Here is a 56,592-nt window from a genome sequence, read left to right on the forward strand (position 1 = left end):
GCGGGGGGGGCGGCGCCTTGGCGGGGCGCCGTGCGGTGGGGGGGGGGGGGGCGCGCCCCCGTCTGTGGGTTTGGGGCACCGCGGGGGGGGGGGGCCCCCCCGTGGGGGGGGGGCCCCCCGCCGTCGTGTTCCGCGTGCTACCTCAAGGTGACGCGCTTGATGATGATCGGGTTCTTCGGCGCGGTCGAGCCGCCGTCGCCCACGATGTCGTCGCCGTTGACGATGACGCCGTCCTTGGCCACCTTCTCGATGATGTCCAGGCCGGAGCGGACCATGCCGAGCACCGAGTACTGCGGCTCCAGCTGGCCGTTCTCGTCCGACAGCGAGATGGCGAACTGGCTGCTGTTCTGCCCCGACGCGCCGTCGGGCTGGGTCAGGAACACCACGCCCTTGGTGTAGGACATGCCGACGGCCTCGTCGCCGAACACGTAACCGGCCGTGCCCTGCCCGTCGGTCGGGTTCCGGCCGTCGGCCTTGGCCTGCGGGTCGCCGCACTGCAGCAGGTACAGACCGGCCGTCTCCGGCGTCACCAGCCGGTGGCACTTGGTGTTGTCGTAGAAGCCCTTCTTGGCCAGGAACGCCATCGAGTTGACCGAGCACGGGGTCGCGTTCGCGTCGACGTCGATCACGATGTCGCCGTGGTTGGTGCTCACGGTCATCGTCTTGAGCTTGAGGTTGGGCCGCTTGCCCGGCAGGCCGACGAACTTGTTGGGCGCGGAGTCGTCACGCTTGTAGGTGCACGACACCTTGCCCGCCTTCTTGGGCGGCGTGGTGCTCGGCAGCGCCGTCGGGGCGGGGGAACTGGTGCTGGCGGAGGGCGAGGGCGTGCTCTCCGCCGCGACCGTCTTCTTGTCGTCGCCCATCAGGGTGGTCGCGGCGAAGATGCCGCCCGCCACCACGACGACGGCCACGCCCGCGCCGATGAAGGTGTTCCGCCTGGCTTTGGCGGTCTGCTCGGCCGCGCGCCTCGCCTGCCGCTCCTTGTGCTCCCGGGCCAGCTCGCTCTGGCGGTCGTCGCCGCTCACCGGTTGTCTCCTTCATCTTTGCCGACACATGACCAAACAACTCCGCGAATGCTACCGGCCTCCGATATGTGCCGGGCGTAAGTGGCGGAAGCCGCAGAGTGGGGCAAGTGAGGGGAGAACCATTTCGCTGACGCATACGTAGTCCAGGTGGACCCCTCCAAGGAGTGACCGTGTTCGACCAGATCCTCGGCCTGCCGGCCCATCCGCTGATCGTGCACCTCGCCGTGGTGCTGACGCCGCTGCTCGTCCTCGTGGGCGCCGCGTACGCCCTGGCGCCCCGCGTACGGGCCGTGACGGCGTGGGCGGTGGTGCTGCTGGCCGTGGCCGCCCCCGCGGCGGTCCTGGCGGCCAAGGAGAGCGGCGAGAGCCTCAAGCGGGCCCGCTTCACCGGCGTGGACGGCCCGCTCGGCGAGCGCGTCGCCGTCCACGAGGGCTTCGCGACCCCGCTGCTGCTGTCGGCGGCCGGGCTCGCCGCCGCCTGCCTGGCCCTGGTGTACGCCACCACCCCGGCCCGCGGCTCGCTCACCTCCGACCGGTTCGGCAGGCCCGTCACGCTGGTGCTGTCGGCGCTGACGGTCGTCCTGGCCGTCGTGGCGGGCTACTTCTGCTTCCGGGCGGGCGACTCCGGGGCCAGGGCCGTGTGGGCCGCGGCGGGTCTGACCGGCGTGTAATCTCGCGTTGTGGATAGCCTGTTCGATTCGGCGGCTGAGGAGGCCACCCCGCAACCCCTCGCGGTGCGGATGCGCCCGCGCACCCTCGACGAGGTGATCGGCCAGCGGCATCTGCTGGGCTCCGGCACGCCGCTGCGGCGGCTGGTCGAGAGCGAGGCCCCCATGTCGCTGTTCCTGTGGGGCCCGCCCGGCACCGGCAAGACGACCCTGGCCTACGTCGTCTCCAACGTCACCAAGCGCCGTTTCGTCGAGATCTCCGCCGTCTCGGCCGGCGTCAAGGACGTCCGCGCCGCCATCGACAACGCCCGCCGCGAGCTGGGCATGAGCGGCCGGCAGACCGTGCTGTTCGTCGACGAGGTCCACCGCTTCAACAAGGCCCAGCAGGACGCGCTGCTGCCGGCGGTGGAGAACCGCTGGGTCACCTTCATCGGCGCCACCACCGAAAACCCGTACTTCTCGGTCATCTCGCCGTTGTTGTCGCGCTCGCTGCTGCTCACGCTGGAGTCGCTGTCCGACGACGACGTGCGCGCGGTCCTGGAACGCGCGGTGGCCGAGCCGCGCGGCCTGGACGGTCGCGCCCGGCTCGCCCCCGAGGCTCTCGACCACCTGGTGCGCCTGGCCGGCGGCGACGCGCGCAGGTCGCTGACCTACCTGGAGGCCGCCGCGCTGCTGGCCGACGACATCACCGTCGAGGTGGTGGAGAAGGCCGCCGACAAGGCCGCCGTCCGCTACGACCGCCAGGGCGACCAGCACTACGACGTGATCAGCGCGTTCATCAAGTCGATGCGCGGCTCCGACGCCGACGCGGCCCTCCACTACCTCGCCCGCATGATCGAGGCCGGCGAGGACCCGCGCTTCATCGCCCGCCGCATCGTCATCTTCGCCTCCGAGGACGTCGGCATGGCCGACCCCACCTGCCTGCAGACCGCGGTGGCCGTGGCCCAGGCCGTGCAGCTCATCGGGCTGCCCGAGGGGCAGATCAACCTGGCCCACGCCGTCATCCACTGCGCGATGGCGCCCAAGTCCAACGCGGTCGTCAAGGCCATCGGCGCGGCGGTCGGCGACGTCCGCAAGGGGCTGATCGGCCAGGTCCCCGGCCACCTGCGCGACGCCCACTACCCGGGCGCGGCCAAGCTCGGCCACGGCGGCGGCTACAAGTACCCCCACGACTTCGACCACGGCCTGGTGCGCCAGGATTACGCGCCCGAGCAGGTGCGCGACCGCCGCTACTACGAGCCCACCCGGCACGGCGCCGAGGCCCCGGTGGCCGACCGCTGGGCCAGGATCCGCGAGTTCCTGCGCGGCTCCTGAGCCCTGCCCGCGCGCTAGATTGATCGCCATCATGACCGACCACCGCGCGAGCTTCGACGCCCGCATCACCTTCGGCAACGGCGGCGACCTCGCCGTCCACGGCTTCCGCGTCGACCTGCCCGGCCCCGACGCCTCCGAGGACGAGATCGCCGCGCTGTTCGTGGCCTCGCTCGGCCTGCTGATGACCGACGGCGTCGAGCTCGACAACGTCGAGATCTTCGCCGAGCCGCACAAGGGCACCAGGGGAGGGCCCTCCGACCACGCCGCGCAGGCCGCGCCGGCCGCCGGGGGAGTGCTGGTCGAGCTGACCCGCCCGCCCGCCGACGGCGGCACGCACCTGGTCGCGCCCGGCGGCGACCTGACCGGCCTGCCCCTGGCCCGCACCGCCGAACTGCCCGCCGTGGTGGTGCGCGTGGCGGGAGCCGAGGCGCGGGAGGTCGGCGTGGGCGCGCTGGCCGCCTTCGACGTGCGCGGCAGGGCGGTGCTGCTGCACACCGGCGCGCCCGGCGGGGGGCGGCTCACCCCGCAGGCCGCCGAGTGGCTGGCCGGGCGCGGCGCGTCCCTGGTCGGCACCGACGCGGATGGGCTCGACGGGCTCGACGGCGCCGAGGGCTCGGCGGCTCTCGACGAGCTCGACCGGCTTGACGGCGCCGAGGGCTCGGCGGCTCTCGACGTGCTGCTGGCGGCGGGCGTGCCGGTCGTGGAGGGGCTGGCCGGGCTCGACCGGCTGCCGCCCACCGGCGCCCTGTTCACGGCCGCGCCGCCGCTCCTGGAGGGCACCGGGCGGGTTCCCGTACGCGCCTTCGCCCGCGTGCCCGAGCCGTGACAGAAGGCGTGACAGGAGGCGTGACAGGAGGCGGGCCGGGCGGCGGAACGCCTGGTCGGAGCGGCATGTGATCGGTCACGGAAGTGTCCGCAGGTGGCCTCGCCGACGGATCCGGCCCGTTTTCCTCACCGACCTTGTCGCCGGGACGCGATAGGGTTCATGCCGTTCCGGCCCAGCGTACGAGGGAGATGAGCGGATGCTTACCGCTGGAGAGGTCGCCGGGCTGATCGCGGCCACGGGCTGGATTGTCCTGGTCTGCGTTCTCGCCATGGTGCTCGTCAAGCTCGCCAGGCTGCTCACCGAGACCACCAAGGCGGTCTCCGACCTGAACAACCGCCTGGTCCCGCTGCTCGACGACGTGAGCGTCACGGTCAACGAGACCAACAGGCAACTGGTCGCCGTCGAGGCCATCGCCCAGGACGTCAAGCAGGTCAGCGCGCACGCCGCCAAGCTCAGCGCGGTGACGCAGACCATCTTCACGGGCCCGCTGATCAAGGTGTCGTCGCTCGGCTACGGCGTGCGGCGCGCCATCGAGGCCCGCAGGCCCGCCCGGGTGAGGCGGTCCCGGTGATCAGACGGCTGTTCTACCTCTCGCTCGGCGCGTTCCTCGCCTTCTGGGTGATGCGCAGGCTGCAGGCGCTGCACCCGACCCACGTCGTACGGCGCACCGCCGACGGCGCGGCGGGGATGCTCGCGCGGGTGAGAGACTTTACCTCTGACGCGCTCGGCGAGGCCGCCGAGCGCGAAACCCAGTTGCGGGCGCGCTTCGGGCTCGACAACGCTGAAATCGACAACTGACTACCAGCAAAGGATGGCCACAATGGAGTCGGCAGAGATAGCCCGCCGCTTCCTGCGCTTCTTCGAGGAGCGTGGGCACAAGGTCGTGCCCTCGGCCAGCCTGATCGCTGAGGACCCCACGCTACTCCTGGTTCCTGCCGGTATGGTGCCGTTCAAGCCGTACTTCCTGGGGCAGCGCAAGCCTCCGGCGTCACGGCTGGCCACCGCGCAGAAGTGTGTGCGCACCCCCGACATCGAAGAGGTCGGCAAGACCACCCGGCACGCCACCTTCTTCCAGATGCTGGGCAACTTCTCCTTCGGCGACTACTTCAAGTCCGAAGTGATCCCGTTCGCGTGGGAGCTGCTCACCAGGTCCGAGTCCGACGGCGGCTTCGGCTTCCCCGAGGAGCGGCTGTGGGCCACCGTCTACCTCGAGGACGACGAGGCCTACGACATCTGGCGCAACAAGGTCGGCGTGCCCGAGAGCCGCATCCAGCGCCGCGGCCTGGAGGACAACTACTGGCACATGGGCGTGCCCGGCCCCGGCGGCCCCTGCTCGGAGATCTACTACGACCGCGGCCCCGAGTACGGCAAGGAGGGCGGCCCCGTCGCCGACGAGGACCGCTACCTCGAGGTCTGGAACCTCGTCTTCATGCAGTACCAGCTCAGCCAGGTCCGCACCAAGGTCGACTTCGACATCTCCGGCGAGCTGCCGGCCAAGAACATCGACACCGGCATGGGCCTGGAGCGCATGGCGACGATCCTGCAGGGCGTCGACAACCTCTACGAGATCGACACCACCTACAAGATCCTCGACAAGGCGGCCGAGCTCACCAAGACCCGCTACGGTCGCGACCACCGCGCCGACGTGAGCCTGCGCGTGATCGCCGACCACGTGCGCACCGGCACCATGCTGGTCGCCGACGGCGTCATGCCCGGCAACGAGGGCCGCGGCTACGTGCTGCGCCGCATCCTGCGCCGCTCGGTGCGCAACCTGCGCCTGCTCGGCTCCGGCGACGAGCGCTACATGCACGAGCTGACCGACGTCGCGATCAACGTGATGGGCGAGCAGTACCCCGAGCTCAAGGCCGACGCGCCGCAGATCCACGCGGTCATCGACGCCGAGGAGACGTCCTTCCTGGGCACCCTCCGCACCGGCACCGCGATCTTCGACGTGGCCGTGGAGGAGACCAAGCGCAAGTCCGGCTCGACGCTCTCGGGCGACCAGGCCTTCCAGCTCCACGACACCTACGGCTTCCCCATCGACCTCACCCTGGAGATGGCGGCCGAGCAGGGCCTGAAGGTCGACGAAGAGGGCTTCCGCCGCCTGATGAAGGAGCAGCGGCAGCGGGCCAAGGCCGACGCCGCGGCCAAGAAGACCGGCAACGCCGACATCTCCGTCTTCGGCCACCTGCTGGAGAAGGCCGGCAAGATCGACTTCCTGGGCTACGACGAGACCGAGGCCGAGACCACCGTCGTCGGCATCCTGGTCGACGGCGTCAGCGTGCCGGCGGCCGGCGCGGGCACGACCGTCGAGATCGTGCTCGGCCGCACCCCTTTCTACGCCGAGGGCGGCGGCCAGCTCGCCGACCAGGGCGTCATCCGCACGGCGGGCGCCGAGGTCGAGATCCTCGACGTGCAGTCGCCGCTCAAGGGTCTGATCGTCCACCGCGGCAAGGTCCGCAGCGGTGAGCTGAAGGCGGGCGACGAGGCGCAGGCCGAGATCGACGTCGAGCGCCGCCGGGCGATCTCGCGCAGCCACAGCGCCACCCACCTGGTCCACCGCGGCTTCAAGAACGCGCTGGGCGAGACGGCCGCGCAGGCGGGCTCGGAGAACTCCCCGGGCCGCTTCCGCTTCGACTTCACCGCGGCGGGCGCCGTCCCGGCCAGCGTGCTGCGCGACGTCGAGGACGAGGTCAACGCGGTGCTGATCAACGACCTCAAGGTCAACGCGTTCTACACCTCCCAGGCCGAGGCCAGGGCGATGGGCGCGCTGGCGATGTTCGGTGAGAAGTACGGCGACGAGGTCCGCGTGGTCGAGATCGGCGACTACTCGCGCGAGCTGTGCGGCGGCACCCACGTGCACAGCTCCGGGCAGCTCGGCCTGGTCAAGGTGCTGGGCGAGCAGTCGGTCGGCGCGGGCGTGCGCCGGGTCGAGGCGCTGGTCGGCATCGACGCCTTCCGCTTCCTGGCCCGCGAGAGCGTGCTGGTGGCCCAGCTGTCCGAGCAGCTCAAGGCGCGCCGCGAGGAGCTGCCCGAGCGCATCGAGGGCATCGTCACCCGCCTGCGCACCGCCGAGAAGGAGCTGGAGAAGGTGCGCTCGGCGCAGGTGCTCCAGGTGGCCGGTGAGCTGGCGTCCCAGGCCCGTGACCTGCACGGAGTCTCCGTGGTGACACACCGCGCGCCTGATGGCACCGGCGCCGACGATCTGCGTAAGCTCGCGCTTGATGTGCGTGGCAGATTCCCGGCCGACCGGCCGGCGGTCGTGGTGATCGCCGGCGCCCCCTCCGACCGGCCCGTGGTGGTCGCCGCGGTCAACGAGGCGGGGCGCGAGCGGGGGCTCAAGGCCGGAAGGCTGGTCGGCGTCGCCGCCAAGGCTCTTGGGGGTGGCGGTGGCGGCAAGGACGATGTCGCGCAGGGCGGCGGTACGCGGCCCGAGGCGATCGGCGACGCGCTCGGCCTGGTCGAACAGGCCATCGGCGAGCAGATCGGATGACATGAGGTTCGGTTCGCGGATCGGCGTCGACGTCGGCTCCGTACGCATCGGCGTGGCGCGCAGCGACCCCAGCGGGACGCTGGCCACGCCGGTCGAGACCGTGCGCCGCGGCAAGGGCGACCTCGACCGTCTCGCCGAGATCGTCGCCGAGCACGAGGCGATCGAGGTGATCGTGGGGTTGCCCACGTCGCTGTCCGGGCGTGAGGGGCAGGCGGCCGGGCTGGCCCGCGCGTTCGCCGCCGAGCTGGCCGGCCGGCTGGCGCCCACGCCCGTGCGGCTGTTCGACGAGCGGCTCACCACGGTCGCCGCCCAGCACGGGCTGCGGGCCAGCGGCGTACGCGCCAAGAAGCAGCGCGGGGTCGTCGACCAGGCGGCCGCCGTCGTGCTGCTCCAGGACGCCCTCGACTCCGAACGCGCCACCGACAGACCACCAGGCAGGCCCGTCGAACCGCCCCCCGCGGCGGCCGACGGACCTGCCTCATGACCGGGCGGCACCGAAAGGCCCGTCCCGAGGGCATGGCTCGTGCGCAGGCCCCGATGCCGCCCGCCGGGCGTCCGACCGGCGAGGTGGCCGCGTGAGCACCACCCCCGACGACGACGGCGAGGTCATCCCGTTCCTGCGGGCGGACTCCGAGCAGGAGACGCAGCCGGCGGCCGAGGACCCTCCCCGAGGCGGCCGGCAGCCGACGGCTGGACACCCTGCCGGCAGCAGCCCGCAGTGGGCCGACGAGGAGCCGCCCAGCAGCGGCCCGCGGTCGGCAGGCGAGGAGCCATCCTCAAGCAGCACGCAGTTGGCCGGTGAGGGGCCGTCCGGGGGCGGCCCGCGGTCGGCTCGCGAGGAGGCTCCCGGAGGTGGCTCGCGGCCGGTGGCCGGGGGGGCCGCCGGGAGCGGCCCGCGTCCGGTCGGCGCGGAGCGTGCCGGGAGCGATCGGTCGTCGCGTCGTGGCCGGGCCCTGGGCAAGGCTGGGCTGGTGTCCGCCGCGCTGGTCGCCGCCCTGGTGGCGGCGGGCGCGGGCGTGCTCACGGTGGTCAGGCCGTACCTGAGCCCCGAGGACTTCGAGGGCGTGGGCAGCGGGACGGTGACCGTCCGCATTCCGCCCGGGGCGAACGCCGAGGACATCGGCACGGCGCTGGCCGACGCCGGCGTGGTGGCCAGCTCGCGTTCGTTCGTGAACGCGGCCCAGGAGCGGGCCGTGGCCAACCGGCTGCGTCCCGGCCACTACCGGCTGCGCAAGGGCATGGCCGCGGGCGCGGCGCTCGACCTGCTGCTCGCGCCCGCCTCCCGGATGGTCAGGCGGGTGGCGGTGCCGGAGGGGCTGCGCGCGGCCGAGGTGCTGCGGCGCGTCGCCCAGCTGGCCGCGCTGCCGCTGAAGGAGCTGCAGAGCGTGGACAAGAGCCTGCTCGGGCTGCCGTCGTACGCGCCCGGGATCGAGGGTTTCCTGTTCCCCGCCACGTACGAGGTCGAGCCCGGCGACAAGGCGGTGGACGTGCTGGCCGCCATGGTGGAGCGGTGGGGCGTGGCCGCCCGGCAGATCCACCTGGCGGAGCGGGCCCGGCGGCTCGGCCTGACCCCGCTGGAGGCGCTCACGGTCGCCAGCCTCGTGCAGGCGGAGGGCGGCACCGACGCCGATTACCCCAAGATCGCCAGAGTGATCTACAACAGACTCAAGAGCAACACGCCGCTGGAGCTCGACACCACGGTCCTGTACGCGCAGAACCGCCGGTCACTGAAAGTCACGGAGAGCGACACCAAGGTGAACTCGCCCTACAACACCTACCACCGCCGCGGACTGCCGCCGGGGCCCATCGCCAATCCGGGTGAGAAGGCGCTGCTGGCGGCCCTGAATCCAGCCGCGGGTGATTGGCACTGGTTTGTGACGACGGATCCGGCGCATAGAATCACCAAATTCACCAACAAAGAGAGCGAGTTCGTGAGATACCGGGAAGAGTTGAACAAGAACCTCGGGACGGACTGATGTTCGGCGGGACCCCCCCTGTGCCCGCGCAAAAGCCCCATACCGGGTCATGCGCCCTCTTCCCATCCCCTAGCATGGCTACCCAGAGTGATCTCCGCTGGTCGTGGGAGCATGCCCGGCGGATCCCCCCGTTTCGCCCGGTGAGCTCCGCCGGTTCGGCACAACCGCTTGACGCCGAACGGGCCGTACCGGGAGATTGGCCAGCGCAGCTATGAGCGATCTCGACCTGAACTCCCTGCTCGGCACCGAGGACGACGAGGGCCGGTCCCGGCGCCGTGCCCGCGGCTCCGGCAAGCGCGGCGGCAACCGCCGCCGGCGCAGACGTCGTAACCGGGGCGGCTTCATCGCGCCGTTGCTCGCCTTCGTCGTGCTGGCGGGCATCATCGGCGGCGGCGGCTACTACGGCTACCTATGGGTCAGCGACGCCCTCGTGCCCGACGACTACACCGGCCAGGGCACCGGCGAGGTGACCGTCGAGATCAAGGACGGCCAGAGCGCGTCGGAGGTGGCCGAGGAGCTGGTGCGCCTCGGCGTCGTGGCCAGCGCCAGGGCGTTCAGCACCGCCATCGGCAACGCCGGCAAGAGCGGCTCGCTCCAGCCCGGCCAGTACAAGATGCGCAAGAAGATGTCGGCGGCCGACGCGGTGGCGATGCTGAGCCCCGAGAACAAGCTGCTGGCCAAGGTGGGCGTCAAGGAGGGCCTGAGGCTGTCCGACACGCTGACCACGCTGGCCAAGGCGACGGGCAAGCCGGCCAAGGGGTTCGCGGCCGCGGCCAAGGACACCGCCGACCTCGACCTGCCGTCGTACGCCAAGGGCAAGCTGGAGGGCTACGCCTTCCCGGCCACCTACGAGTTCCCGCCCAACGCCACCCCGGCCCAGATCCTGGGCGCGATGGTCAAGCGGTTCAACCAGACGGCCGACGAGGTCGACCTCGAAGGCGGCGCCAAGGCGCTGGGCCGCAAGCCCCAGGACATCGTGGTCATCGCCAGCATCATCCAGGCCGAGGCCGGCCGGTTCGAGGACATGCCCAAGATCGCCCGCGTCATCTACAACCGGCTCGACCGCGACCCGGAGATGAAGCTGGAGATGGACAGCACGGTCATGTACGCGCTCAACAAGTACCGCACCGCCGCCACCATCGCCGAGACGAAGACCAAGAGCCGGTACAACACGTACATGTACCTCGGCCTGCCGCCGGGCCCGATCTCGAACCCGGGCCAGCACGCCATCGAGGCGGCGCTCAACCCGGCCAAGGGCGACTGGCTCTACTTCGTCGCCACCGACCCCAACAGCCGCGTCACCAAGTTCGCGACCACCGAGGCCGAACGCCAGGCGCTGCTGGCCGAGTACAAGCGGAACGGCGGCTGACCTCCGCCGCGGGAGCCGCCTGACGAGCGGCGGCCCCGCGGCGTGGTAGGAGTAGGGACCGTGTTCCCGGAAGGAGTGTCGATGCGGGCTGCGGTCATGGGCTCGCCGATCGGGCATTCGCTCTCGCCCCACCTGCACAGGGCCGCCTACGCGGCGATGGGGCTCGACGGGTGGAGCTACGAGGCGATCGAGTGCGACGAGGCGCGGCTGCCCGGCCTGCTCGCCGGGCTGACCCCCGTGCGCGGGCAGCGCGACGGCGAGCTGGGCGGCGAGCAGGGCGGTGAGCTGGGCGGCGAGCAGGGCGGTGAGCTGGGCGGCGAGCGCGCCTGGGCGGGGCTGTCGCTGACGATGCCGCTCAAGCGCGCCGTGCTGCCGCTCCTCGACACCGTCTCCGACCTGGCCGTCGAGGTGGGCGGGGCCAACACCGTGGTCTTCGCCGACGGCCTGCGCCACGGCCACAACACCGACGTTTACGGCATCGAGCAGGCGCTGGCCGAGGCGGGCGTGCCCGCGCCGCGGTCGGCGACCGTGCTGGGCGGCGGCGCCACGGCCGCCTCCGCGCTCGCGGCCCTGCGCAACCTGGGGCTGTTCGCGGCCACGCTGCTGGTCCGCGACCCGGCCAGGGCGGGGGAGACCGCCGAGGTGGCCGAACGGCTGGGCGTGGCGCTGGCGGTGGAGACGTTCGACAAGCTCGACGCGTACACGGGGGTGGACCTGGTGGTCTCCACGCTGCCCGCGGGGGCCGCCGACGCCTTCGCCGGGCGGCTGGCCCGCGTGCCGGCGCTGTTCGACGTGGTCTACGCCCCCTGGCCCACCAGGGCGGCCACGGCGGTCCGCGACGCGGGCGGCACGGTGGTCGGCGGCTTCGCGATGCTCCTGCACCAGGCGGCGCGGCAGGTGGAGCTGATGACCGGCCGTCCGGACGTGCCGGTCGAGGCCATGCGCGCGGCGGGCGAGGCCGAGATCGCCCGGCGGGCCGCGGCCCGTCCGCAGTGATCTTCCCGATGATTACCCGCGCCGGCGGGATGATTCGAGGCGCCTGCGTGGTTGTGGTAATGTAGCTCTCTGATCGGTCCGGCATGCCTTGCTGGACGCGCAAGCGGAGGTCTCCCTCCCACCCGAGTCGCCGAAAGGTGGCCGGGTCCAGGATCACGCCGGACTCTCCGGGGAGCTCGAGGCCACGAAGCCACAGAGCTCAGTGGCCCCGCATGCGCGACGTGCGGGGCTTTTCGCGTCTTCGGCGCGGAAGGCCCCCGCCACGACGAGCACGTAGGGATCGCAAACCTAGGAGGCCCCATCAGCACTGAGCCCCGCATCAACGAGCGTATCCGAGTTCCCGAGGTTCGCCTCGTGGGCCCGAACGGCGAGCAGGTCGGCATCGTCAGCATTCACGACGCGCTGAAGCTCGCCCAGGAGGCCGACCTCGACCTCGTCGAGGTCGCGGCCACGGCTCGACCGCCCGTGTGCAAGCTCATGGACTACGGCAAGTTCAAGTACGAGTCCGCGATGAAGGCGCGCGAGGCGCGCAAGAATCAGGCGCACACGATCATCAAGGAGATCAAGCTCCGGCCGAAGATCGACCCGCACGACTACGAGACCAAGAAGGGTCACGTGGTGCGGTTCCTCAAGGCGGGGGACAAGGTCAAAGTCACGATCATGTTCCGCGGGCGTGAGCAGTCCCGGCCGGAGCTCGGCTTCCGGCTGCTGCAGCGGCTGGCCGAGGACGTCCAGGAGCTCGGGTTCGTGGAGTCCCAGCCCAAGCAGGACGGCCGTAACATGATCATGGTGATCGGTCCGCACAAGAAGAAGGCCGAGGCCAAGGCCGAAAAGGCTGCCGCCAAGGCGCAGCGTGGCGGCGAGGAGCTTCCCGCATCGGAAGAGGAGTCTTCCGTGCAGGCGGCGGAACCTTCCGTACAGGAAGCGTGACCTGCAGCCGGGGTTAGCCTTACAGCACGCGCCCCGGCAGCCACCGGCAGACGAACAAGCCGCGACCGGGCCGGCCAGCACCGGCCCGGCCACCGGCACGACCGAATTGAGGAGAGACGGCGACATGCCGAAGATGAAGACGCACAGCGGTGCGAAGAAGCGGTTCCGGCTCACCGGCACCGGCAAGCTCAAGCGCCGCCGCGCCAGCCGCGCGCACTACAACGAGTGGAAGTCGTCCACGCTGACGCGTCGTCTCAAGGGTGAAGTCGTCGTTTCGCCGGCAGACACCAAGAAGATCAAGAAGCTGCTCGCCAAGTAGCGCGAACCCCCGGGGAGAAGAAACATGGCACGCGTGAAGCGGGCGCTCAACGCCAAGAAGAAGCGCAAGGTCGTCCTCGACAGGGCGAGCGGTTACCGTGGCCAGCGGTCGCGGCTGTACCGCAAGGCCAAGGAGCAGATGCTCCACTCGATGACGTACGCCTACCGGGACCGCAAGGACCGTAAGGGTGCGTTCCGCCGTCTGTGGATCCAGCGGATCAACGCCGCTGCCCGCGCCAACGGCATCACCTACAACCGCCTGATCCAGGGCCTGCGCCTGGCCAACATCGAGGTCGACCGCAAGATCCTCGCTGACCTCGCGGTCAACGACGCCTCGACCTTCGCCACGCTCGTCGAGGCCGCCAAGAAGGCGCTGCCGTCGAACGTGAACGCTCCGGCCACCGCGAGCTGAGGTCGCCTTCAGGCACAGAGGGCCCACCGTCACGGTGGGCCCTTTTGCTGTATCCACGCACGATCAGGGGGAGAGCATGGCCGGGTCCGAGCTGACCAACGTGAAGTCGCCGAGGGTGAAGGCCGCACGCAGGCTCACCAAGCGCGCCTTCAGGGAGCAGGACCGCCGGTTCCTGGCCGAAGGGCCGCAGGCGGTGCGCGAGGCGCTCAAACTCGACGGGGTGACGCTGGAGCTGTTCACCACCGCCGAGGCCGAGCTGCGGCACGCCGAGCTCGTCACCCAGGCCACGCTGCAGGGGGTGCCCGTCCACCGGGCCAGCGGCGAGGTCATGTCGGAGCTGTCCCAGACGGTGACCCCGCAGGGGCTGCTGGCGGTGTGCCGGCTCGTGCACGTGCCGCTGGAGGAGGCGCTGGCCGGGCAGCCGAAGCTGGTCGCGATGCTGGCGCACGTACGCGACCCGGGCAACGCCGGCACCGTCATGCGGGCGGCCGACGCCGCCGGGGCGGACGCCGTGATCTTCACCGACGCCTCCGTCGACCCCTACAACGGCAAGTGCGTGCGCGCCAGCGCGGGCAGCCTGTTTCATCTGCCGGTCGTCATCGGTGCACCGGTCGCCGCCGTCGTGCGTCAACTGAGGGAGCGGGGCATGCGCGTGCTGGCGGCCGACGGCGCGGGCAAGCACACGCTCGACGACGTGGATCTTTCCGGACCGACCGTGTGGATCTTCGGGAACGAGGCCTGGGGACTGCCGGAGGAGATACGCGCCGAGGCGGACGATGTGGTCAGAGTGCCCATCTACGGACAGGCTGAAAGTCTCAACCTGGCCACCGCCGCGGCGGTGTGCCTTTACTCCTCCGCCAGGGCTCAGCGAGTGCCCTAGGCGGCCGGAAACCCGCTATTGTCGGCGTTGTAGGCGGAGGAGGCGAGGTCGTGCACGGCGCAGAAACCGACGGGCGAGTGGTGGCCGCCGCGTGCACGATCTCCATCGACGACCTCCCCGACGGTCTTATCGTGACCGACCGATATGGGTGCGTGCTGGCCGTCAACCGGGCCGCCGCCCGGCTCACCCGGGTCGCCATGGAGCGCGCCGTGGGCCGGGAGATGAACGAGGTCTTCCCCTTCCGCGACCACGACGGGCGCGAGTGGTGGAAGGCGCTCGATCCCGAGGGCGGGCTGCGTACCAGGACCAGGGTCCCCGAGCGGCCGCTGCACCTGCCGGGCGGCCAGGAGCTCTACGTCGCGGCCCGGCTGGTGCGCGAGCCCGAGCGCGGCGGCGAGGTCGAGCGGGTCACGATCACCCTGCGCGACGGCGGCGCCCGCGCCCGGCTGGAGCGCAGCCGCGCCGACCTGGTCTCCACCGTGGCCCACGAGCTGCGCTCGCCGCTGACCAGCGTCAAGGGCTTCACCGCCACCCTGCTGGCCAAGTGGACGCGCTTCACCGACGAGCAGAAGCGCGTCATGCTGGAGACCGTCAACAACGACGCCGACCGCGTCACCCGGCTCATCACCGAGCTGCTCGACGTCTCGCGCATCGAGTCCGGGCGGCTGGAGGTGCGCCGCCAGGTCGTCGACCTGCCGGCCAGGGCGCGCCGGCTGGTCGCCGGCCGGGTCGCGGCGGGCGACTCCGAAGACCGCTACCGCCTGATCGTCGGCGACCGCCTGCCGGAGATGTGGCTCGACCAGGACAAGATCGACCAGATTCTGGGTAATCTGGTGGAGAACGCGGTGCGCCACGGGCGTGGCACCGTGACGATCGAGATCGAGTCCGTCGGATGGGGAGTGGCCGTGTCGGTGCGCGACGAGGGCGAGGGCATCGAGCCCGAGCTGGCTCCGCGCGTCTTCCGGCAGTTCTGGCGGGGCGGCAACAGCCGCAGGCGCGGCGGCACCGGGCTCGGCCTGTTCATCGTGAAGGGCCTGGTCGAGGCGCACGGCGGCACGATCACCGTGCAGCGCGCGCCCGAGGGCGGCGCGGAGTTCCGATTTACCGTGCCCACCGGCACACCCGACTTCGCCACGGTCTGAAGCCCCGAGCGGCTCGACACCCGTCGAAGTCGGTCCGGTGGGCGGGCCCCACTAGACTCGTTTCCGCTCAAGCCCTGGATACGGAGCTCACTCTTGTCTGACTACGACCCCGTCGAGGTGACGCCGTTGCATGCCGACGAGCTGTCCCGCATGGAGGCCGACGCCCTCACGGCGATCAAGGCGGCCGACAGCCTCGACGCACTCAAGCAGGCCAGGCTGGCGCACGCGGGCGACCGCTCGCCCATCGCCCTGGCCAACCGCGAGATCGGCGCCCTGCCGCCGGCCGCCCGCGCCGAGGCCGGCAAGCGCGTCGGCGGCGCCCGCAGAGCGATCGGCGAGGCGCTGGCCGCCCGCCAGGCCGAGCTGGAGGCCGAGCGCGACGCACGGGTGCTCGTCGAGGAGACCGTCGACGTCACCCTGCCCTGGGACCGGCGGCCGCGCGGCGCCCGTCACCCGCTGACCACGCTGCAGGAGCGCATCGCCGACGCGTTCGTCGCCATGGGCTACGAGGTCGCCGAGGGCCCCGAGCTCGAAGGCGAGTGGTTCAACTTCGACGCGCTCAACATCGCCCCCGACCACCCCGCCCGCTCCGAGCACGACACGTTCTTCGTGGACTCCACCGAGTCGGGTATGGTGCTGCGCACCCAGACCTCGCCGGTGCAGATCCGCGCGCTGCTCCAGCGCGAGCTGCCGGTCTACGTCATCTCGCCGGGCAAGACGTTCCGCACCGACGAGCTCGACGCCACCCACACCCCGGTCTTCCACCAGACCGAGGGGCTGGCCGTCGACGAGGGCCTGACCATGGCCCACCTCAAGGGCACGCTCGACAGGTTCGCCGAGGTCATGTTCGGCGAGGGCATCACCACCCGGTTCCGGCCGAACTACTTCCCCTTCACCGAGCCGTCCGCCGAGATGGACCTGAAGTGCTTCGTCTGCCGCGGCGCCTCGGCGATCCCCGGCAACCCGCCGTGCCGCACCTGCAAGTCCGAGGGCTGGATCGAGTGGGGCGGCTGCGGCATGGTCAACCCGCGGGTGCTCATCGCCTGCGGCGTCGACCCCTCGCGCTACTCCGGGTTCGCGTTCGGCATGGGGATCGAGCGCACGCTGATGTTCCGCCACAACGCCGAAGACATGCGAGACATGATCGAGGGGGACGTGCGCTTCACGCTCCCGTTCGGAATGGAGATCTGATGAAGGTCCCGCTCTCCTGGCTGCGGGAGTACGTCGATCTCCCGGCGGCCACCGCGCACGAGGTGGCCGACAGGCTCACCATGGCCGGGCTCAAGCTGGAATCCATCACCTCCTACGGCCACGACGTCAAGAACGTCGTCGTCGGCGAGGTGCTGGAGATCGAGGAGCTCACCGGCTTCAAGAAGCCGATCAGGCACTGCAAGGTCGAGGTGGGCGAGGCGACGCCGCGCGAGATCGTCTGCGGCGCCACGAACTTCGTCGCCGGCGACCGCGTCCCCGTCGTGCTGCCCGGCGGCGTGCTGCCGGGCGGGTTCGAGGTGGGGGCGCGCAAGACGTACGGGCGCATGTCCGAGGGCATGATCTGCTCCGAGCGCGAGCTGGGCCTCGGCGACGACCACAACGGCATCATGGTGCTGCCCGCCGGCACGCCCATCGGCACCGACGTGGTCGAGCTGCTCGGCCTGCGCGACGACGTGATCGAGCTGGAGATCACGCCCGACATCGGCTACGCGCTGTCCGTCCGCGGCGTGGCCCGCGAGGTGGCCACCGCGTTCGGCGTGGCCTTCCGCGACCCGGCCGACGTCGAGGTGCCCGCCGAGACCGAGCCGTCCTGGCCGGCCTCCATCGGCGACCCGACGGCCTGCGACCGGTTCGTGCTGCGCGAGGTGCGCGGCTTCGACCCGGCCGCCCAGAGCCCGCTGTGGATGCGGGTGCGGCTGAGCCGGGCCGGCATGCGCCCGGTGTCGCTGGCCGTCGACATCACCAACTACCTGATGCTGGAGCTGGGCCAGCCGCTGCACGCCTTCGACCGGTCGAAGCTGACCGGCGAGATCGTCGTCCGGCGGGCTCGGGAGGGCGAGCGGCTGGAGACGCTCGACCACGTCGTGCGCGAGCTCGACCCCGACGACATCCTCATCACCGACCAGTCGGGCCCGATCTCCATGGCGGGCACGATGGGCGGCCTGGAGACCGAGATCTCCGACGGCTCGACCGACATCGTCATCGAGGCCGCCCACTTCTCGGCCACCGGCATCTCGCGCGAGTCGCGCCGGCACGGGCTGGTGTCGGAGGCGTCCAAGCGGTTCGAGCGCGGCGTCGACCGTGAGCTGCCGCTGGTCGCCTCGTGGCGGGCGGTGCGCATGCTGGCCGAGCTGGGCGGCGCGACCGTGCAGCCCGGCGTGACGCACGCCGAGGTCGACGTCACGCCGGCGCGCATCGCGATCCCGGCCGGTCATCCGTCGGCCGTGGCGGGCGTCCCGTACTCCAAGGAGGTCGTCGTCGGCCGCCTGGAGCAGGTGGGCTGCCTGGTGACCGACGGCGACGACCCGGCCGTGCGCGAGGGCGGCGTCGACCCGACCGGCGTCGTGACCGGCGGCGAGCTCGCCGCCAGGCTGGCCGTCACCGGCCCCGACATGATCACGGTCACCCCGCCGTCGTGGCGGCCCGACCTTACCGACCCCAACGACCTGGCCGAAGAGGTCATCCGGCTCGAAGGCTACGACCGGCTGCCGTCGGTGCTGCCCAGCGCCCCGGCGGGCGCCGGGCTGACCGAGGGGCAGCGGCTGCGCCGGCGGGTCGGCCGGGCGCTGGCCGAGGGCGGCTACGTCGAGGTGCTCAGCTACCCGTTCATCGGGGCCGACGACTTCGACCGGCTGCAGCTGCCCGCCGACGACGCGCGACGCCGGGCCATGCGCCTGGCCAATCCGCTGTCGGAGGACGAGCCGCTGATGCGCACGACGCTGCTGCCCGGCCTGCTCAAGACGCTGGTCCGCAACGTCGGGCGCGGCTTCGGCGACGTGGCGCTGTTCGAGACGGGCGCGGTCTACCGGCCCCGGGAGAACGCCCCCGCCGCCGCTCCGGTGCTCGGCGTCTCGCGCCGTCCCACCGAGGAGGAGCTGGCCTCGATCGAGGCGGCGCTGCCCGACCAGCCGCTGCGGGTCGCGGTCGTGCTGGCCGGGGAGTTCGAGCGGTCCGGCTGGTGGGGCTCGGGCCGGCAGGCCTCGTGGGCCGACGCCGTGCAGGCCGCCCGGCTGGTCGCCGCCGAGTCGCGGGTCGAGCTGTCCATCAGCGCCGACCAGCACGAGCCCTGGCACCCGGGCCGGTGCGCGGCCCTCTACGTGGGCGACACGCTGGTGGGGCACGCCGGTGAGCTGCACCCGCGGGTCATCGAGGCGTACGGGCTGCCGCCGCGCACCGCCGCCATGGAGCTGGAGCTGTCGCGGCTGGAGTCGGGCATGCCCGGGCCGGTGCAGGCGCCGCCGGTGTCGCCGTACCCGGTGGCGACGCAGGACGTGGCGCTCGTCGTGCCCGACTTCACGCCGGTGGCCGACGTGGAGGCGGCGTTGCGCGACGGTGCCGGCGAGCTGCTGGAGTCGGTACGGCTGTTCGACGTCTACGCGGGTGAGCAGGTGGGGGAGGGGAACAAGTCGCTCGCCTACACGATGCGGTTCCGGGCGGCGGGCCGTACGTTGACGGTCGAGGAGACGACGGCGGCCAGGGATGCGGCGGTGGCGATGGCGGCCGACCGCGTGGGCGCCCAGCTCCGCAGCGCCTGAGACGATCACAGGGGGGCCGGTACGGATCGCCGTACCGGCCCTTTCTACTTGCGGCGCCGGCCGAGGGCGGTGAGGTCGATGTCGATGTCGAACGGCACGGTCAGCTTGAGCCGGTCATGGTGGACACCGGTGCCGATGTAGGTACCGGTGGCGGGGTCGAGCTCGTAGACGTAGACCACAGGCAGCGCGCTGGCCTTCTCGATGCGCCAGAAGTGGGGGATGCCCGCCTCGGCGTAGAGGGTGGGCTTGCGCTTCCTGTCGCGCTCCTCGGAGTCGGGTGAGACCACTTCGACGGCGAGGATGACATCTTTGGCTTGGTAGCAGGTCACCGCCTCATCAGAGGGCGCTTCCGGCCCCAGAACGATCAGGTCGGGCTCGGGCCGCTGCTTGGGCCCCAGCTTAACGGTCATCTCCTGACAGACCTGGAGGTGGTCGAGTGCGGCATCGGCGAGCGCTTGGTGCAGACCGAAAATCACGTTGTGGTGGAAGCGTTGCTGGGGGCTCACGAAGACCAAGCTTCCATCAATCAACTCTGTGTGCGCAGGCAGATCCGGAATGTGATCGAGGTCTTCGGCGACGTAGCCCTGCGGCGGAGGGAAGGCCCAGTCCGGGAGTGAAGAAGAGGACTCCATCTTGAGGATCACCGCTTCGGCAGTCATGGTCCAACGCTAACCAATGTATTCCGTGCACGCTCGGTGAACGAACGTACACGTGTGCAACTCGCGGGAGAATGTGGGGCATGAGGCAGTTGCTGGTGTTCGGCGAGCGTGGGGATGCCGAGGAGGTCGCCGAGACGCTGGGGGAGTGGTTCCCGGGGCTCGGCGTGCCGCGGGTGGTACGGGAGACGCTCGCGGGTGAGGACGACGCCGAGGACGCCCAGTGGCTCGTCGTCGTGGAGGGGCTCGACGAGCAAGCCCTCGGCCAGGTCGATGAGCTGGTGGAGCGGTACGACGGTTGGCGGGAGCCGGAGTAGGGCCCCGCGCCGGCCGATGGGTCGGCCGGTCGGTCAGGCCGGGGTGGGCCGGTCGGTCAGGCCGGGGTGGGCTGGTCGGACGGCTGTTCGAGGCGGCGGGCGCGTTCGGCGATCGCGTGTTCGTCGGTTCTGGCGTCGTAGCGGCGGAACCCGGGCAGGGCGGCGGCCAGGCCGAGGACGGCGCCCACGCACAGCAGGCCGCCCGCGCCCAGCGAGAAGCGGGTGCCGCCGAAGTTGGCCATCAGGCTCGCGCGGGCGTTGCCCAGCATCGGGCCGCTGGCGTACGACAGCAGCTCGATGCCCGCCAGCCGCCCGCGCAGCTCCTGCGGGATGGTCTGGTTCCACATCGTCGTGCGGAAGATGCCGCTGATCATGTCGGCCGCGCCGGCCAGCGCGATGCACAGGAAGACCAGCCACACGCTCGGGGCCAGCGCGGTCAGCGTCATCGCCACCCCCCACAGCGCCGCCGCGACGATCACGCCGAGGCCCTGCCGCTGGACGCGGGCCGTCCAGCGGCCGGTCACCGAGGCGGCCAGCGCGCCCACGGCGGCGGCCGAGTACAGCAGGCCGAGCGACTCGGGCGAGCGCAGCTCGTCGGCCAGGAACGGGAACAGCGCGTTGGACATGGCGAACACCATGGCCGCGATGTCCACCAGGTACGTGCCCATGAGGTCGCCGCGACCGGTGGCGTACCGCACGCCCTCGACCAGCGACCTGAGCGAGGCGGGCGCGGCGTCCTCGACGGGCGGCAGCGAGCTGATGCGCCACAGCAGCGCCAGGGACAGCACGAAGGTCGCCGTGTCGATGGCGTAGGCGACGTGCGTGCCGAGGTGCACCAGCAGCAGGCCGCCCAGCGCCGGGGCGACGATCGCGCCGACGTTCCAGCGCAGGCTGTTCAGCACCGCCGCCGCGGCCTGCTGATCGTGCCGGACCACCTGCTGCATCACCGCCTCCAGGCTCGGACGCTGCAGGCAGGCGATGCCGGTGGACAGGGCGCCCATCACGTACAGGACCCAGACCTGCGGGTGGGGGAGCATCGCGTTGACCACGAGGGCGGCGGTGGTGACCAGCAGGCCGAGCTCGCTCAGCACGATGATCCGGCGGCGGTCGAGCGCGTCGGCGATCGCGCCGCCCCACAACCCGCACACCACCATCGGCACGAACTCCGCCAGGCTCATCAGCCCGACCGCGACGTAGGAACCGGTCAGCTCCTTCATCTGGTACGGCAGCGCCACCATGGTGATCATCGTGCCGAACATGGTGACGACACCGGCGCCGAACAGCAGCCGGTAGTCGCGGGAGTCGCGCAGCGGGCTCAGGTCGGGGGAGAGCTGACGGAGCAGGCGCATAAGTGGCACGAAGTCTGATTGTCGGACCACGTCCGCGATGAGGGCAAATCATTTAAGAACGGCGAAGGCCCCCGGGGGGACCGGGGGCCTTCGCGGGAGGGGTGTCAGGCGGCGGGCACCTTGTCGAGGAAGCCGAGGACCTTGCGGATGCGGCCGTCCTCGGCCAGCTCGACCACGTCGAAGCCGACGGCCAGGGGCTCCTCGCCGGCCGGGCCGAGGTGCCAGGTGAAGCGGGCGATGTGGTGGTGGGCGTCGAACACCTCGCCCGGCGTGAACACCAGGCCGGGGAACATGCCCTGCGCGCCCTCGATCACGGCGGCGATCCCGGCGTGCCCGGCCACGTCGGCCATGGGGTCGGTGTAGGTCGCGTCCTCGGTCCACAGCTCGGCGACGGCCTTGGCGCGGGCGTCGGCATCGGTCTCGTTCCAGGCGGCGACGTAGCGCTCGACGAGTTCGGTGGTCATGACGATCTCACTTTCTGCAAGGAGTTCTTTCAACGGTTCTCAGGAGAGGTGCTAGCGGCGGGTCCGGCGCAGGCCGGTGATCTGCAGCTCGGCGAACAGGCCCACGACCAGGGCCTGGGCGATGGCCCAGACGGCGCCCAGCGTGCTGAACTCGAGCGCGCCGGTCACGACGGCGGCCACACTGCCCAGGGTCCAGGCGATGTTCAGGCCGATGACGGCCTTGACGGCGGCCGGGTTGATCGCGGGGCGGGAGGCCAGCAGGCCGACGGCGGCGCCGTACACGAGCAGGAAGATCCCGATCTCGCGCAGCAGGCCCGCGCCCGGGCCGAGCAGGTCGCTCGCGGGGCCGGCCAGAGCCAGGTAGGCCAGCCCGTTGCCGCCGGTGACGACGGCGTCCGCGGCGAGTGCGAGGCGCAGGAACCTGGTCCGGTCGGCGGTGACGGTGAGGGCGGTCATCTTGGCTCCTTCAAGTGCTGGTTGCGACACTTGAACGATGTCAGCCGGGGCGTAGGGGCCGCGATTACGCGCCAGGTAATGAAGTCCGCGAACCGCTCTCTGGCCTGCGGGTTCTTCGGGGAAAAAGAACAGGGCGCCTCCTTGCGGAGGCGCCCCGGAGGGGTTTCAGGAGGGTGCGGGTCCCGGAAGCCGGGTCCGGAATGGTACGGCGTCCCGGGAGGGGACGGTCAGGAGCCGAGGACCTCGCGGCGCAGGTGGGTCTTGAGGATCTTGCCGCCGGGGTTGCGGGGCAGCTCGCCCTCGCGGAACCACACGTGCGCCGGGATCTTGAACTTGGCGATCCGGTCCGCCAGGAACGAGCGCAGCTCCTCGGGCGTGACCGACCGGCCGGGCGCCGGCCGGATCACCGCGCCGACCTCCTCGCCCAGCTCGTCGTGCGGGACGCCGATCACCGCCACGTCGTCCACCGCCGGGTGCTCGAACAGGGCGGCCTCGACCTCGGCGCAGTAGACGTTCTCGCCGCCCCTGATCACCATGTCCTTGGCGCGGTCCACGATGTAGACGAAGCCCTCCTCGTCGATCCTGGCCAGGTCGCCGGTGTGCAGCCAGCCGTCCACGAACGTCTGCGCCGTGGCCTCGGGCTGGTTCCAGTAGCCCATGATCACGTTCGGGCCGCGTACGCACAGCTCGCCCACCTCGCCGGCGGGCAGCTCGGCGCCCATGGGGTCCACCACGCGCACGTCCACGACGGCCGAGGGCATGCCGATGCTGTCGGGCCTGGCGTGGTACTCGGCGCCGCCGTTGCCGATGGCCAGGGCGGTCGTTTCGGTCATGCCGTAGCCGTTGGAGGGGGCGCGGTCGGGCAGGTTCGTGGTGATGCGCTCCAGCAGCTTGGGCGGGGCGGGGGCGCCGCCGTAGCCGAGCGTGGTCAGCGACGACAGGTCGTACTTGCCGAAGTCGGGGTGCGACATGAGCTGCCAGGCGTTGGTCGGCACGCCGATCATCGTGGTGACGCGCTCGCGCTCGATCAGCCGCAGCGCCTGCTCGGGGTCCCACTTGTACATGAGCACCACGCCGCCGCCGGTGAACATCGAGGTGATCATGGCGGAGAAGCAGCCGGTGACGTGGAACAGCGGCACGGTCAGCAGCGTCACCCGGCGCACGCTCGCCGCCGCGCCCGCGTCCTTGCCGGCCATGGTGACCGAGCGGACGAGGCCGTAGGCCACGGTCATGGGGGACTGGCCGAGGTTGCGGTGGCTGCCCAGCGCGCCCTTGGGCCGGCCGGTGGTGCCGGAGGTGTAGAAGATCGTCGCCGGGTCCTCGGGGGACAGCTCGACGTCGGGCAGCCGCACGTCGGCGGTGACCTCGCCCAGCACGTCGTCGAACGACCGCGCGCCCTCGGGCGCCTCGCCCCTGGTCACGATCATCGGCACGCCCGTGGAGGCCAGCCTGACCGCCCGCTCGCCGTCGGCGATCAGCACCTTGGCCCCCGAGTCGCGCACGCCGTAGGCCAGCTCGGCCTCCGTCCACCAGGCGTTCAGCGGTACGGCGATGGCTCCGGCGGCCAGCGCGGCCGAGAACGAGACCACCCATTCCGGGTAGTTGCGCATGGCGATGGCGACGCGGTCGCCCTTGGTGACGCCGTACTCCTCGACGAGGCGGCCGGCCAGGGTGGCGGCGCGGCGGAAGTGCTCCTCGAACGTGATGTGCTCGTCCTCGTAGACCAGGAAGACCTGCTCGCCGTGGAACCTGCTGGTCTCCAGCAGGGCGCGGAAGTGTGCCGGCGCGTGCTTCCACGTGCGTACCCCGGTGTCGCCGATCTCCTCGGTCTCGAAAAGCTGGCCGGGGCCGGTGAGCTGGGCTTGGACCTGGGCGTGCGAAAGGGACATGCGCAGAACTCCCGCATCAGACGATTATTCCGGGCTTTCACAGTACCGACCGGTAGGTACGTCGCGCTAGAGCAGCCAAAACCCTGGGGGCGGGTGCCCGTGAAAGTTTCATGGATAAGCCGATATCTTTCGCTCGCCAACTGCTCTTTTGGGGGCTGCGTGGGATCGGCATTGACCGTTCTCACGCATGTCAATACCGTCTGCGATGCGATCCGCCGCGGATCGAAAGTTTTCGGAATCGAGTGCCTGCCTCCGGAGGTAGATGCCCGTGCTCTCGTCCCTGTCCGTCAGAGTCCTCGCCCTGCTGGGGATTCTCGCAGCCTTCCTCCTCCCCGCCACCTCCGCCGACGCCTCGGCGCCGCTGCGCACGCACGCGTCCGCCAAGGGCAAGTTCATCGGCACGGCGCTCGCCACCGGCCCGCTGTCCGGCGAGACGTCCTACCGCACCATCGCGGCGACCGAGTTCAGCCAGGTCACCGCCGAGAACGCGATGAAGTGGGACGCCACCGAGCCCAGCCAGGGCCAGTTCAACTACTCCGGCGCCGACGCGATCGTCGCCTTCGCCGCCCAGAACGACCAGCAGGTGCACGGCCACACCCTCGTGTGGCACAACCAGACGCCGGGCTGGGTGCAGGGCCTGAGCGCGACCGCGATGCGCGCGGCCATGCAGAACCACATCGCCAACGTCGTCGGCCACTTCGCCGACAACCCGGCCGTGGTCTCGTGGGACGTGGTCAACGAGGTCTTCGAGGACAACGGCAACCTGCGCACGTCGTTCTGGTACAACACGCTGGGCTCGGGCTACATCGCCGACGCCTTCCGCGCCGCCCGCGCCGCCGACCCCGACGCCAAGCTGTGCATCAACGACTACAACACCGAGGGCATCAACGCCAAGAGCACGGCGATCTACAACCTGGTCTCCTCGCTGCGCCAGCAGGGCGTGCCGATCGACTGCGTCGGCTTCCAGTCCCACCTGGCCATCCAGTACGGCTTCCCCAGCGACTTCCAGCAGAACCTGCAGCGCTTCGCCGCGCTCGGCGTCCAGGTCCGGATCACCGAGTTGGACGTGCGCATGCAGACCCCCAGGGACGCCGCCAAGGACGCCACCCAGGCCACCTACTACCGCAACGTCGTCAACGCCTGCCTCGCGGTGACCGCCTGCCAGGGCGTGACGATCTGGGGCTTCACCGACAAGTACTCCTGGGTGCCCGACACCTTCCCCGGCCAGGGCGCCGCGCTGATCTACAACGAGAGCTACCAGCAGAAGCCGTCGTACACCGCCGTGCACGACGCCCTGGCCGGCGGCGCCTCCACCGACACCACCCCGCCCAGCACGCCGGGCGCCCCCACCGCGGGCAACGTCACCGCGAACTCGGCCACCCTCACCTGGGCCGCCTCCACCGACACCGGCGGCAGCGGCCTGGTCGGCTACAACGTCTACCGCGAGCAGGGCGGCACCGACACCCAGCTCGGCCAGTCCACCGGCAACAGCATCAACCTGACCGGCCTGACCGCGGCCACCCAGTACCAGGTCTACGTGCGGGCGCGCGACGGCGCGGGCAACCTGTCCGGCGAGTCCCCGGCGGTCACCTTCACCACCCTGACCGGGGGCGGCGGAGGCGGCTGCACGGCAGCGGGCACCGTGCAGACCCAGTGGAGCGGCGGGTACGTCATCCAGCCCGTGACCGTCACCAACACCCGCACGTCCCAGATCAACGGCTGGACGGTCACCTTCACCCTGCCCGCCGGGCACACCCTGACCGGCTCCTGGAACGCCGCCGTCACCGTCAGCGGGCAGAACGTCACCGCCAGGAACGCCGGGTACAACGGCACGCTCGCGCCCGGCGCGAGCACCAGTTTCGGGTTCCAGGTCAGCAGGCCGGGCGGCGACACCGCGACGCCGTCCGCCTACACCTGCGCCTGACCGCGCGACCTCCCCGGGCGGACATGGCCACCGCCCGGGGACCCGCACGCCGGCGCGGCGGGGCACGGGAGGGTGCCCGAACGGGGCCCTTGGTGGGGCCTGCGCGCGATGGTACACAGTGCACATGGCAGAGATCATCCTGTTGCACTCCGCACAGGGCCTGCGACCGGGGGTAATGGGGGCCGCGGAGGCGCTTCGCGCGGGCGGGCACGTCGTGCGCACGCCCGACTACTACGACGGCGAGGTCTTCGACGACCTCGAATCCGGGCTGCGCAAACGGGACGCGATCGGCTTCGACGAGCTCGCGCGCCGCTGGCGGGAGATCGCCGCGCAGGCGCGCGGGCCGGTGGTGTTCGCCGGGTTCTCGCTGGGCGGGTTCGGGGCCCAGCTCCTGGCGGCCACGCACCCGCTGGCCCGGGGGCTGCTGCTCTACCACGGCTGCGCGGCCGTGGCCGAGGTGAGCGCGCAGGGGTGGCCGGTCTCGGTGCCGGTGCAGCTCCACTACGCGGAGGGCGACCCGTGGGTGGACGCCGGTGACGTCCGCAGTCTGCGGACGGAGCTGGGGCCGTTATTCGAGTGCTTCATTTATCCGGGAAATGTGCACTTGTTCGCCGATCCCGATCTTCCCGGATACTCGGAAGAGTCGGCGGCGCTAATGTGGAAACGTTCCCGCGACTTTATTGCGCGGATATAAGACGATTTCGCGGATATTTCGTACTTGGGTCTATCAAAAGGGGCGATCTTTACTTTATGATCTCATCGGCCCATCAAGATCGACGGAAGGATCGCTCATGACGATCGAGATCAAGAAGGTCGAAGAAGTCGAGACCACCGGTAACAGCAACAGCTGCTGACCTCTTCGGGCCTCCCGCGACGCGGCCCGACCCCGCGGGAGGCCCTCACTCGCCCGGGAGCCGCCTTCATGCCCAGGATTCAGGTGAATCCGGTCTTCCCCCTGTTCATCGACGACGCCCGCGGGCGCGTCCGGCTCGGCGACTTCCCCCCGACCGGCCAGATCCTCGACCCGGCGCCGCCGCCCCTGCGCCGCCTGCTGCGCCTGTGCGCCGAGACCCCCGTCGAGCAGTCCGACCTGTACGACCTCCTCGACGACCTCACCCCCGCCGAGATCGACTCGGCCGTCGAACAGCTGCGTGCGGCCCGCTTCCTGGTCACCGACGCCGAGCTCGGCACGCTCGCCGCCGACGCCCGGCTGTCCAGGTTCGCGCTGTTCATGGCCATGTTCCAGCCGGCCGAGCGGGCCGTGGCCGCGCTCGGCGACCTCGCCGCCCGGCACGTGGCGGTGCTCGGCGCCGGCGCGATCGGCGGCCAGGTCGCCCTGCATCTCGCCACCTCCGGCGTCGGTCGCCTGACCCTGCTCGACGACGACCGCGTCGAGATCGGCAACCTGCACCGCCAGCACCTCTACACCGTCCGCGACCTCGGCGAGCCCAAGACGGCCGCGGCCGCCCGCAGGCTGCGCGAGCACTGCCCGGACGTCCGCGTCACCCGCGTCGAGCGGCGCATCACCGGCCCCTCCGACGTCGTCACCGACGCCGACCTCGTGGTCAACACCGTCGACACCCCGCAGCCGCACATCCGCCGCTGGGTCAACGAGGCCTGCGTGCGGGCCGGCACGCCGTTCGTCACCGGCGGCTTCAACCAGCACGTCGGCCTGCTCGGGCCGCTGGTCGTGCCCGGCAAGACCGGCTGCCTGGCCTGCCAGGAGGCCGCCCTGGCCGTGCGGTACGGCTCCACCGTCCTGCCCGCCAACGACAATCCCGGACGGGCCATCCCGTCGTTCGGGCCGCTGTGCGGGATCGTGTCGGGCATGCTCGCGTCCGAGGTGATCCGCTTCCTGACCGGCACCGGAGCTCCCGCCGTCGAGGGCCGCAGTCTCTGGCTCGACCTGCTCACGCTGACCACCACGGCCTACGACTTCGACCGCCGCGACGGCTGCGAGGTGTGCGGGTGAAGGCCGAGCCGCTGACGGACCTGTCGTTCCTCAGCGTGGTGGCCGACGGCCCCGACGACTACGTGATCGGCAACGGCGAGACGTTCGTCAACGTGCCCGGCGTGGCGGCGGCCGTGGTGGAGGCGCTCGACGGCACCAGGACGGCCGCCGAGGCCCGCGCCCTGGTCCTGGCCGAACGCGGCCTGGACGTGGACGTCGCCGAGTTCGTGACCGGGCTCGGCGCGGCCGGGCTGCTCGGGCCGCCGCAACGTCCGCCCAACCTGTGGGACCGGATCAGGCCCGGCCACGTGGCCTGGCTGTTCTCCCGCCCGGCGCACGCCGTGCTGGCCGCGCTGACCGTGTGCGCCCTGGCCGCGACGGTCGCCAGGCCCGGCGTGCTGCCCTCGTTCTCCTCGCTGGTCTGGTCGGACAGCCTCACCTTCACCGTCGCCTTCGCCGCGGGCTCCTGGCTGCTGGTGCTGGTGCACGAGCTCGGCCACATCGCCGCGGCCCGGTCGCTCGGCGTGCGGGCCGAGCTGTCGCTCGGCACCCGCCTGCAGTTCCTCGTCGTGCAGACCAGGATCACCGGCATCTGGGGCGTGCCCAGGCGCGCCCGCTACCGCGCCCACCTGGCGGGCATGCGGGTGGACTGGTTCCTCGCCTGCGCCGGGACCTGCGTGCTGTACGCCGCCGACCTGCCCGTGGTGCGGCTGGTCGTCGTCATCTGCCTGTCGCAGATCGCCTGGCAGTTCCTGTTCTTCATGCGCACCGACGTCTACTACGCCATCGCCAACGCCGGCGGCAACAAGAACCTCATGGCCGACGCGCAGGCGTACCTGCGGGCGCGGCGCACCCGTACGGCGCCGCGCGGCGTGCGGGTGTACGCCTGGTTCCTCGTGGCAGGACGGGTGCTCGGGCTGGCCTTCTTCGCGCTCTACACGATCCCGGTGACGGTCGCCGTGTGCCGGCGGGCCGTCGAGGAGCTGCCGGGCTGGCAGCCGGTCGCCGCCCTGGCCGTCGTCGGCGCCGGCTGGGCGCTCTACCTCGCCGTACTCGCCCGCCGCCTGCTCGCCTCGGCCCGCCGCCCGTCCCCCTGAAGACCGGCGCAGGCCGCACAGCCCCGGCCTCTTGGGACGACCGGCGCAGGCCGCACTGCCCCGGCCTCCTGGGACGACCGGCGCAGGCCGGCGCGGTCCCGGCCGCCCCCGCCACGGCCGGGACCGTGGCGATCAGGCGCCCCCGCGGCTCCTGGCCACGACCTCCTCCGTGGTGAGCGGCGCCTTCGGGTGGTGCGTCAGGCACATGGGCACGCGTGCCTTGGCGAACCCGCCGCCCTCGCCGGCCACGTAGAACTCGCCCGCGCCCAGCCGGGAGATGTCCGGCACGTCGCCGCCGCCCTTGGACTGGGCCATCTCCCTGGCCGCGCTGATCTGGATCGGCGCGTTCAGCAGGCCGAAGAACTGCGTGGCGCAGTTGCCCGGGATCTGGTTGTGCAGCCCCTTGGGCGCCTGCGTGGCGAAGACCAGGCCCAGGCCGTACTTGCGGGCCTGGGAGGCGAGCAGCACCGTGCTGCGGGTGGAGACCGACGCGCCTCCCGCCGCGGGGGCGAACGTCTGCGCCTCGTCCATGACGAACAGCGCGCCCAGCGGACGGTCCTGGGCGGGGTGCCGCTTGAACCAGACGAACAGCTCCATCTGCAGCCGGCTGACGAAGCTCTGCCGCTGCTCCAGGCCCGGCAGCCCGGCCAGGCTGAGCACCGAGACACGGGCCCGCCTGCCCGGCGGCGGCGTCACCAGCAACCCGGGATCGACCGGCTCGCCGGCCCCGCCGAACAGCGGGTCGTTGTCCATGGCCGCGGTCAGCGACTGGGACAGGTCGGCCGCGATGCGCCGGGCGCTGGCCAGCTCGCTCACCCCGTCCGGCAGGTCGGCCAGGTACGCCGCGAACCCTCTCAGGCTGGTCGCGCCGCCGCCTCCGTAGGCGGCCAGGGCCCGCCTGAGCACGGCCTGCCCGCGCAGCGCCTTGTCGGTGTTGGCGTCCAGCCTGACCCGCGGCACGATGAACGCGACCGCGGCCTCGACCGCCTCGGCGAACTCGTCGGGGTCGCCGGCCAGGCTCGCCAGGTCGGGCAGCGGCTGGAAGCTCAGCGGCCGCCCGCCGGTCCGTCCCGGCGTCCAGACGGTCACGTCGGTGGCCGCCAGGTACTCCGCGGCGCGGCGGGCGTCGCCCTCGGCCCACGTGCGCGGCGGGTCGGGCCACGGCTCGCCCAGCCGGGCCAGGTCGTTGTTCGGGTCCAGCACGATCGATGAGACGCCGCGCAGCGCGCACTCCTCGACCAGCCGCCTGATCAGCACGGTCTTGCCCGAGCCGGAACCGGCGAAGATCGCGGTGTGCTTGCGCAGCGCCTCCAGCGCGATCCGCACCGGCTCGCCGTCCGAGACGCGCCGCCCGATCGTCAGGGAGTGCTCCTCGTCGCCGCCGCCCCGGCTCCTCGCCGCCACGGGGGCCTCGGGTGCCGGTACGGCCGGAACGCTCCACGCGTCGGCCAGTGCCTCGGTGAGGAAGCCGATCCCGGACGTCGGCCGCCGCGCGGCGAGCCAGGCGGCCAGCTCCGGCGGGTTCTCCGCGATCAGGGCCCGCAGCGCGGCGAGGACCAGCAGGTCCTGGCGGCTCATCCGGAGCGTCCTGCCGCCCGCCCGCTCGAACGCCGCGATCGCCTCCCGCGTCGCCGGCCCCGGCGACCAGGGGGTGTCGCGCAGCAGGAACAACCGCCGCTTGGGCACCTCCGCGTCCAGCCCGGCCGCCACGCACGCCTTGCGGAGGCGGTTCAGCGCCGCGTTGCCGTGCGTCGCGCTGATCGCGCGGAAGGCCCAGTGGACCTCGTCCTCCCTGCTCTCGTCGAGCGTGCGGCGCAGCCGGGCGTGCAGCGGGGGCTTGGCGCTCGGCGGCGGGTCCATGCCGAAGGCCCGGCCGGCCGCACCCTGCTCGGCGATCCACGCGTGCAGCCCGGCGGCCAGCAGCGCGGGCATCGCGGTGTCCTCACTGGCCTGGTCGATCACCGGAGCCTGCGCGGCGGCCAGCAGCTCGGCGAAGCGGGCGTCGAGCGCGGCGAGATCGCCGGGGTCGGCGGGATGGGCGTGCTCGGCAGGGCGCGCGGCCGGCTGCGGATGTGCCGCCGCCTCCGCCGCGAACCCGGTCAGCTCCCTGACCTCGCCGTCCAGCAGGCAGGCGCGGACATGCCGGTCGATCCGGATGAGCAGATCCCGCGGAGTGATCCCGGGCGCCTGCTCGAACGCCTCCGGCCGGACCGGCCACGTCGGGTACGGCGGCTTGACGCCCGCCTCGCCGTACTGCACCTCGAAGCGCGTGGCCACCATGGTGCGGGCGGTGGCCGCGTCGGGGATGGTCTTGAGCGGCACCGCCTGGCGGAAGCGGTCGCGCACGGTGTCGACCGCGACCCGCTCGATGAGCGCCCACGTGGCGGGGATGCAGGTCACGACCGTCAACGTCCGGCGGGTGACCTCGCGCAGCGCCATCAGGCCGCCCGCGATGCGCTCGATCATGAGCTGCTCGGCCGGGTCGTGCTCGGCGCTGCCGGAGGTGGTGACCCGCGACTGGGCGACGAGCGGGTCGATCTGGTCCACCGCGACGATCGTCGGGCCGGTGAGCGCCATCAGCCGCGAGAGATCCCTGACGATCTCCTGCGGCGTGCGGCCGAGCTGCCGGATGCCCCAGCGGGCCCGCTCGCCCGGCTCGCCCTCGGGCGCCGACGACAGGTACGACTCCCCGAGGTCCTGCAGCCCCGGATCCGCGCCGGCCAGCAGGACCAGGGCGCGCGCGGCGTCCTGGCTGTCGCGGCCGACCTGGCCCCCGACGCGGCGGAACGCGGTGACGAAGGCGTCCAGCTCGTCCCGGGTGAGGCCGCGCTTGCCGGTGATCGAGCGGCGGGCCATGCGGGACAGCCCCGCCATGATGGCCAGCCGGTCCAGGAGCACGGTGAGCTGCGTCTGCCCGTCGTGGCGGGGCCGGGAGAGGCTGTCCAGCAGGGAGACCACGATGCTCTCCCAGAACCCCTTGGCGTCCAGCAGGCCGACCAGGACGAAGTAGCCGTCCTCGCGCTGGGCGCGTTCGCGCAGCCAGCCGAGCAGGTGGGTCTTTCCGGTGCCGCGCTGGCCCTGCACGACCACACCGATGGGGCTGCTCTCGGGCCGGTGGGCGGCCTCGGCCAGCCCGTCGAGGAGGATCTTCGTCGACGCGCCGTGCAGGCCCTCGACGTGGAAGGGGGAGCGGCGCCACACGTCGTCGGCGCCCTCGGTGTAGTTGAACGTCAGCGCGGCCAGGTCCGCGATGCCGCCGCCGCTCACAGCTCGCCGATCCACAGCAGATGCTTGTCCTGCCCGCCTATGATCACCGCCGCTTCGCGGTCCTCGGGCGTGAGCGTCTTCTGGTTCGACTCCGGGACCAGGTTCACGTCCGGGAGGCGTTCCATCACGACGAGCGCCTCGTCCACCTCCTGCTTCGGGACGGCGGGGAGCAGCCGCCGGAGCGGGGTCAGGCTCACCCACGAACCGGGCGCGGCGGCCAGCTCGGCGTACGCGGCCCGGATCTGCGACTCCAGACCGGCGGGGGGCATGTCCGGCTCCGGCTGGAAGATCTCCGACAGCCGCTGGTCGGTGCGCCGCATGAACCGGGGCAGCCATTCGAGCAGGGCCCGCGCGATGGCCCCCGACGAGCCGGTCTGCGGCGGGATCGCCCCGGCCCGCAGGTCCTCGGCCAGCCTGGCCCACCCGGAGTCGGTGAGCACGTGCACGAAGGCGCGTCCGCCCCTGGGCCGGTGGCTCTCGACCAGCTTCAGGTCGTTGAGCTTCAGTCGCCGCTGACCGTCGATGGTCAGCCTGTAGTGCTCCTTGAGCTCGCTGTTGGAGACCTCGCGGGCTTCGACGGCCAGCACCAGCAGGGCAGTGAACTCGGGCAGGGTCAGCCCTTTGTCCGGCATATCTCATCCTTCCGCTCTGCGGCGGTTCCGCAGAAACTGGCCGATCTGACGGACGACGGTGTCCATGTCAGTCATCACCTGAGCATCGGGAAAGCGCAGCACGGCGTAACCGTCGAGTTGGAGGAGAACGTCCCGCCGCCGGTCCGCGGCGAACTTGGCCGGAGCCCGGTGGTCGGGGCCGTCGATCTCCACGACGCAGCGCTCCCGCTCCCAGAGAAGGTCCACCCGGATCGGGACGTCCAGCGGCCCCGGCCGGTACGTCTGGTTCCAGGCCCGGCCCTCGGCCCACGCCCGCGCGGACAGGGCGGCCTCCAGCGCCCGCTCGCTCGCGCTGCCCGGATGCGGCCTGCCCGCCACCGGCGGATACGCGACGGCGGGCGCCCGATCGGCGGTCGCGGGAAGCGGGACGGCTTCGCGAGCGTCACGTACGGCTGCGGGAAGCGGGCCCCCGGGGAGCGGGTTCAGGGTGAGCGGGCCCGTGGGGGGCGGGTGCGCGGGGAGCGGGTTCAGGGTGAGCGGGTCCGTGAGGAGCGGGTGCGCGGGGAGCGGGGTGGCGATCGTCCGTACGCGGTCGTCGTGCAGGGGCGCGCCCGCCAGCCAGACGCCGGCCCGGCCCCGGTGCGCCAGCCACTCGCACCCGGCGACCAGCACTTCCAGCGCCGCCGCGCCCAGCCCGTCCGGCACCCGCACCAGGACCGCCAGCCGGGCCCGGCCGAAGCTGTCGGCCAGCACCCTGACCAGCCCCGCCGCCCGGACCTCCGGCGCCAGCCCGCTGGGCCCGCCGCTCAGCGCCCGCCGGGCCAGCTCGGCGAGGAACGGCCCGAAGTGGCCGGTCACCGAGGCCCTGCGCAGGGCCAGCGCCTGGACCGCGGCCACGTTCACCCCGGACGGCTCCTGCATGCCCTCGGCGCCCGGTAACCAGGCCGGGAACAGCGCGATGGCCGCCTTGTCCAGCTCACGCAGGACGGAGGCGGCCAGGCCGGCGACGGAACGTTCCTCGGCGGCGAAGTAGGTGACGACGGCCGGGGCGTCGTCCGGCAGGGGATCGAGGGCCAGTGCCAGGGCGTCGGGGTCGGCGTCGAGCCGTACCACCTGGCCGATCGGCAGCTCTGCCCACGACGGCACGGCTTCCCTGCCCTCACAAGATCGGAAACGTCGGCACTTGGGAGGGTAGCCCCGTCCCTATCGGGCTGTCACCCAGACCGGGGACACGCCCTCTACGGACGGGACGTGGGCGCGGGTCAGCAGGGCCTGGGACACGCTCGCCTTCACCAGGGCCGCCGTCCGCACCACCGGGACGAGCGTGAGCGCGAACAGCAGGCCCACCGCCGTGTTGAACACCACGAACGGCACGGTCCCGGTGCCGAGGCCGAGCAGGGCGGGCAGGCCGCCGTCCACGCCGGGGATCGCGGCGATCGCCCAGCCGTAGATCGGGAAGGTCAGGCCGAGCACCGCGCCCGCCCACCACACCGCGCTCACGACGGCGGCGGCCAGCGAGACCGGGAAGGTGATGATCGCGTGCAGCAGGTCCAGCGCCGCCTGGCCGGAGACCAGCGGGTTCATCATGCGGCGGAAGGAACCCGCCCCCGCGGGGGTCTGCGCGTAGCGGGGGCGGGCGATCGGGTGGCCGAGCACTCCGGGGAGCGCGGCGCGCTCCAGGTCGGCGAAGTGGCGGGCCATGGCGGCGGTGGCGGCCAGGACGGGCAGCCCGACGAACACGACCGCCGAGCCGAGACCGGCCGAGACGCCGGCGACGGTGAGGGTGAAGGAGGCGGCGGCCATGGGGAGGCCGAGCAGGGTGTAACGGGTGTCGGTGGCGACGCGGTGCCGGAGGCTTGTCATGGCCACGACGCTACGGGCCCGGCGGGCAGCGATCGATCCTGGCGGCGGGCCCTTGCGTGGTAGGGCAGGCCCTACCACGGCCCCCGGCGGGCCCCTGGAAAAACGGTCCCCGCTACTGCGGCTGGTCCACCCGGATCACGGTCAGCTCCTGCGGGCGCACCGGCTCCCGGCAGTGCGCGCACACCGTGAGCGGCTCCAGGGGCTCGCCGCACGAGTGGCGCCACACGGTGGGCGGCTCGCCCTCGGTGACGTACCGGTCGCCCCAGTCCATGAGGGCGAGCAGGACCGTGTGCAGGGCCTGGCCCGACTCGGTGAGGACGTACTCGTGGCGCGGCGGGTGCCGCTCGTACGGCACCCGCTCCAGCAGGCCCACCTCGACCAGCTTGCGCAGCCGGGCGGTGAGGATGTCGCGGCTGGCGCCGGTGTTGCGGGCGATCTGGTCGAAACGGCGCACCCCGAGCATGATCTCGCGCATCGCCAGCAGGCTCCACCGCTCGCCCACGACGGCCAGCGCGTTGGCGATCGAGCACTCTCTCGGGCGCGACAAGGCCCCTCCGCTCAGGTAGGTCCGGATTTCCAACTTACCATTCAGGCGGCCCGTCCAGGGATGGCGGCGAGCAGCTCGCGGGTGTAGTCGGCGCGCGGCGAGCCGAAGATCTCGGCCGCCGTGCCGCTCTCCACGATCCGGCCCGCCTGCATCACGTGCACCCGGTGCGAGATCATCCGGACGACGGCCAGGTCGTGGCTGATGAACAGGTAACTGAGCCCGAGGTCGCGCTGCAGGTCGGCGAGCAGCTCCAGGATCTGTGCCTGGACCAGCACGTCCAGCGCGGAGACGGCCTCGTCGAGCACGACCAGCTCGGGGGAGAGCGCCAGCGCCCGCGCGATGGCCACCCGCTGCCGCTGGCCGCCGGACAGCTCGTGCGGCAGCCGCCCGGCCACCGACGCCGGCAGCGACACCTTCTCCAGCAGCTCGGCGACGGTCCGCGCGCGCTCGGCCGGGGTGCCCACGCGGTGCACGCGCAGCGGCTCGGCGATCGACTTCTCCACCGTGTAGCGGGGGTCGAGCGAGGCGTACGGGTTCTGGAAGACCGGCTGCACCCGGCGGCGGAAGGCGAACAGCTCCCGGCGGCCGAGCGAGGTCAGGTCGGTGCCGTCGAACAGGATCCGGCCGGAGGTGATGCCGTCCAGGCCGAGCAGCAGGTTGGCGGTGGTCGACTTGCCCGAGCCGGACTCGCCCACGACCGAGACGGTACGGCCGCGCGGGATCGTGAAGGAGACCCCGTCCACCGCCGTGAACTCCCCGCCGCCGCCCCGCAGCGGGAACACCTTGCGCAGGTCCTCCACCACGACCAGGTCCTCGGCGCTCTCCTCCGGGCCGGGCTCGGCCACCCGCACCGACGACAGGCTCGGCACGGCCTTCAGCAGCCGCCGGGTGTACTCGTGCCGCGGGTCGGCCAGCAGCTCGGCCGCCGGGCCGGTCTCCACGATCTCGCCCCGGTACATGACGGCCACCACGTCGGCCCGCTCGGCGGCCAGCGCCAGGTCGTGCGTGATGAGGAAGACGGCCGTGCCCATCTCGGCGGTCAGCTGCCCGAGCTGGTCCAGGATGCGCCGCTGCACGGTCACGTCCAGGGCCGAGGTCGGCTCGTCGGCGATGAGCAGCTTGGGCCGGCAGGCCAGGCCCATGGCGATGAGCGCCCGCTGCCGCATGCCGCCGGAGAACTCGTGCGGGTACTGCCCGGCCCGCCGCTCCGGCTCGGGGATGCCGACCATCTCCAGCAGCTCGGTCACGCGCCCGCGCGCCGCGCGGCCCGCGGCCAGGCCGTGCACCTCCAGGGCCTCGGCGATCTGGTCGCCGATGCGCATCAGCGGGTTGAGGTTGGACATCGGGTCCTGGGGCACCAGGCCGATGCCGGCGCCCCGGACGGCGGTCATCTCGCGCTCGCTCACCCCGGCCAGGTCGCGGCCGTCGAACAGCACCTGGCCGGTCGTGATGCGGCCGCCCGCGGGCAGCAGCCGGTTGACCGCGGCGGCCGTGGTGGACTTGCCCGAACCCGACTCGCCGACCACGGCCACGGTCTGTCCCGGCAGGATCTCCATCGAGACGTTCCTGACGACGGTGACGTCCTGCTTGCGGGTGCGGAAGGCGACGGAGAGGTCGCGGATCTCCAGGAGCGGGGTCATGCGGTCCTCGATCGGTGGGTGATGGCCTGCAGCAGGCCGGTCCAGAGGGCGTCGGTGGGCGTCGGCGCGGCCGTCGTCAGCAGGCGGTTGCTCGCCAGCGCGATCGCGACGTCCCGGCCGGGGACGAACCCGACGGCGCACCCGACGTAGCCGGGGTGGCCGAGCACGGTGACGGTCTCCCCCCGCAGGTCGAGCCGGTAGGTGCGGAAGCCGAGCGCCTGGCCGGGGTCGGGGCCGGGGGTGAAGAACTCGCGGGCGACCTCGGGCCGCCACAGCCGGTCGTGCTCCTCGTAGCGGGACAGTGCGGCGGCGTACCGCAGCAGGTCCGGGACGGTGGAGAACAGCCCGGCGTGGCCCGCCACGCCGCCGAAGGCGTGACAGGCGTTGCCGTCGGCGACCTGGCCCAGCACGGGCTCGTGCCGCCAGCCGGCGAAGTCCGTGCTGCGGAAGGGCACCGGGTACGGCTCGGAGGTGTCGAGCATGCGCATCTCGACCCGGTCGTCCAGGGCGCTCATGGCCACCTCGGGGCCCGCCGGCCGGGCGTACGTGGTGCCGGCCAGCCCGAGCGGGCCGGTGACCAGCTCGGCCACCGCCCGCTCCAGCGACGTGCCGGTGACGGTCTCGACCACCCGGCCGAGCAGGATGAAGCCCAGGTCGGAGTAGTGCCGTTCGCGGCCGGGCGCGTAGCGCGGTGCGGGCATCCGCGGGTCGAGGTACAGCGGCCACCACTCCCACAGCCCGGCCCGGTGCAGCAGCAGGTCCCGCACGGTCACTTGGTCGGGGCAGCCCTCCGGCAGGTACGCGGCCGCCCGCTCGTCCAGGTCCACCAGGCGGTCGGAGACCAGGCGGAGGAGGGCCGTGGTGGTGGCGACGACCTTGGTGACCGAGGCCAGGTCGTGGTACGTGCCGAGGGTCATGGGGGCCTCGCCGGCCAGTGCGCCGCCGTCCGTCCGGCGCACGGTGCGGTGGCCGGTGCACTCGGTCAGGTCGAACCACGGCGTGCGGGCCGCCCGGACCAGGCCCGCGGGCGGGCCCGGTTCGACGCTCGCCGGTCCCTCCGGCCGGCTCGAAGGTCCGGACGGCGCGGCGGGGGCCGGGGTCATCGGCGCAGCACCAGCGAGCGCGGCGGCGTGGGCAGCGGGGCGGGCAGGACGAGCGGGCCCGCGCCGCCCGGCGTCAGCGTGCCGAGCACCCGGGCGGCCTTCGCGCCCGTGCCGCCGGGGACGGTGCCCGGCAGGCCGTGGGCGGTCAGCCAGCCGATGAGCGCGAAGGCGATGGCCTCCTTGTCGTCGGCCGGGGCGCCGAGCTCGTCCGACAGCGACACCCGCACGCCGGGCAGGGCGGCGCGCAGGCCGTCCATGATGACCGGGTTGCGGCAGCCGCCGCCGGAGACGACGAGCACGTCCACGCCGGCCGCGGCGACGTCGGCCGCCACCGTGCGGACCGTCAGCTCGGTCAGCGTCGCCACCAGGTCAGGCCCGGACGGCTCGCGGCCGGCCCTGGCGATCGCCGCCTCGACGTAGGCCAGGTGGAACAGCTCCTTGCCGGTGCTCTTCGGCGCGGCCAGCCGGTAGTACGGCTCGTCGAGCAGCACGTCGAGCAGGCGTTCGTCCACCCGGCCTGAGGCGGCGAGGCGGCCGTCCTCGTCGTAGCCGCGCGGGTTCAGGCCGCGGCCGGCCACCACGGCGTCGACGAGGGCGTTGGCCGGGCCGATGTCGTAGGCGCTCAGGACGCCGTCGCGCACGACGGTCATGTTGGCGATGCCGCCCAGGTTGAGCGCCGCCGCGCCACCTGCGCCACCCCTGCCTGCCGCGCCACCCGTGCCGCCCGTGCCTGCCGTGTCGCCCGTGTCGCCCGTGCGCCCGTCCGTCAGCAGGCCGCCGAGCAGCAGGTCGTCCAGCACGGAGACCAGCGGGGCGCCGTGCCCGCCCGCGGTGATGTCGCGGATGCGCACGTCCGACAACACGGGCGCGCCGGTGCGCTCGGCGATCCAGGCGGGCTGGCCGATCTGCAGGGTGCCGCGCGCGTGCGCGCCCTCCACCCAGTGGAAGACCGTCTGGCCGTGGGAGACGATCAGGTCGGCCGGACCGGCCTGCTCGGCCGCGGCCGCGGCGGCCTCGGCGAAGCACTGGCCGATGAGCGTGTCGAGCACGCACACCTCGGCCAGCGTGACCGGCGCGGGCGGCAGCGCGGCCACCAGCCGGGCGCGCAGCTCGCCGGGGTAGGGGGTGCTCGCGGTGTGCAGCACGCGGCCGGTCAGCACGTCGCCGTCGAGGGCGAAGTCGACCAGGGCCACGTCGATGCCGTCGTGCGAGGTGCCGGAGATCATGCCGAGGATCTTCACGCCGGCTCTCCCAGCGCCACGCGCAGCCGTCCCTCGCTGCGGTCCAGCAGTGCCGCCGCCTCCTGCGGCCCGAGCCCGAGCCGGGCGCCGAGCACCGCCTGTTTGACGTTGAAACCGTGCTGGTCGAGCACTCGTTCCGCCTCCTCGCGGTCCACGCCGGCGATCGTGCGCACGATCCTGATCGCCCGTTCCCGTAGCTTGCCGTTGCTGGCCTTGACGTCGACCATCAGGCTCCCGTACGTCTTGCCGAGCCGGACCATGACGATGGTCGAGAACATGTTGAGCACGAGCTTCTGCGCCGTGCCCGCCTTGAGCCGGGTCGAGCCGCTGACCACCTCGGGCCCGACCAGCACCTCGATCGCGTGCTCGGCCGCCGCGCTGAGCGGGGTGCCCGGGTTGCAGGACAGCCCGACGGTCAGCGCGCCGCGCTCGCGGGCCCGCCGCACCGCGCCCAGCACGTACGGCGTGCGCCCGCTGGAGGCGATGCCCACCACCGTGTCCAGCGGCCCGACGCCGGCCGCGTCGATCGCCGCCGCGCCGGCCCCCGCGTCGTCCTCGGCGCCCTCGCACGGGTGCACGATCGCCCGCTCGCCGCCGGCGATGACGGCGAAGACCTGCTCGGGCGGGGTGCTGAAGGTGGGCGGGCACTCGGAGGCGTCCAGGACGCCGAGCCGGCCCGGCGTGCCCGCGCCCACGTAGACCAGCCGGCCGCCGGCCCGTACCAGCTCGGCGGCGGCCTCGATGGCCGGGGTGATCTGCGGCAGCGCCGCGGCGACCGCGGCGGGGACGGTGGCGTCGGCCGCGTTCATGGTCGCGGCGAGCTCGGCCACGCTCATGGTGTCGATGTCCGCGAAGCGCGGGTCGGCCGATTCCGTGGTCAGTTCTGAGAGGTTCACCGCTTGCCTCGGGTTCTGGGGTCGAGAGTGTCACGCAGGCCGTCGCCGAGCAGGTTCAGGCCCACCACCAGCAGCACGACGACCGCGCCCGGCGCGATCAGCGTCCAGGGGGCGACGAACACCAGGCTGCGCGCCTCGAAGATCATCGAGCCCAGCGAGGGGGCGGGCGGCGGCGTGCCCAGGCCGAGGAAGCTCAGCGACGCCTCGGTCAGCACCGCCCACGACAACGACAGCGCCACCTGGATGACGATGATCGAGGTGATGTTGGGCAGCACGTGCCTGAGCATGATCTGCCAGCGGCTCTGGCCGGTGGAGACCGCGGCCTTGACGTACTCGATCTCCCGGAGGGAGAGCACCGGGCCGCGCGTGACACGGATGAAGATGGGGACGTACACGATCGCGATGGCGACGGCGACCGTGAACCAGTTGCGGTCCAGCACCGAGGCCAGCGAGAGCGCGAGCAGCAGCGGCGGGAACGCGAACAGCACGTTCGTCACACCGCCGATGGCGCCGTCGGCGAAGCCGCGGTAGAAACCGGACACCAGGCCGCCCAGCGTGCCGACCACGGTGGCGAAGGCCACCGCGACCACCGCGATGAGCGCCGAGTTGCCGACCCCGGCCGCCACCCGGGAGAAGACGTCCCGGCCGAACTGGTCGGTGCCGAACAGGTGCGTCCCGGACGGCGACAGGAACCGCTCGGGCGGGTTCTGGGCGATCGGGTCGTAGGGGAGCAGCCCGGCGTACGACAGCGCCGCCACCAGGGCCAGCACCAGCAGCACGATCGTGCCCGCCAGCATGGCGGGGCTCCTGCGCAGCGCGGTCACGACGCCCTCACCCGCGGGTCGATGATCCGGTACAGCCCGTCGGTCAGCAGGTTGACCAGCACGAACGCCAGCGCGATGACCAGGACCGTGCTCTGCACGACCGCGTACTCCTTCTGCTGGATGCCGAGCAGTACCTGCCGGCCCACGCCGGGCACCGAGAAGATCTGCTCGACCACGACCGCGCCGCCGAGCAGGTAGCCGAACTGCAGCCCGGTCATCGTCACGATCGGCACCAGCGCGTTGCCCAGCACGTGCCGGACCTGCAGGCGGCGCGGCGGCACGCCCTTGGCGCGGGCGGTGCGCACGAAGTCCTCAGAGCGCACCTCCAGCACCGCCGTACGGGTGGTGCGCAGGATCGGCGCGGCGATGCCGAAGCCGAGCACGAGCGCGGGCAGGAACATCTGCTGCAGGTTGAGCAGCGGGTCCTCGGCGAGCGTGGCGAAGCCCTGGCCGTTGGGGTTGAAGCCGAACGACGCCGCGAAGATCGACAGCAGCGTCGTGGCCAGCAGGAACGCCGGAACCGACAACCCGGCCAGGCTCACGACCTGGCCGAAGGCGTCCCGCGGCGAGTTCGTCCTGGACGCCGACACCATGCCGAGCGGCACGCCCAGCAGCAGCGCCAGCACGATCGAGAACACCGCGAGCTCGAACGTCACCGGCAGCGAGTGCAGCGTCATCTCCAGCACGCCCTGCTGCGAGCGGGCCGAGTAGCCGAAGTTGCCGGTGAGCATGTTGCCCAGCCAGGAGAAGAACTGCGTGACCGGCGACTGGTCCAGCCCGTAGTACTGCTCCAGGGCCGCGCGCTGCGCCGGGGTGAGGGCAGCCGCCTCCGTGCCGAGCCCCGCGGTGATCTGGTCGCCGGGGATCGCCCGGAGCATGACGAAGACGAACACGGCCACCCCGAACAGGGTGCCGATCGTCGAGGCCACGCGCCGGACGGCCCGGCTGGCGAGGATCCGGCGCATCAGGCGACGGACGTCGTGCGCAGGTACTGCAGCGACCCGCTGACCATCGGCACGAACCCGGACACGTTGGAGGTGGTGCCGGTGTAGGTGTAGCTGGTGAACAGCCAGATCCAGGGCGCGTTGGCCTCCAGCTCGGCCGAGACCTTCTCGTAGATCGCCTTGCGGGCGGCCGGGTCGGTCGTGGCCTTGCCCTCGGCGAACAGCTTGTCCAGCTCCGGCGAGCTGTACCCGGCGACCTTGTTCAGGTTGCCCTTGCTGGTGAAGTAGCGGCCGTAGGAGCCGTCGGGGTCCGGACGCCCGCCGTTGAGCGCGACGGCGGCGTCGAAGTCGGCCGCCACCCAGCGGTCCACGAACGCGCCGGACTCCAGCACCTCCAGGTCCAGGGTGATCTTGGCCTCGGCGAGCTGCGCCTTGAGGTTCTGGGCCTCGTTCACGGAGGTGGCGTACTCGCCCTGGGAGACGATGGCCTTGACCGTCACGCCGCCGGGCTTGCCCGCCTTGCCGAGGTACTCGGCGGCCTTGGCCAGGTCGCGGCTCGGGCAGGGACGCTTGGCCGGGTCGGACTTGAAGGCCGGGGCGGTGATCGGCCCGGTCACCTCGCCCTCGCCGAGCGCGGCGGTGTCGAGCACCTGCTTGCGGTCGATCGCGCACTGGATCGCCAGGCGCACGTTGACGTCCTTGAGGTCGCCGCGCTGGGCGTTGAGCTGGAGGGCGTGGTAGCTGAGCTGCGGCGTCTTGGTGACGGTGATCGTGCCGCCGCCCTGCGCGGTCTGCGCGACCAGCGGGTCGTTGAAGACCGCCAGCTGCACGTTGCCCGACTGCATGGCCGAGACGATGGACGACTCGTCCGGGATCACCCGGAACTCGACGCTGCCCACCTTCGGCTTCTCGGCCCCCCAGTACTTGTCGTTCCTGGCCAGCGTCAGCGACTGGCTCGGGACGCGCTTGCCCAGCGTGAACGGGCCGGTGCCGTTGGGGGTGGCGTTGAGCTTCTCCTCGGTGTCGTCGGAGGAGAGCATCGCCATGTTGACGGTGGCCAGGTTCGCCGGGAGCGCGGCGTCGGGGCCGGTCAGCTCCAGCACCACCGTGCTCTCGTCGGGGGCCTCGACCGACTTCACCGACGCCAGCGACGCCCGCGCCACGGCCGCCGTCTTCTCGTCCATGATCTTCTCCAGGGACGCCTTGACGTCCTTGGAGTCGAAGGCGCTGCCGTCGGCGAAGGTCACGCCCTTGCGCAGGGTGAGGGTCAGCTTCTTGCCGTCCTCGGCGGCCTGCCACGACTCGGCCAGGCCCGGCACGACGTTCAGGTCCTTGTCGAACTCGGTGAGGGTGCCGTAGATGTTCTGCAACACGTTCACGGCCGTGAACTGGGTGGCCTTCCAGGGGAAGAGCGTGTCGGGGTCGGAGGTCACGCCGACGACCAGGGCGCCGCCGGACTTGCCCGTGGCGCCGGTGCTGGTCGCGGGCCCGGAAGACGATGAACAGGAGGTCAGGGCGATGGACAGCACTGCGGCGGCGCCGATCGCGGAGAGCGCGCCACGGGGCATGTGGTCTCCTCAGGGGCAGTAGGTCATAAAATTACGCAGACCCTACCACTGGTGTACTAAATTTCCTCAACACGGATGGATGACGAATGGTCGAGGACGACGGAAGCCTGCTGATCCGCATCCGTGCCGCCATGCCCGCATTACGGCCGTCGGAGCGGCGCATCGCCGAGACGTTCACCGGCGACCCGGCCGCCGCCGCGAACCTGTCCATCGCCGAGCTGGCCGCCCGCTGCGCCACCTCGACGACCTCGGTCGTGCGCTTCTACCAGCGCATGGGATACGCCCACTTCAAGGATTTCCGGATCGACCTGACCAGGGCCGCCGCCCGGGAGGAGCTGACCACGTCGAGCCTGCCGGAGGTGTCGGGCGACATCGACCGCCACGACAGCCTGGAGGGCATCGTCTCCAAGGTCGCCACCAACGAGACGCTGTCCATCGCCGACACGGCCCGCTCCCTCGACATGCGGGCCCTGGGCCGGGCGGTCTCCCTGCTGCTGGCCGCGCGCCGGATCGACACCTTCGGCGTGGGCGCGAGCGCGCTGGTCGGCCTCGACCTGCAGCAGAAGCTCTCGCGCATCGGGCGTACCGCGATCAACTGGCACGACGCCCACTCGGCCTGGACGTCGGCGGCCACGCTCGACGCCGGCTGCGTGGCCGTCGCGGTCTCGCACACCGGCGCGACCGTGGACACGGTCGAGTTCCTGGCCATCGCCCGCCGGTCGGGCGCGGCCACGGTGGCGATCACCAACTTCCGCGACTCGCCGCTGGCCGCCACCGCCGACGTGACGCTGACGACGGCCGCCCGCGAGACGGAGTTCCGCTCCGGCGCGCTCGGCAGCCGCATCGCCCAGCTCATGGTCGTCGACTGCCTGTTCACCGGCGTGGCCGCGGCCAGTTACGACGAGTCGATGGCGGCCCTGCGCAACACGTACGCGGTCGTCCACGACCGGACGGTGTACAAGCGGGGGTGAACCGGCCTGACCAGCATGGAAGTGTTTCTTTGGCGGCACGTGAATCTAGTGACAAAAAGTGATGACACAACTACTTTAAGTTGACATTCTGGTGGCGAGGCATCGTCTACCAGGAGAGACACCACATGCAGCTGATCACCCGTGCCGACTGGCACGCCAAGAAGCCCACCACCAGTTACACCCGGCTGGCCGGCACCAGAGGCGTCAAGATCCACTACACCGGCGGGAAGGTGCCCTCCGACCTGCCGGACGCCGACAACCACGACAAGTGCGTCGACCTGGTCCGGGACATCCAGCGCATGCACATGTCCGGCGGGCGCGGCGAGACCTACATCGACCTCGGCTACAACATGGTGTGCTGCCCGCACCGGCGCACCTTCATGGGCCGCGGTCCGCACGTCCTGCCCGCCGCCAACGGCCCGGGGCTCAACTCCGGCCACTACGCCGTGCTCGCCCTGCTCGGCAACACCGGGTTCACCGAACCGAACGACGACCTGCTCAACGCCCTCGTCGACGCCATCGAGTACCTGCGCGAGCACGGCGACGCCGGCGACGAGGTCAAGGGCCACCGGGACGGCTACGACACCGACTGCCCCGGCGACCCGCTCTACCACTGGGTGCGCAGGGGCGCCGAACGCCCCTGAGACGGTTCGGGCAGGCGCTCGCCGCGGCCCGGCGCGCGGAGACGGAGCCCGGCATGGGTGACGGCTCCCCGCCCGGTGAGGCGGCGCACAGGAAGAGACGGCCGGGCCGACGCCGGAGGCCGCCATGGATGTCCATGGCGGCCTTCAGAGCTGGGTCAGGTCGCTACAGCGGCCCGATCGCGGGGAAGGCGGTCACCACTTCTCCCACTCGCTCGTCTTGAAGCACTTCATCGCCCAGTAGGCGAGCTTGGACGGCCCCGTCCAGCCCACGTAGGGCGCGTGTCCCTGCACGCAGCGCATCTTCTTGATCGTGACCGGCTCCCACTTGCCGTGCGAGCACGCCGGGACCAGCTTCTTGATGACCGGCTTGCCGCACAACCACCGGACGCTGGGGCGCGGGCCGGCGGCCTGCGTCCACGTGGCCGTGACGGCCTGCGCGGAGACCGGGACGGCGGAGACGGCGGCACTCGCCGCCGAAGTGGCCGAAGTGGCCGAAGTGGCCGCCGTGGCGGGCGTCCCGGCGGACAGCGCCAGCGCGAACGCCCCCGCCGCAGCCGCCGTCCCGAGCTTGGTGATCGTCCTCATGACGTCTTCCTCCCTTGTCGTGCCGGATGTCGTACGGGCACGTTAGGGCGGCGGACGTTGAGCTCCCGTTGAGGATCCGTGCAGGACCGGGCACCCAGGGACGGGCCGTCTTCAGGAGCCGGTGACCGGCGCGACGAGTGTGCGGGCGGCCGGCCACCCGGCGGCGCCGCGTCAGACCAGCCGGCCCACGTGGGCCAGCGCCTGCTTGAGCAGCACGCCCTGGCCGCCGGTCATCTCCTGCTGCACGGCCGGCGAGGACGCCTCCTCCGGGGTGAACCAGACCAGGTCCAGCGCGTCCTGCCGGGGCCGGCAGTCACCGGCCACGGGCACGATGTAGGCCAGCGACACCGCGTGCTGGCGCGGGTCGTGGTACGGCGTGACGCCCGGCGTCGGGAAGTACTCCGCGACGGTGAAGGGCTGCGGCGAGACGGGGATGCGCGGCAGGGCCACCGGCCCGAGGTCCTTCTCCAGGTGGCGCAGCAGCGCGTCGCGGATGCGCTCGTGGTGCAGCACCCGCCCCGAGACCAGCGCCCGGCTGACCGTGCCGTCCGCCGCGATCCGCAGCAGCAGGCCCACGCGGGTCACCACGCCGGTCTCGTCGACGCGTACCGGCACGGCGTCGATGTAGAGGATCGGCAACTGGCCGCGCACCGACTCGAGCTCTTCGGGGGCCAGCCATCCAGGCGCGGTTTCGGTCTTTTCGGTCATCTGTCGATCGTATGCCCCGCGCCGCCACTGACAGCGTAAGCCCCACCGACCGATCCCCGGGCGGGGTCAGGCCCGCCTGGCCGGCCTGCCCCTGCCCGCCAGCCAGGACGCCGTGCAGACGACCAGCACGATGCCCATGAACGGCAGGTACTCGGCGACTCTTCTCATGACAGATCACGCTCCGCTCTCGACTTGGCGAGCCGCCGGCGTTGCGGCTCGACGGTGTACCGGGGGTCGCACGCCGAGGCCGTCCCGGCGTGGAAGATCCCGAACCGGGTGCACACCGACCCGGCCAGCAGGGCCGCCCCCGCGGCTGCCGCCGCGACCCTGCTGCGAGCGCCCAGCCCCTGACCGAGCAGGGCGCCCGCGACCGACAGCGCCTGACCCGCCCTGAGCAGGCGGCTGCGCCGCAGCGGCTCGGCGGTCAGGCCCATCCGGCGTTCCATGCGGACGGCCGCCGCGCACTCCAGGGCCGCCCCCATCACCGCCGCCCGCCGGGCCGGGGCCGCCTGCGCGACCGGCGCGGCCAGCATGCCGAGCCCGCCCGCCGACGCGGCGGCCGAGCCCGCGAACAGGAACGGCATCTCCCTGAACCCGTCGTGCCAGGCCGGGACGGCGGTGTCGCAGATCAGCACGGCGGTGTAGGTGGCCAGCGCCGGCCCGGTCAGCCCGGCCCCCACCGTGGCCGCCCGGCCCAGCCGGGGGAACCGCCCGGTCACCCCGGTGAGCGCGGCCAGCCCGGCCTGCGGCCCGTACGCGGTCAGGATCCAGGTGCCGACGCTCATCGGCGAGGTCACCTTGAACACCCGCAACATGTTGAGGAAGCGCGAGGGCTTGCCCAGGTCGTGGATCAGCGCGTACAGCGAGCCGCCGACCGCGCCCAGGGCGGCCAGCTTGGCGGCGCGGGCCAGCGCCGGGCGTCCGGTCAGCTCGGCGGCGGCGGCCAGCGTGGAGGAGGCGCCGGCCAGGCCGCCGAGGAACAGGTAACCGGCGATGTCGTGATCGCTCCAGGGCGTGCCGTTCAGGACCGGCAGGCCGTAGTAGGAGTCCGCCGCCGGCTCGGGCGGCCGCAGGGAGCGGCTGCCGCGGCCCGCCGAGCCGGGCGTGGCCTCGCGCTCGGTGCGCAGGCCGGGCGCGTCGTCCAGGCGCACGTCGGTCTGGTTGCTCATCGGCCCCTCCTCCAGGCCGCCGCGGCGGCCATCCCGGCCAGCAGGACCAGCGCCGCCGCGCCGGCGTGCCGCCACATCGACGGCAGGTCCGCGGTGGTCACCACGGGGTCCGGCGGCAGGCCGTACACCTGGGGCTCGTCCAGCAGCAGGAAGAAGGCGCCGGTGCCGCCCACGCCGTCGGCCGGGTCGTGGCCGTACAGGCGGGCCGAGGACACGCCCGCCGCGCGAACCTGCTCCAGACGGCGGTCGGCGCGCTCGCGCAGCTCGTCCAGCTCGCCGAACTGGATCGAGTCCGTCGGGCACGTCTTGGCGCAGGCCGGCTCCTGGCCGACCTCCAGCCGGTCGTAGCACATCGTGCACTTGGCGGCCGTGCCGCTCTCCGCGCGCCGGCCGATCACCCCGAACGGGCAGGCGGGCACGCAGTAGCCGCAGCCGTTGCAGACGTCCTCCTGGACGACGACCGTGCCGTACTCGGTGCGGAACAGCGAACCGGTCGGGCAGACGTCCAGGCAGGCCGCGTGCGTGCAGTGCTTGCACACGTCGGAGGCCATCAGCCAGCGGAAGTCCAGGTCACGGGCGCCGGTCTCCTGGTGGCCCAGCGGCTTGCGCTGCTCGACGAACGCCACGTGCCGCCAGGTGTCGGCGCCGAGCCCGACGGAGTTGTCGTAGGACATGCCGGTGAACAGCAGGCCGTCCTCCGGCACCTGGTTCCACTCCTTGCAGGCCACCTCGCACGCCTTGCACCCGATGCAGACGCTGGTGTCGGTGAAGAAGCCCATGCGCCTGGGCGGGTCGTCGTAGCCGGCGTCGAGCGGCGCCCGGTCGAGGTCGAAGGCCACGGCTCACACCTCCGTTCCGGTGTCCTCGGTCACGCCCGCCCGCCGCCGGTAGGCCAGCACCAGCTCCGGCAGGGCCGGGCCACGCGGCCTGCGCCCGGGGCGGATGTCCGCCGACAGGGCCTTGACCTCCTGGATGTGGGAGTTGGGGTCGAGCGAGATGGCCGCCAGCTCGTTGGCCGCGTCGCCGGTGGCCAGGCCGTTGGGGCCGAAGTGGAAGGGCAGCCCGATCTGGTGCAGGACCTTGCCGTCCAGGTGCAGCGGCGCCATCCGGTCGGTGACCAGCACGCGGGCCTCGATGGCGCTGCGCGCGGTGACGACCGTGGCCCACTCGCCGTGCACGAGCCCGCGCTCGGCGGCCAGCTCGGGCGAGACCTCGCAGAACATCTCCGGCTGCAGCTCGGCCAGGTACGGCGTGTGCCGGCTCATGCCCCCCGCCGTGAAGTGCTCGGTCAGCCGGTACGTGGTCACCACGTACGGGTAGACCGACGCGCCCGGCTCGGCCCCGCTCGGCTGGTAACGGTTGGCCTCGTGCCGGTAGAGCTTGCGGGCCGGGTTGCGCTGCCGCCCGTAGAGCGGGTTGGCGACCGGCGAGTCCTGGGGCTCGTAGTGGGTGGGCAGCGGGCCGTCCACCACGCCCGAGGGGGCGAACAGCCAGCCCTTGCCGTCGGCCTGCATGATGAACGGGTCGATGCCCGACAACGCCGCCGGTCCCTGCGCCCCCGGCTCGGGCCGGTAGGACGGCGGTTTGCCCTCCTCGAAGTCCGGCACGTCCAGGCCGGTCCAGCGGCCGGCGTCCGCGTCCCACCAGACGAGCTTCTTGCGCTCGCTCCACGGACGGCCGTCCGGCGCGGCCGAGGCCCGGTTGTAGAGCACCCGCCGGTTGTCCGGCCACGCCCACGCCCACTCGGCGGCCACCCAGTCCTGCTCGGCGGCCGGTTTGCGGCGGGCGGCCCGGTTGACGCCGCCGGCGTACACGCCGCAGTAGATCCAGCAGCCGCACACCGTCGAGCCGTCGTCCTTGAGCCGGCTGTAGCCGTCGAGCGGCCGGCCCTCGGCGTCCCAGCCGTTGATCTCGGCGAGCACCGCCTCGGCGACCGGCTCGGCCGTCTCGCCCTCGACGGGGTAGTCCCAGGTGAGGTCGAGCAGGGGCCGGTCCATCGGGTCGGCGGAGCCGGCCAGCTTCTGCCGGATGATGCGCCCGAGGTGGTACATGAACCACAGGTCGCTGCGCGCGTCGCCGGCCGGCTCGACGGCCCGGTGGTGCCACTGCAGCCAGCGGTTGGTGTTGGTGAAGCTGCCGCTCTTCTCGGTGTGGGCCGCGGCGGGGAAGAAGAACACCTCGGTGCCGATCCCGGACGTGGTCAGCTCGCCCGTCTCGATCTCGGGGCCGTCCTTCCACCAGGTGGCGCTCTCGATCAGGTTGAGGTCGCGCACCACCAGCCAGTCGAGCCGGGCCATGCCCAGGCGTTGCATCCGGGAGTTGGCCGAGCCCACGGCCGGGTTCTCGCCGAGCAGCAGGTAGCCCTTGCAGGTGCCGTCGAGCTGCGCCAGGACCGTGTCGTACGTGCTGTGCGAGCCGGTCAGGCGCGGCAGGTAGTCGAAGCGGAAGTCGTTGTCGGGCGTCGCGGCCGGCCCCCACCACGCCTTGAGCAGGCTCACCAGGTAGGCGGGCATGTTCGCCCAGAAGCCGCGGCAGGCGGCGTCGGCGCGCAGGAAGTCGCGCATCTTCTCGTGCTCGTGGGCGTGCGGCATCGGGATGTAGCCGGGCAGCAGGTTGAACAGCGTCGGGATGTCGCTGGAGCCCTGGATGCTGGCGTGCCCGCGCAGCGACTGGATGCCGCCGCCGGGGCGGCCGATGTTGCCCAGCAGGAGCTGAAGGATGCTGGCGGTGCGGATGAACTGGGCGCCGTCGCTGTGCTGCGTCCAGCCCACCGCGTAGACGAACTCGGCGGTCCGCTCCGGCCCCGAGTTCTCCGTCAGGTGGCGGCAGACCTGGGCGAACAGCTCCGGCGGCACCCCGCACACCTGCTGGACCATCTCCGGCGTGTAGCGGGCGAAGTGGCGGCGCAGCACCTGCAGCACGCAGCGCGGGTGCCGCAGCGTCTCGTCCCGCCGCGGCTCGCCGCCCAGCGGCACGCCGGTGCCGCCCTGCACCTCGGCGCGGCCGGCCGGGAGGCTGCCCGCCGGGCGGTCGTAGTCCTCGTCCCGCTCGCCGGAGGCCGCGACGGTGTGCATGCCCTCGTACTGCCAGGTGTCGTCCTCGTAGCAGCGGTTGTCGGCGTCGAAGCCGGAGAACAGGCCGTCGAGGTCCTCGGCGTCGCGGTAGTCCTCGCGCAGGATGGTCGCCGCGTTGGTGTAGTGCAGGACGTAGTCGCGGAAGAACAGCTCGTTCTCCAGCACGTGGTTGACGATCGCGCCGAGGAAGGCCACGTCCGAGCCCGCCCTGATCGGCACGTGCAGGTCGGCCAGCGCGCTGGTACGGGTGAACCGCGGGTCCACGTGGATGACCACCGCGCCGCGGGCCTTGGCCTCCATCACCCACTGGAACCCGACCGGATGCGCCTCGGCGAAGTTCGACCCCTGGATCAGCACGCAGTCGGAGTGCTGCAGGTCCTGCAGGAACGTTGTGGCCCCGCCGCGCCCGAACGACGTGCCGAGCCCCACCACGGTCGAGCTGTGGCACACCCGCGCCTGGTTCTCGATCTGCACCACGCCGAGCGCGGTGAGCAGCTTCTTGATGAGGTAGTTCTCCTCGTTGTCCAGCGTCGCGCCGCCCAGGCTGGCGATGCCCATCGTGCGGGCCACCCGGCGGCCCTTGTTCTCCCACTCCCAGGTCGCCCGGCGGGTGGCGATGATCCGGTCGGCCACCATGTCCATGGCGGTCTCCAGGTCGAGCTCCTGCCAGTCAGCGGCGTAGGGCGGGCGGTACAGGACCTTGCTCAGCCGTCCTGAGCCGGTGGTGAGCTGGAGGCTGGAGGCGCCCTTCGGGCAGAGCCGGCCCCGGCTGATCGGGGAGTCGGGGTCGCCCTCGATGTGCACCACCTTCTCGTCACGGACGTAGACGTTCTGGGCGCAGCCCACCGCGCAGTACGGGCACACCGACTTGACCACGCGGTCGGCGGCGGCCGTCCGGGCCGGGTGCGCGCCCGTGCGCGGCGACTTCACCGCGGCCGCCCGGCCGAGCTTGTCCTTGCCGGTGAGCTGCCGCAGCAGCGGCCAGGAGAACCCCATGCCGCTCACGCGTCCGTCCGGCGCATGCGCCGGTCGCTCCAGGCCCGCTCGCGCATCCAGGCGCGCACGTCGCCGCGCTCGACCGGCCCGACCTCGCGCGGGTTGACCAGCTGCTGGGTACGTCCGGCCAGCAGGCCGGGCCGCCCCCGCCGGCGTGCCACCGCGTCGCTCCCGTCGGCCGGCACGCCCGTCGCGATCAGGTACGCGCGCCCCGCGGGCACGCCCAGCAACCTGCCGATCTCGGCGTAGTCCAGCCCCTGCGACAACAGCCGCAGCACCCGCTCCTTGCTCGGCATCGTTCCCCCCGGCGCCCGTGCCCCCCCGGTCCCGGTCCTCCCCTTCGCCGGCAGGAGGAAACCCGAAGTCCCACGTCAAAGGCGTATTTGGGGGACAGTTGGCGTCAGGCCAGGCGGGTGGCGGCCTCCGCCCAGGCGGCGGCGTCGCCGGACGGCTCGTACCGGCGCAGCTGCTGCGTGGCGGCCACCAGCGCGCGCATCCCGGCCAGGTCGGCGACCAGCCCGGCCGCCCGCGCCTGCACCAGGACGTTGCCGAGCGCGGTCGCCTCGGCCGGCCCGGCCACGACCGGCAGCCCGCAGGCGTCGGCGGTGAACCGGCACAGCAGCTCGTTGCGCGACCCGCCGCCCACCAGGTGCACGACCTCCACCTCGCGGCCGGACAGCTCCATGGCCTGCCGGATCGCGTTGCGGTGGCCGAGCGCCAGGCTCTCCAGCACGCAGCGCACGAAGCCCGCCGGCGTCGAGGGCGGCCGCTGCCCGGTGCGGCGGCACTCGGCGGCGATCCGCGCGGGCATGTCGCCCGGCGGCAGGAACACCGGCAGATCGGGGTCCACCACGGCGGCGAACGGACGTTCGCGCGCCGCCGCCGCCAGCAGGTCCTCCAGCGAGCAGCCGGGCCAGGCCCGCAGGCACTCCTGCAACAGCCACAGCCCCATGACGTTGCGCAGGTAGCGGACCGTGCCGTCGATCCCGGCCTCGTTGGTGAAGTTGGCCGCCCGGCCCGCCTCGGTGAGCACGGGGGCGGCCAGCTCCACCCCGGCCAGCGACCAGGTGCCGCACGAGACGTAGGCGAAGGCGGGCCCGGCGGCCGGCACGGCGGCCACGGCCGAGGCGGTGTCGTGCGAGGCCACCGCCCGCACCGGCGCCGAGAAGCCGATCTCCGCCGCGACGTCGCGGCGCACCCCGCCGATCGGCTCGCCGGGCTGCCGCAGCCGGGGGAAGATCCCCTCGGGCAGGCCCAGCCGGTCGATCAGCGGCACCGCCCAGGACCGGGTGCGCACGTCGAGCAGGCCGGTGGTCGAGGCGTTGGTCACCTCCGCGCCGATCTCGCCGGTCAGCCAGTAGCCGATCAGGTCCGGGACGAGCAACATCGTCGCGGCCCCGTCGAGCCGGTCAGCCAGGAGCTGGTAGATGGTGTTGAACGGGAGCACCTGCAGCCCGGACACCGCGTACAGCGCCTCGGCCCCGATCAGCTCGGCGACCTGCCCGGCCACCCCCCGCGTACGGTCGTCGCGGTAGTGCACCGGGTTGCCGAGCAGCGCGCCGGTCTCGTCGAGCAGGCCGTAGTCGACGGCCCAGGAGTCGACCCCGATCGAGGTGACCGGCCCGGCCGCGCGCAGGCCGGCCAGGATCTCGCGGTAGAGGCCCAGGACGTCCCAGTGCAGGCGGCCGGCCAGGCGGACCGGGCCGTTGGGGAAGCGGTGCACCACGGACGTGGCCAGCCCGTCCGACAGGTCGGCGACCAGCACCCGGCCGCTGGAGGCGCCCAGGTCCACGGCGGCGAATCGGCTCATTGGGTGGACTCCCTCGCGACCAGTTCGGGCTGGAACATGATGTGCTGGTGGGCGTGCTCGGCCGGGTTGTCGCACTCGTCCAGCAGCAGCTCGGTGGCGATGCGGCCGAGCTGGTACGTCGGCTGCCGCATCGAGCTGAGCGACACGGCCGAGGCGGCGGCGAACTCGATGTCGTCGTAGCCCATCAGCGCCACGTCGTCGGGCACCCGCACCCCGGCGCGCAGCAGGGCCCGCAGCACGCCCAGCGCGAGCAGGTCGTTGGCGCAGAACACGGCCTCGGGCAGGCCGTCCGCCATCAGGTCGGCGGCGGCCTGCTCGCCCGCGCGGGCGGTCATCGCGGCCGCCCCGACCACCCGCAGCGAGGCGGGGTCGAGCCCGGCCGCGGCCAGCGCCTCGGCTGCGCCCCGCCGCCGCTCGGCGCATTGCCGGATGGTCAGCGGCCCGGTCACGTACGCGACGCCGTGCCCGCCCCTGGCCAGCAGATGCCGCACCGCGGCCCGGCCGCCGGCGACGTCGTCCACCGCGACCGCGCACTGGTCGGGCCGGTGGGCCGGATGGTCGACGAGCACGACGCTGATGCCGCGCTCGCGCAGCCGGTCCAGCCGGGCCGGGTCCTCGCCGGACGGGGTGATCAGCACGCCGCGCACCCGCTGCTCGGCCAGCACGCCCAGGTTCCGCTCCTCCTTGTCCGGGGAGCCGGCCGAGTTGCCGAGGATCACGGCGTAGCCCAGCTCGCTGGCGACGTCCTCGACCCCGGCGGCGACCTCGGTGAAGAACGGGTTGCCGATGTCGATGACGCTCAGGCCGATCGTCCTGCTGTGGCCGGCGCGCAGGGTGGAGGCCGAGCCGTGCCGGACGAAGCCGAGCTCCCGGATCGCGGCCTCCACCCGTTCGCGGGTCGCCGGGGCGACCTTCGCCGGTCTGTTCAGGACGTTGGAGACCGTCCCGGGCGAGACGCCGGCGCGGGCGGCGACGTCCTTGATGCTGACCATGGCCATGGCGCCACATTAAAACGTACCAACGGTGAGGTTGGCCAGTGCCGCCGATCTGACCGTGGAGACGCATTGACAGCGCCCCCGTGTGATCGTAGTTTCCTCCGCGATGGATTAAAACGTTTTGAAGAGGGGTGACCGTGCGACGACGGCCTGCTGGTCGGCTACCTGGAGACCGCCGGCTTCGCGGCCGCCAGGAAGGCGATGGAGGCCACCGAGGTCAACGCCCGCCGGCAGGCCGAGATGGCGCCCTTCTTCGAAGCCCTCGACGGCCGGCCCGACGAGGGCATGCGGCCGCTGGACGAAGTGTTCCACCTGGACTGATCGGGAAGTCATGACCACTGACATCAAGGCCGCCCTGCGCGCGCTGCACATCGAGACGCCGTCGTGGGCGTACGGCAACAGCGGCACCCGGTTCAAGGTGTTCGCGCAGCGGGGCGTGCCGCGCGACCCGTACGAGAAACTGGCCGACGCCGCCCAGGTGCACGCCCACACCGGCGTCGCGCCCACGGTCGCCCTGCACATCCCCTGGGACAAGGTGGCCGACTACGGCCACCTGGCCGCGCACGCCCGCGAGCTCGGCGTCGGCATCGGCGCGATCAACTCCAACGTCTTCCAGGACGACGCCTACATGCTCGGCAGCGTCACCAACCCCGACCCGGCGGTGCGCCGCAAGGCGCTGGCGCACCTGCTGGAGTGCGTCGACATCATGGACGCCACCGGCTCGGACACCCTCAAGCTCTGGTTCTCCGACGGCACCAACTACCCTGGCCAGGACGACATCCGCGCCCGCCAGGACCGCCTGGCCGAGGCCCTGTCCGCGGTGTACGCCCGGCTCGGCGAGGGCCGGCGCTTCCTGCTGGAGTACAAGCTCTTCGAGCCCGCCTTCTACACCACCGACGTGCCCGACTGGGGCACCGCCTACGCCCACTGCCTCAGGCTCGGCCCCAAGGCGCAGGTCGTCGTGGACACCGGCCACCACGCGCCGGGCGTCAACATCGAGTTCATCGTGGCGTTCCTGCTGCGCGAGGGGAAGCTCGGCGGCTTCGACTTCAACTCCCGCTTCTACGCCGACGACGACCTCATGGTGGGCGCGGCCGACCCGTTCCAGCTCTTCCGCATCATGTACGAGGTCGTGCGCGGCGGCGGGCTGACGGCGGGGGTGGCGTTCATGCTCGACCAGTGCCACAACATCGAGCCCAAGATCCCGGGCCAGATCCGCTCGGTCATGAACGTCCAGGAGGCCACGGCCAAGGCGCTGCTCGTCGACCGGGACGCGCTGGCCGCCGCCCAGGCCGGGGGAGACGTGCTGGGCGCGAACGCCGTGCTGATGGACGCCTACAACACCGACGTGCGGCCGCTGCTCGCCGAACTGCGCGAGGAGACGGGCCTCGCGCCCGACCCGATGGCCGCGTACGCCAAGTCCGGATATTTCGAGAAAATCGCTGCCGAGCGCGTCGGCGGCACGCAGGCCGGCTGGGGGGCCTGACCACCATGGACGTCATCAACGAGCTCCTGGACCGCTCCCACCGCCTGGGCGCCGACCCGCGCAACACCAACTTCGCCGGCGGCAACACCTCCGCCAAGGGCCGCGCCGCCGACCCGGTCACCGGCCAGGACGTCGACCTGCTCTGGGTCAAGGGCTCCGGCGGCGACCTCGGCACGCTCAAGGAGGCGGGCCTGGCCGTCCTGCGCCTGGACCGCCTGCGCGCGCTGGCCGCCGTCTACCCCGGCGTCGAGCGCGAGGACGAGATGGTCGCCGCCTTCGACTACTGCCTGCACGGCAGGGGCGGCGCCGCCCCCTCGATCGACACCGCCATGCACGGCCTGGTCGAGGCCGCCCACGTGGACCACCTGCACCCCGACGCCGGCATCGCCCTGGCCACCGCCCGCGACGGCGAGGAGCTGACCCGGCGCGTCTTCGGCGACCGCGTGGTGTGG

The 56,592-nt window shown here is 72.4% G+C and carries 52 protein-coding genes and 1 pseudogene (1 of these 53 cut by a window edge); 27 read left to right on the plus strand and 26 right to left on the minus strand.

What is annotated here, in order from left to right:
* Positions 1 to 137: 137 nt before the first annotated feature.
* Entirely contained in the window at positions 138 to 1,025 is an 888-nt protein-coding gene (locus ACFYYW_RS20215; RefSeq protein WP_352327841.1) for a peptidylprolyl isomerase, read from the minus strand.
* 170 nt (positions 1,026 to 1,195) lie between these two features.
* On the opposite strand from ACFYYW_RS20215, the gene ACFYYW_RS20220 reads away from it, so the two are divergent.
* The 17 genes from ACFYYW_RS20220 (at position 1,196) to ACFYYW_RS20300 (ending at position 19,095) form a co-directional block, all read left to right on the plus strand.
* Entirely contained in the window at positions 1,196 to 1,696 is a 501-nt protein-coding gene (locus ACFYYW_RS20220; protein ID WP_387650517.1) for a hypothetical protein, read from the plus strand.
* Positions 1,697 to 1,705: 9 nt separating this feature from the next.
* Entirely contained in the window at positions 1,706 to 3,007 is a 1,302-nt protein-coding gene (locus ACFYYW_RS20225) for a replication-associated recombination protein A (RefSeq protein WP_352327839.1), read from the plus strand.
* 31 nt (positions 3,008 to 3,038) lie between these two features.
* Entirely contained in the window at positions 3,039 to 3,833 is a 795-nt protein-coding gene (locus ACFYYW_RS20230; protein WP_387650519.1) for a cyclase family protein, read from the plus strand.
* A gap of 196 nt (positions 3,834 to 4,029) precedes the next feature.
* Positions 4,030 to 4,404: a DUF948 domain-containing protein gene (locus tag ACFYYW_RS20235; protein ID WP_352327837.1), complete on the plus strand. Its 375-nt coding sequence runs from the start codon at positions 4,030 to 4,032 to the stop codon at positions 4,402 to 4,404.
* Complete coding sequence (locus ACFYYW_RS20240) at positions 4,401 to 4,631, plus strand: hypothetical protein (RefSeq protein WP_352327836.1); 231 nt, start codon at positions 4,401 to 4,403, stop codon at positions 4,629 to 4,631. Before ACFYYW_RS20235 ends, ACFYYW_RS20240 begins: the two co-directional genes overlap by 4 nt.
* A 22-nt stretch (positions 4,632 to 4,653) precedes the next feature.
* Positions 4,654 to 7,326, plus strand: coding sequence for an alanine--tRNA ligase (gene alaS, locus ACFYYW_RS20245; RefSeq protein WP_352327835.1), 2,673 nt, complete (start codon positions 4,654 to 4,656; stop codon positions 7,324 to 7,326).
* Between the two features lies 1 nt (position 7,327).
* Positions 7,328 to 7,810 (plus strand): Holliday junction resolvase RuvX, encoded by a 483-nt coding sequence (gene ruvX, locus ACFYYW_RS20250; RefSeq protein ID WP_352327834.1) that lies wholly within the window; start codon positions 7,328 to 7,330, stop codon positions 7,808 to 7,810.
* Between the two features lie 91 nt (positions 7,811 to 7,901).
* Entirely contained in the window at positions 7,902 to 9,302 is a 1,401-nt protein-coding gene (gene mltG, locus ACFYYW_RS20255; RefSeq protein ID WP_387650522.1) for an endolytic transglycosylase MltG, read from the plus strand.
* A gap of 211 nt (positions 9,303 to 9,513) precedes the next feature.
* The gene (gene mltG, locus ACFYYW_RS20260) at positions 9,514 to 10,671 is read left to right on the plus strand and encodes an endolytic transglycosylase MltG (RefSeq protein WP_364416809.1); all 1,158 of its coding nucleotides are present in this window, start codon (positions 9,514 to 9,516) and stop codon (positions 10,669 to 10,671) included.
* An 81-nt stretch (positions 10,672 to 10,752) separates the two neighbouring features.
* Positions 10,753 to 11,667, plus strand: a complete 915-nt coding sequence (locus tag ACFYYW_RS20265; protein WP_387650524.1) for a shikimate dehydrogenase family protein — start codon at positions 10,753 to 10,755, stop codon at positions 11,665 to 11,667.
* 300 nt (positions 11,668 to 11,967) lie between these two features.
* The gene (infC, locus tag ACFYYW_RS20270) at positions 11,968 to 12,597 is read left to right on the plus strand and encodes a translation initiation factor IF-3 (RefSeq protein ID WP_364394191.1); all 630 of its coding nucleotides are present in this window, start codon (positions 11,968 to 11,970) and stop codon (positions 12,595 to 12,597) included.
* 124 nt (positions 12,598 to 12,721) lie between these two features.
* The gene (rpmI, locus tag ACFYYW_RS20275; protein WP_125635662.1) at positions 12,722 to 12,916 is read left to right on the plus strand and encodes a 50S ribosomal protein L35; all 195 of its coding nucleotides are present in this window, start codon (positions 12,722 to 12,724) and stop codon (positions 12,914 to 12,916) included.
* A 24-nt stretch (positions 12,917 to 12,940) separates the two neighbouring features.
* Positions 12,941 to 13,327, plus strand: a complete 387-nt coding sequence (gene rplT, locus ACFYYW_RS20280) for a 50S ribosomal protein L20 (RefSeq protein ID WP_352327919.1) — start codon at positions 12,941 to 12,943, stop codon at positions 13,325 to 13,327.
* A gap of 76 nt (positions 13,328 to 13,403) precedes the next feature.
* Positions 13,404 to 14,207: a TrmH family RNA methyltransferase gene (locus ACFYYW_RS20285; RefSeq protein ID WP_387650526.1), complete on the plus strand. Its 804-nt coding sequence runs from the start codon at positions 13,404 to 13,406 to the stop codon at positions 14,205 to 14,207.
* A gap of 50 nt (positions 14,208 to 14,257) precedes the next feature.
* Positions 14,258 to 15,349, plus strand: coding sequence for an ATP-binding protein (locus ACFYYW_RS20290; RefSeq protein WP_352327921.1), 1,092 nt, complete (start codon positions 14,258 to 14,260; stop codon positions 15,347 to 15,349).
* A 150-nt stretch (positions 15,350 to 15,499) separates the two neighbouring features.
* Positions 15,500 to 16,540: a phenylalanine--tRNA ligase subunit alpha gene (gene pheS / locus ACFYYW_RS20295; protein WP_352327928.1), complete on the plus strand. Its 1,041-nt coding sequence runs from the start codon at positions 15,500 to 15,502 to the stop codon at positions 16,538 to 16,540.
* Positions 16,540 to 19,095, plus strand: a complete 2,556-nt coding sequence (locus ACFYYW_RS20300) for a phenylalanine--tRNA ligase subunit beta (RefSeq protein WP_387650529.1) — start codon at positions 16,540 to 16,542, stop codon at positions 19,093 to 19,095. Before pheS ends, ACFYYW_RS20300 begins: the two co-directional genes overlap by 1 nt.
* A 44-nt stretch (positions 19,096 to 19,139) precedes the next feature.
* On the opposite strand, the gene ACFYYW_RS20305 is transcribed toward ACFYYW_RS20300, so the two are convergent.
* A complete protein-coding gene (locus tag ACFYYW_RS20305) occupies positions 19,140 to 19,754 on the minus strand; it encodes a Uma2 family endonuclease (protein WP_387650530.1) in 615 nt (204 codons plus the stop codon).
* 80 nt (positions 19,755 to 19,834) lie between these two features.
* Here ACFYYW_RS20305 and ACFYYW_RS20310 point away from each other — a divergent pair, with 80 nt between their 5' ends.
* The gene (locus ACFYYW_RS20310; RefSeq protein WP_352327924.1) at positions 19,835 to 20,068 is read left to right on the plus strand and encodes a hypothetical protein; all 234 of its coding nucleotides are present in this window, start codon (positions 19,835 to 19,837) and stop codon (positions 20,066 to 20,068) included.
* A 56-nt stretch (positions 20,069 to 20,124) separates the two neighbouring features.
* Here ACFYYW_RS20310 and ACFYYW_RS20315 read toward each other — a convergent pair whose 3' ends face one another.
* From ACFYYW_RS20315 to ACFYYW_RS20330, 4 genes are all read right to left on the minus strand, one after another.
* Complete coding sequence (locus ACFYYW_RS20315; RefSeq protein WP_387650532.1) at positions 20,125 to 21,417, minus strand: MFS transporter; 1,293 nt, start codon at positions 21,415 to 21,417, stop codon at positions 20,125 to 20,127.
* A 104-nt stretch (positions 21,418 to 21,521) separates the two neighbouring features.
* The gene (locus ACFYYW_RS20320; RefSeq protein WP_387650534.1) at positions 21,522 to 21,881 is read right to left on the minus strand and encodes a nuclear transport factor 2 family protein; all 360 of its coding nucleotides are present in this window, start codon (positions 21,879 to 21,881) and stop codon (positions 21,522 to 21,524) included.
* 51 nt (positions 21,882 to 21,932) lie between these two features.
* Entirely contained in the window at positions 21,933 to 22,337 is a 405-nt protein-coding gene (locus tag ACFYYW_RS20325) for a hypothetical protein (RefSeq protein ID WP_387650536.1), read from the minus strand.
* 227 nt (positions 22,338 to 22,564) lie between these two features.
* Positions 22,565 to 24,226 (minus strand): class I adenylate-forming enzyme family protein, encoded by a 1,662-nt coding sequence (locus ACFYYW_RS20330; RefSeq protein WP_352324389.1) that lies wholly within the window; start codon positions 24,224 to 24,226, stop codon positions 22,565 to 22,567.
* A 262-nt stretch (positions 24,227 to 24,488) separates the two neighbouring features.
* Here ACFYYW_RS20330 and ACFYYW_RS20335 point away from each other — a divergent pair, with 262 nt between their 5' ends.
* The 4 genes from ACFYYW_RS20335 (at position 24,489) to ACFYYW_RS20350 (ending at position 29,198) form a co-directional block, all read left to right on the plus strand.
* Positions 24,489 to 26,150 carry an endo-1,4-beta-xylanase gene (locus ACFYYW_RS20335; protein WP_387650538.1) on the plus strand — a complete coding sequence of 554 codons (1,662 nt, stop codon included), beginning with the start codon at positions 24,489 to 24,491 and terminating at the stop codon, positions 26,148 to 26,150.
* A 124-nt stretch (positions 26,151 to 26,274) separates the two neighbouring features.
* On the plus strand, positions 26,275 to 26,844 hold the full coding sequence (locus ACFYYW_RS20340) for a dienelactone hydrolase family protein (protein WP_387650540.1): 570 nt from the start codon (positions 26,275 to 26,277) through the stop codon (positions 26,842 to 26,844).
* Positions 26,845 to 27,072: 228 nt separating this feature from the next.
* Positions 27,073 to 28,122, plus strand: a complete 1,050-nt coding sequence (locus tag ACFYYW_RS20345) for a TOMM precursor leader peptide-binding protein (RefSeq protein WP_387650542.1) — start codon at positions 27,073 to 27,075, stop codon at positions 28,120 to 28,122.
* Positions 28,119 to 29,198: a hypothetical protein gene (locus ACFYYW_RS20350; protein WP_387650544.1), complete on the plus strand. Its 1,080-nt coding sequence runs from the start codon at positions 28,119 to 28,121 to the stop codon at positions 29,196 to 29,198. Before ACFYYW_RS20345 ends, ACFYYW_RS20350 begins: the two co-directional genes overlap by 4 nt.
* A 132-nt stretch (positions 29,199 to 29,330) precedes the next feature.
* Here ACFYYW_RS20350 and ACFYYW_RS20355 read toward each other — a convergent pair whose 3' ends face one another.
* The 12 genes from ACFYYW_RS20355 to ACFYYW_RS20410 all read right to left on the minus strand — a co-directional run bounded on the left by ACFYYW_RS20355 (position 29,331) and on the right by ACFYYW_RS20410 (position 43,702).
* Entirely contained in the window at positions 29,331 to 32,480 is a 3,150-nt protein-coding gene (locus ACFYYW_RS20355) for an ATP-binding protein (protein ID WP_387650546.1), read from the minus strand.
* Entirely contained in the window at positions 32,462 to 33,097 is a 636-nt protein-coding gene (locus tag ACFYYW_RS20360) for a hypothetical protein (RefSeq protein WP_387650548.1), read from the minus strand. The genes ACFYYW_RS20355 and ACFYYW_RS20360 overlap by 19 nt, the downstream gene beginning before the upstream one ends.
* 3 nt (positions 33,098 to 33,100) lie before the next feature.
* A complete protein-coding gene (locus ACFYYW_RS20365) occupies positions 33,101 to 34,222 on the minus strand; it encodes a DUF559 domain-containing protein (protein WP_387650549.1) in 1,122 nt (373 codons plus the stop codon).
* Positions 34,223 to 34,279: 57 nt separating this feature from the next.
* A complete protein-coding gene (locus ACFYYW_RS20370) occupies positions 34,280 to 34,939 on the minus strand; it encodes a sensor domain-containing protein (RefSeq protein ID WP_387650551.1) in 660 nt (219 codons plus the stop codon).
* A 112-nt stretch (positions 34,940 to 35,051) separates the two neighbouring features.
* On the minus strand, positions 35,052 to 35,486 hold the full coding sequence (locus ACFYYW_RS20375) for a helix-turn-helix domain-containing protein (protein ID WP_352364923.1): 435 nt from the start codon (positions 35,484 to 35,486) through the stop codon (positions 35,052 to 35,054).
* Between the two features lie 41 nt (positions 35,487 to 35,527).
* A complete protein-coding gene (locus ACFYYW_RS20380; protein ID WP_352324400.1) occupies positions 35,528 to 37,126 on the minus strand; it encodes an ABC transporter ATP-binding protein in 1,599 nt (532 codons plus the stop codon).
* Positions 37,123 to 38,229 (minus strand): serine hydrolase domain-containing protein, encoded by a 1,107-nt coding sequence (locus tag ACFYYW_RS20385; protein WP_387650554.1) that lies wholly within the window; start codon positions 38,227 to 38,229, stop codon positions 37,123 to 37,125. Before ACFYYW_RS20385 ends, ACFYYW_RS20380 begins: the two co-directional genes overlap by 4 nt.
* Complete coding sequence (locus ACFYYW_RS20390) at positions 38,226 to 39,470, minus strand: anhydro-N-acetylmuramic acid kinase (protein ID WP_387650556.1); 1,245 nt, start codon at positions 39,468 to 39,470, stop codon at positions 38,226 to 38,228. The genes ACFYYW_RS20385 and ACFYYW_RS20390 overlap by 4 nt, the downstream gene beginning before the upstream one ends.
* On the minus strand, positions 39,467 to 40,366 hold the full coding sequence (gene murQ / locus ACFYYW_RS20395) for an N-acetylmuramic acid 6-phosphate etherase (RefSeq protein ID WP_387650558.1): 900 nt from the start codon (positions 40,364 to 40,366) through the stop codon (positions 39,467 to 39,469). The genes ACFYYW_RS20390 and murQ overlap by 4 nt, the downstream gene beginning before the upstream one ends.
* The gene (locus ACFYYW_RS20400; RefSeq protein WP_387650559.1) at positions 40,363 to 41,190 is read right to left on the minus strand and encodes an ABC transporter permease; all 828 of its coding nucleotides are present in this window, start codon (positions 41,188 to 41,190) and stop codon (positions 40,363 to 40,365) included. The genes murQ and ACFYYW_RS20400 overlap by 4 nt, the downstream gene beginning before the upstream one ends.
* On the minus strand, positions 41,187 to 42,155 hold the full coding sequence (locus tag ACFYYW_RS20405) for an ABC transporter permease (RefSeq protein WP_387650561.1): 969 nt from the start codon (positions 42,153 to 42,155) through the stop codon (positions 41,187 to 41,189). The genes ACFYYW_RS20400 and ACFYYW_RS20405 overlap by 4 nt, the downstream gene beginning before the upstream one ends.
* Positions 42,155 to 43,702: an ABC transporter substrate-binding protein gene (locus tag ACFYYW_RS20410; RefSeq protein WP_387650563.1), complete on the minus strand. Its 1,548-nt coding sequence runs from the start codon at positions 43,700 to 43,702 to the stop codon at positions 42,155 to 42,157. The genes ACFYYW_RS20405 and ACFYYW_RS20410 overlap by 1 nt, the downstream gene beginning before the upstream one ends.
* A gap of 86 nt (positions 43,703 to 43,788) precedes the next feature.
* On the opposite strand from ACFYYW_RS20410, the gene ACFYYW_RS20415 reads away from it, so the two are divergent.
* A complete protein-coding gene (locus ACFYYW_RS20415; RefSeq protein ID WP_387650564.1) occupies positions 43,789 to 44,673 on the plus strand; it encodes a MurR/RpiR family transcriptional regulator in 885 nt (294 codons plus the stop codon).
* Between the two features lie 125 nt (positions 44,674 to 44,798).
* Positions 44,799 to 45,317 carry a peptidoglycan recognition family protein gene (locus tag ACFYYW_RS20420; RefSeq protein ID WP_364416839.1) on the plus strand — a complete coding sequence of 173 codons (519 nt, stop codon included), beginning with the start codon at positions 44,799 to 44,801 and terminating at the stop codon, positions 45,315 to 45,317.
* Between the two features lie 192 nt (positions 45,318 to 45,509).
* On the opposite strand, the gene ACFYYW_RS20425 is transcribed toward ACFYYW_RS20420, so the two are convergent.
* The 8 genes from ACFYYW_RS20425 to ACFYYW_RS20460 form a co-directional block, all read right to left on the minus strand.
* Positions 45,510 to 45,902 carry a hypothetical protein gene (locus ACFYYW_RS20425; protein ID WP_387650566.1) on the minus strand — a complete coding sequence of 131 codons (393 nt, stop codon included), beginning with the start codon at positions 45,900 to 45,902 and terminating at the stop codon, positions 45,510 to 45,512.
* Positions 45,903 to 46,073: 171 nt separating this feature from the next.
* Positions 46,074 to 46,610, minus strand: coding sequence for an NUDIX hydrolase family protein (locus ACFYYW_RS20430; protein WP_352324412.1), 537 nt, complete (start codon positions 46,608 to 46,610; stop codon positions 46,074 to 46,076).
* 164 nt (positions 46,611 to 46,774) lie between these two features.
* A complete protein-coding gene (nrfD, locus tag ACFYYW_RS20435; RefSeq protein WP_364394162.1) occupies positions 46,775 to 47,779 on the minus strand; it encodes an NrfD/PsrC family molybdoenzyme membrane anchor subunit in 1,005 nt (334 codons plus the stop codon).
* A complete protein-coding gene (locus tag ACFYYW_RS20440) occupies positions 47,776 to 48,558 on the minus strand; it encodes a 4Fe-4S dicluster domain-containing protein (protein ID WP_387650604.1) in 783 nt (260 codons plus the stop codon). Before ACFYYW_RS20440 ends, nrfD begins: the two co-directional genes overlap by 4 nt.
* 63 nt (positions 48,559 to 48,621) lie before the next feature.
* A complete protein-coding gene (gene fdh / locus ACFYYW_RS20445; RefSeq protein ID WP_387650606.1) occupies positions 48,622 to 51,849 on the minus strand; it encodes a formate dehydrogenase in 3,228 nt (1,075 codons plus the stop codon).
* 5 nt (positions 51,850 to 51,854) lie between these two features.
* Positions 51,855 to 52,145 carry a hypothetical protein gene (locus ACFYYW_RS20450; protein ID WP_352326917.1) on the minus strand — a complete coding sequence of 97 codons (291 nt, stop codon included), beginning with the start codon at positions 52,143 to 52,145 and terminating at the stop codon, positions 51,855 to 51,857.
* 104 nt (positions 52,146 to 52,249) lie between these two features.
* Entirely contained in the window at positions 52,250 to 53,659 is a 1,410-nt protein-coding gene (locus ACFYYW_RS20455; RefSeq protein ID WP_387650569.1) for a rhamnulokinase family protein, read from the minus strand.
* On the minus strand, positions 53,656 to 54,657 hold the full coding sequence (locus tag ACFYYW_RS20460; RefSeq protein ID WP_387650570.1) for a LacI family DNA-binding transcriptional regulator: 1,002 nt from the start codon (positions 54,655 to 54,657) through the stop codon (positions 53,656 to 53,658). The genes ACFYYW_RS20455 and ACFYYW_RS20460 overlap by 4 nt, the downstream gene beginning before the upstream one ends.
* A gap of 138 nt (positions 54,658 to 54,795) precedes the next feature.
* Between ACFYYW_RS20460 and ACFYYW_RS20465 the strand changes: the two are divergent.
* The 3 genes and pseudogenes from ACFYYW_RS20465 to ACFYYW_RS20475 form a co-directional block, all read left to right on the plus strand.
* Positions 54,796 to 54,975: pseudogene (locus tag ACFYYW_RS20465) on the plus strand (L-rhamnose mutarotase); the annotation flags it as partial.
* 10 nt (positions 54,976 to 54,985) lie between these two features.
* Positions 54,986 to 56,140 carry an L-rhamnose isomerase gene (gene rhaI / locus ACFYYW_RS20470; protein ID WP_387650572.1) on the plus strand — a complete coding sequence of 385 codons (1,155 nt, stop codon included), beginning with the start codon at positions 54,986 to 54,988 and terminating at the stop codon, positions 56,138 to 56,140.
* A gap of 5 nt (positions 56,141 to 56,145) precedes the next feature.
* Positions 56,146 to 56,592 carry the beginning of a bifunctional aldolase/short-chain dehydrogenase gene (locus tag ACFYYW_RS20475; RefSeq protein ID WP_387650574.1) on the plus strand. Its footprint extends 1,593 nt past the window's final position, so 447 of the gene's 2,040 nt are visible here — the first part of the coding sequence; its start codon is at positions 56,146 to 56,148; its stop codon lies beyond the right edge, outside the window.

This window comes from Nonomuraea sp. NPDC001831 (assembly GCF_042892035.1).
Classification (GTDB): domain Bacteria; phylum Actinomycetota; class Actinomycetes; order Streptosporangiales; family Streptosporangiaceae; genus Nonomuraea.

Coding starts and splice junctions, on each gene's coding strand:
- mltG (WP_364416809.1), top strand. CDS start 9,514: ATGAGCGATCTCGACCTGAACTCCCTGCTCGGCACCGAGGACGACGAG.
- nrfD (WP_364394162.1), bottom strand. CDS start 47,779: ATGAGCAACCAGACCGACGTGCGCCTGGACGACGCGCCCGGCCTGCGC.
- ACFYYW_RS20305 (WP_387650530.1), bottom strand. CDS start 19,754: ATGACTGCCGAAGCGGTGATCCTCAAGATGGAGTCCTCTTCTTCACTC.
- rplT (WP_352327919.1), top strand. CDS start 12,941: ATGGCACGCGTGAAGCGGGCGCTCAACGCCAAGAAGAAGCGCAAGGTC.
- ACFYYW_RS20425 (WP_387650566.1), bottom strand. CDS start 45,902: ATGAGGACGATCACCAAGCTCGGGACGGCGGCTGCGGCGGGGGCGTTC.
- ACFYYW_RS20230 (WP_387650519.1), top strand. CDS start 3,039: ATGACCGACCACCGCGCGAGCTTCGACGCCCGCATCACCTTCGGCAAC.
- ACFYYW_RS20330 (WP_352324389.1), bottom strand. CDS start 24,226: ATGTCCCTTTCGCACGCCCAGGTCCAAGCCCAGCTCACCGGCCCCGGC.
- fdh (WP_387650606.1), bottom strand. CDS start 51,849: ATGGGGTTCTCCTGGCCGCTGCTGCGGCAGCTCACCGGCAAGGACAAG.
- rhaI (WP_387650572.1), top strand. CDS start 54,986: ATGACCACTGACATCAAGGCCGCCCTGCGCGCGCTGCACATCGAGACG.
- ACFYYW_RS20265 (WP_387650524.1), top strand. CDS start 10,753: ATGCGGGCTGCGGTCATGGGCTCGCCGATCGGGCATTCGCTCTCGCCC.
- ACFYYW_RS20420 (WP_364416839.1), top strand. CDS start 44,799: ATGCAGCTGATCACCCGTGCCGACTGGCACGCCAAGAAGCCCACCACC.
- ACFYYW_RS20405 (WP_387650561.1), bottom strand. CDS start 42,155: ATGCGCCGGATCCTCGCCAGCCGGGCCGTCCGGCGCGTGGCCTCGACG.
- ACFYYW_RS20460 (WP_387650570.1), bottom strand. CDS start 54,657: ATGGCCATGGTCAGCATCAAGGACGTCGCCGCCCGCGCCGGCGTCTCG.
- ACFYYW_RS20300 (WP_387650529.1), top strand. CDS start 16,540: ATGAAGGTCCCGCTCTCCTGGCTGCGGGAGTACGTCGATCTCCCGGCG.
- ACFYYW_RS20360 (WP_387650548.1), bottom strand. CDS start 33,097: ATGCCGGACAAAGGGCTGACCCTGCCCGAGTTCACTGCCCTGCTGGTG.
- ACFYYW_RS20285 (WP_387650526.1), top strand. CDS start 13,404: ATGGCCGGGTCCGAGCTGACCAACGTGAAGTCGCCGAGGGTGAAGGCC.
- pheS (WP_352327928.1), top strand. CDS start 15,500: ATGGAGGCCGACGCCCTCACGGCGATCAAGGCGGCCGACAGCCTCGAC.
- alaS (WP_352327835.1), top strand. CDS start 4,654: ATGGAGTCGGCAGAGATAGCCCGCCGCTTCCTGCGCTTCTTCGAGGAG.
- ACFYYW_RS20325 (WP_387650536.1), bottom strand. CDS start 22,337: ATGACCGCCCTCACCGTCACCGCCGACCGGACCAGGTTCCTGCGCCTC.
- ACFYYW_RS20315 (WP_387650532.1), bottom strand. CDS start 21,417: ATGCGCCTGCTCCGTCAGCTCTCCCCCGACCTGAGCCCGCTGCGCGAC.
- ruvX (WP_352327834.1), top strand. CDS start 7,328: ATGAGGTTCGGTTCGCGGATCGGCGTCGACGTCGGCTCCGTACGCATC.
- ACFYYW_RS20430 (WP_352324412.1), bottom strand. CDS start 46,610: ATGACCGAAAAGACCGAAACCGCGCCTGGATGGCTGGCCCCCGAAGAG.
- ACFYYW_RS20370 (WP_387650551.1), bottom strand. CDS start 34,939: ATGACAAGCCTCCGGCACCGCGTCGCCACCGACACCCGTTACACCCTG.
- ACFYYW_RS20345 (WP_387650542.1), top strand. CDS start 27,073: ATGCCCAGGATTCAGGTGAATCCGGTCTTCCCCCTGTTCATCGACGAC.
- ACFYYW_RS20235 (WP_352327837.1), top strand. CDS start 4,030: ATGCTTACCGCTGGAGAGGTCGCCGGGCTGATCGCGGCCACGGGCTGG.
- ACFYYW_RS20385 (WP_387650554.1), bottom strand. CDS start 38,229: ATGACCCCGGCCCCCGCCGCGCCGTCCGGACCTTCGAGCCGGCCGGAG.
- ACFYYW_RS20320 (WP_387650534.1), bottom strand. CDS start 21,881: ATGACCACCGAACTCGTCGAGCGCTACGTCGCCGCCTGGAACGAGACC.
- ACFYYW_RS20380 (WP_352324400.1), bottom strand. CDS start 37,126: ATGACCCCGCTCCTGGAGATCCGCGACCTCTCCGTCGCCTTCCGCACC.
- ACFYYW_RS20450 (WP_352326917.1), bottom strand. CDS start 52,145: ATGCCGAGCAAGGAGCGGGTGCTGCGGCTGTTGTCGCAGGGGCTGGAC.
- ACFYYW_RS20455 (WP_387650569.1), bottom strand. CDS start 53,659: ATGAGCCGATTCGCCGCCGTGGACCTGGGCGCCTCCAGCGGCCGGGTG.
- ACFYYW_RS20340 (WP_387650540.1), top strand. CDS start 26,275: ATGGCAGAGATCATCCTGTTGCACTCCGCACAGGGCCTGCGACCGGGG.
- ACFYYW_RS20410 (WP_387650563.1), bottom strand. CDS start 43,702: ATGCCCCGTGGCGCGCTCTCCGCGATCGGCGCCGCCGCAGTGCTGTCC.
- ACFYYW_RS20415 (WP_387650564.1), top strand. CDS start 43,789: ATGGTCGAGGACGACGGAAGCCTGCTGATCCGCATCCGTGCCGCCATG.
- ACFYYW_RS20335 (WP_387650538.1), top strand. CDS start 24,489: ATGCCCGTGCTCTCGTCCCTGTCCGTCAGAGTCCTCGCCCTGCTGGGG.
- rpmI (WP_125635662.1), top strand. CDS start 12,722: ATGCCGAAGATGAAGACGCACAGCGGTGCGAAGAAGCGGTTCCGGCTC.
- ACFYYW_RS20440 (WP_387650604.1), bottom strand. CDS start 48,558: ATGGGCTTCTTCACCGACACCAGCGTCTGCATCGGGTGCAAGGCGTGC.
- ACFYYW_RS20310 (WP_352327924.1), top strand. CDS start 19,835: ATGAGGCAGTTGCTGGTGTTCGGCGAGCGTGGGGATGCCGAGGAGGTC.